At 61.6% G+C, this 57,671-nt stretch carries 52 protein-coding genes and 1 tRNA gene; 33 read left to right on the top strand and 20 right to left on the bottom strand.

Features of this window, described 5'->3' with window-relative positions; genetic code table 11:
• Nucleotides 1-2: 2 nt before the first annotated feature.
• Complete coding sequence (locus ABRP93_RS02915) at nucleotides 3-1,490, bottom strand: AI-2E family transporter (protein ID WP_239267992.1); 1,488 nt, start codon at nucleotides 1,488-1,490, stop codon at nucleotides 3-5.
• A gap of 29 nt (nucleotides 1,491-1,519) precedes the next feature.
• Here ABRP93_RS02915 and ychF point away from each other — a divergent pair, with 29 nt between their 5' ends.
• The 3 genes from ychF to ABRP93_RS02900 all read left to right on the top strand — a co-directional run bounded on the left by ychF (nucleotide 1,520) and on the right by ABRP93_RS02900 (nucleotide 4,462).
• Entirely contained in the window at nucleotides 1,520-2,605 is a 1,086-nt protein-coding gene (gene ychF / locus ABRP93_RS02910) for a redox-regulated ATPase YchF (RefSeq protein WP_239267936.1), read from the top strand.
• A 98-nt stretch (nucleotides 2,606-2,703) separates the two neighbouring features.
• A complete protein-coding gene (locus tag ABRP93_RS02905; RefSeq protein WP_239267934.1) occupies nucleotides 2,704-3,237 on the top strand; it encodes a type 1 glutamine amidotransferase domain-containing protein in 534 nt (177 codons plus the stop codon).
• A 310-nt stretch (nucleotides 3,238-3,547) separates the two neighbouring features.
• Nucleotides 3,548-4,462, top strand: a complete 915-nt coding sequence (locus ABRP93_RS02900) for a cation diffusion facilitator family transporter (protein ID WP_502879646.1) — start codon at nucleotides 3,548-3,550, stop codon at nucleotides 4,460-4,462.
• Nucleotides 4,463-4,507: 45 nt separating this feature from the next.
• On the opposite strand, the gene ABRP93_RS02895 is transcribed toward ABRP93_RS02900, so the two are convergent.
• Nucleotides 4,508-5,869 carry a dicarboxylate/amino acid:cation symporter gene (locus ABRP93_RS02895; protein WP_239275744.1) on the bottom strand — a complete coding sequence of 454 codons (1,362 nt, stop codon included), beginning with the start codon at nucleotides 5,867-5,869 and terminating at the stop codon, nucleotides 4,508-4,510.
• A gap of 378 nt (nucleotides 5,870-6,247) precedes the next feature.
• Between ABRP93_RS02895 and pcp the strand changes: the two genes are divergently transcribed.
• From pcp to nrfD, 4 genes are read left to right on the top strand one after another with little or no spacing between them, the layout of a single operon-like run.
• Nucleotides 6,248-6,844 (top strand): pyroglutamyl-peptidase I, encoded by a 597-nt coding sequence (gene pcp / locus ABRP93_RS02890; RefSeq protein ID WP_239267931.1) that lies wholly within the window; start codon nucleotides 6,248-6,250, stop codon nucleotides 6,842-6,844.
• 47 nt (nucleotides 6,845-6,891) lie between these two features.
• Nucleotides 6,892-10,167, top strand: a complete 3,276-nt coding sequence (gene fdnG / locus ABRP93_RS02885) for a formate dehydrogenase-N subunit alpha (protein ID WP_349886831.1) — start codon at nucleotides 6,892-6,894, stop codon at nucleotides 10,165-10,167.
• Nucleotides 10,168-11,235, top strand: a complete 1,068-nt coding sequence (locus ABRP93_RS02880) for a 4Fe-4S dicluster domain-containing protein (protein ID WP_349886829.1) — start codon at nucleotides 10,168-10,170, stop codon at nucleotides 11,233-11,235.
• Nucleotides 11,232-12,347: an NrfD/PsrC family molybdoenzyme membrane anchor subunit gene (gene nrfD / locus ABRP93_RS02875; RefSeq protein WP_349886828.1), complete on the top strand. Its 1,116-nt coding sequence runs from the start codon at nucleotides 11,232-11,234 to the stop codon at nucleotides 12,345-12,347. Before ABRP93_RS02880 ends, nrfD begins: the two co-directional genes overlap by 4 nt.
• Before the next feature lie 16 nt (nucleotides 12,348-12,363).
• Here the strand turns inward: nrfD and ABRP93_RS02870 are convergent, their stop codons facing one another.
• Nucleotides 12,364-12,945 carry a hypothetical protein gene (locus ABRP93_RS02870; protein WP_239267925.1) on the bottom strand — a complete coding sequence of 194 codons (582 nt, stop codon included), beginning with the start codon at nucleotides 12,943-12,945 and terminating at the stop codon, nucleotides 12,364-12,366.
• 1 nt (nucleotide 12,946) lies between these two features.
• Complete coding sequence (gene selD, locus ABRP93_RS02865; protein WP_349886826.1) at nucleotides 12,947-13,936, bottom strand: selenide, water dikinase SelD; 990 nt, start codon at nucleotides 13,934-13,936, stop codon at nucleotides 12,947-12,949.
• 77 nt (nucleotides 13,937-14,013) lie between these two features.
• On the opposite strand from selD, the gene ABRP93_RS02860 reads away from it, so the two are divergent.
• The 3 genes from ABRP93_RS02860 to selB all read left to right on the top strand — a co-directional run bounded on the left by ABRP93_RS02860 (nucleotide 14,014) and on the right by selB (nucleotide 17,245).
• Nucleotides 14,014-14,108: transfer RNA gene (locus ABRP93_RS02860), tRNA-Sec, on the top strand.
• 23 nt (nucleotides 14,109-14,131) lie between these two features.
• On the top strand, nucleotides 14,132-15,460 hold the full coding sequence (selA, locus tag ABRP93_RS02855) for an L-seryl-tRNA(Sec) selenium transferase (RefSeq protein WP_349886824.1): 1,329 nt from the start codon (nucleotides 14,132-14,134) through the stop codon (nucleotides 15,458-15,460).
• Nucleotides 15,461-17,245, top strand: a complete 1,785-nt coding sequence (gene selB / locus ABRP93_RS02850) for a selenocysteine-specific translation elongation factor (RefSeq protein ID WP_349886823.1) — start codon at nucleotides 15,461-15,463, stop codon at nucleotides 17,243-17,245.
• Between the two features lie 15 nt (nucleotides 17,246-17,260).
• Here the strand turns inward: selB and ABRP93_RS02845 are convergent, their stop codons facing one another.
• Nucleotides 17,261-18,466, bottom strand: a complete 1,206-nt coding sequence (locus ABRP93_RS02845; protein WP_349852581.1) for a hypothetical protein — start codon at nucleotides 18,464-18,466, stop codon at nucleotides 17,261-17,263.
• Nucleotides 18,467-18,680: 214 nt separating this feature from the next.
• On the opposite strand from ABRP93_RS02845, the gene ABRP93_RS02840 reads away from it, so the two are divergent.
• Entirely contained in the window at nucleotides 18,681-20,627 is a 1,947-nt protein-coding gene (locus ABRP93_RS02840) for a BCCT family transporter (protein WP_023026229.1), read from the top strand.
• A gap of 35 nt (nucleotides 20,628-20,662) precedes the next feature.
• Entirely contained in the window at nucleotides 20,663-21,460 is a 798-nt protein-coding gene (gene zupT / locus ABRP93_RS02835) for a zinc transporter ZupT (RefSeq protein ID WP_023026231.1), read from the top strand.
• 1 nt (nucleotide 21,461) lies between these two features.
• Here the strand turns inward: zupT and ABRP93_RS02830 are convergent, their stop codons facing one another.
• Genes ABRP93_RS02830 through ABRP93_RS02820 form a run of 3 tightly spaced genes read right to left on the bottom strand, consistent with a single transcriptional unit; the run spans nucleotide 21,462 to nucleotide 23,671 of the window.
• Entirely contained in the window at nucleotides 21,462-22,403 is a 942-nt protein-coding gene (locus tag ABRP93_RS02830; RefSeq protein ID WP_349867778.1) for a DUF808 domain-containing protein, read from the bottom strand.
• A gap of 3 nt (nucleotides 22,404-22,406) precedes the next feature.
• Nucleotides 22,407-22,943 (bottom strand): ribonuclease FAU-1 family protein, encoded by a 537-nt coding sequence (locus tag ABRP93_RS02825; RefSeq protein ID WP_349886821.1) that lies wholly within the window; start codon nucleotides 22,941-22,943, stop codon nucleotides 22,407-22,409.
• The gene (locus tag ABRP93_RS02820) at nucleotides 22,943-23,671 is read right to left on the bottom strand and encodes an Rv1157c family protein (protein ID WP_023026237.1); all 729 of its coding nucleotides are present in this window, start codon (nucleotides 23,669-23,671) and stop codon (nucleotides 22,943-22,945) included. The genes ABRP93_RS02825 and ABRP93_RS02820 overlap by 1 nt, the downstream gene beginning before the upstream one ends.
• A gap of 269 nt (nucleotides 23,672-23,940) precedes the next feature.
• Between ABRP93_RS02820 and typA the strand changes: the two genes are divergently transcribed.
• Complete coding sequence (gene typA / locus ABRP93_RS02815) at nucleotides 23,941-25,851, top strand: translational GTPase TypA (RefSeq protein WP_349886819.1); 1,911 nt, start codon at nucleotides 23,941-23,943, stop codon at nucleotides 25,849-25,851.
• Nucleotides 25,852-25,860: 9 nt separating this feature from the next.
• Here typA and ABRP93_RS02810 read toward each other — a convergent pair whose 3' ends face one another.
• Nucleotides 25,861-26,517, bottom strand: coding sequence for a GOLPH3/VPS74 family protein (locus ABRP93_RS02810; protein ID WP_349886818.1), 657 nt, complete (start codon nucleotides 26,515-26,517; stop codon nucleotides 25,861-25,863).
• A gap of 88 nt (nucleotides 26,518-26,605) precedes the next feature.
• Between ABRP93_RS02810 and ABRP93_RS02805 the strand changes: the two genes are divergently transcribed.
• Genes ABRP93_RS02805 through ABRP93_RS02775 form a run of 7 tightly spaced genes read left to right on the top strand, consistent with a single transcriptional unit; the run spans nucleotide 26,606 to nucleotide 32,362 of the window.
• On the top strand, nucleotides 26,606-28,225 hold the full coding sequence (locus ABRP93_RS02805; protein WP_349886817.1) for an ABC transporter family substrate-binding protein: 1,620 nt from the start codon (nucleotides 26,606-26,608) through the stop codon (nucleotides 28,223-28,225).
• Complete coding sequence (locus ABRP93_RS02800) at nucleotides 28,215-29,084, top strand: PIG-L family deacetylase (protein WP_349886816.1); 870 nt, start codon at nucleotides 28,215-28,217, stop codon at nucleotides 29,082-29,084. Before ABRP93_RS02805 ends, ABRP93_RS02800 begins: the two co-directional genes overlap by 11 nt.
• Nucleotides 29,084-29,461 carry a hypothetical protein gene (locus ABRP93_RS02795; protein ID WP_239267902.1) on the top strand — a complete coding sequence of 126 codons (378 nt, stop codon included), beginning with the start codon at nucleotides 29,084-29,086 and terminating at the stop codon, nucleotides 29,459-29,461. The genes ABRP93_RS02800 and ABRP93_RS02795 overlap by 1 nt, the downstream gene beginning before the upstream one ends.
• 54 nt (nucleotides 29,462-29,515) lie before the next feature.
• Entirely contained in the window at nucleotides 29,516-29,839 is a 324-nt protein-coding gene (gene fdxA, locus ABRP93_RS02790) for a ferredoxin (protein WP_023017724.1), read from the top strand.
• Nucleotides 29,840-29,842: 3 nt separating this feature from the next.
• The gene (gene dapC / locus ABRP93_RS02785) at nucleotides 29,843-30,931 is read left to right on the top strand and encodes a succinyldiaminopimelate transaminase (protein WP_349886814.1); all 1,089 of its coding nucleotides are present in this window, start codon (nucleotides 29,843-29,845) and stop codon (nucleotides 30,929-30,931) included.
• A gap of 52 nt (nucleotides 30,932-30,983) precedes the next feature.
• Nucleotides 30,984-31,772, top strand: a complete 789-nt coding sequence (locus tag ABRP93_RS02780; protein ID WP_349886862.1) for a pseudouridine synthase — start codon at nucleotides 30,984-30,986, stop codon at nucleotides 31,770-31,772.
• Between the two features lie 29 nt (nucleotides 31,773-31,801).
• The gene (locus tag ABRP93_RS02775; protein ID WP_298693915.1) at nucleotides 31,802-32,362 is read left to right on the top strand and encodes a GtrA family protein; all 561 of its coding nucleotides are present in this window, start codon (nucleotides 31,802-31,804) and stop codon (nucleotides 32,360-32,362) included.
• A gap of 427 nt (nucleotides 32,363-32,789) precedes the next feature.
• On the opposite strand, the gene ABRP93_RS02770 is transcribed toward ABRP93_RS02775, so the two are convergent.
• From ABRP93_RS02770 to ABRP93_RS02745, 6 genes are all read right to left on the bottom strand, one after another.
• Nucleotides 32,790-33,266 (bottom strand): transcriptional regulator, encoded by a 477-nt coding sequence (locus ABRP93_RS02770; RefSeq protein ID WP_349886812.1) that lies wholly within the window; start codon nucleotides 33,264-33,266, stop codon nucleotides 32,790-32,792.
• Complete coding sequence (locus ABRP93_RS02765) at nucleotides 33,259-33,468, bottom strand: helix-turn-helix transcriptional regulator (RefSeq protein ID WP_349852589.1); 210 nt, start codon at nucleotides 33,466-33,468, stop codon at nucleotides 33,259-33,261. Before ABRP93_RS02765 ends, ABRP93_RS02770 begins: the two co-directional genes overlap by 8 nt.
• Before the next feature lie 65 nt (nucleotides 33,469-33,533).
• Complete coding sequence (locus ABRP93_RS02760; protein WP_349886811.1) at nucleotides 33,534-34,379, bottom strand: DUF559 domain-containing protein; 846 nt, start codon at nucleotides 34,377-34,379, stop codon at nucleotides 33,534-33,536.
• A 505-nt stretch (nucleotides 34,380-34,884) separates the two neighbouring features.
• On the bottom strand, nucleotides 34,885-36,216 hold the full coding sequence (locus tag ABRP93_RS02755) for an amino acid permease (protein ID WP_349886860.1): 1,332 nt from the start codon (nucleotides 36,214-36,216) through the stop codon (nucleotides 34,885-34,887).
• Nucleotides 36,217-36,317: 101 nt separating this feature from the next.
• On the bottom strand, nucleotides 36,318-37,289 hold the full coding sequence (gene dapD, locus ABRP93_RS02750) for a 2,3,4,5-tetrahydropyridine-2,6-dicarboxylate N-succinyltransferase (RefSeq protein WP_349886809.1): 972 nt from the start codon (nucleotides 37,287-37,289) through the stop codon (nucleotides 36,318-36,320).
• 17 nt (nucleotides 37,290-37,306) lie between these two features.
• Nucleotides 37,307-38,665 carry an amino acid permease gene (locus ABRP93_RS02745; RefSeq protein WP_349886808.1) on the bottom strand — a complete coding sequence of 453 codons (1,359 nt, stop codon included), beginning with the start codon at nucleotides 38,663-38,665 and terminating at the stop codon, nucleotides 37,307-37,309.
• A gap of 88 nt (nucleotides 38,666-38,753) precedes the next feature.
• Between ABRP93_RS02745 and dapE the strand changes: the two genes are divergently transcribed.
• From dapE to ABRP93_RS02710, 7 genes are read left to right on the top strand one after another with little or no spacing between them, the layout of a single operon-like run.
• Nucleotides 38,754-39,842, top strand: a complete 1,089-nt coding sequence (dapE, locus tag ABRP93_RS02740; RefSeq protein WP_349886807.1) for a succinyl-diaminopimelate desuccinylase — start codon at nucleotides 38,754-38,756, stop codon at nucleotides 39,840-39,842.
• Nucleotides 39,843-39,844: 2 nt separating this feature from the next.
• Nucleotides 39,845-40,609, top strand: a complete 765-nt coding sequence (locus ABRP93_RS02735) for an LOG family protein (protein WP_349886805.1) — start codon at nucleotides 39,845-39,847, stop codon at nucleotides 40,607-40,609.
• Nucleotides 40,610-40,623: 14 nt separating this feature from the next.
• Nucleotides 40,624-41,436, top strand: coding sequence for a dihydropteroate synthase (gene folP, locus ABRP93_RS02730; protein ID WP_349837812.1), 813 nt, complete (start codon nucleotides 40,624-40,626; stop codon nucleotides 41,434-41,436).
• Nucleotides 41,433-42,155 (top strand): glucosyl-3-phosphoglycerate synthase, encoded by a 723-nt coding sequence (locus tag ABRP93_RS02725; RefSeq protein WP_298695402.1) that lies wholly within the window; start codon nucleotides 41,433-41,435, stop codon nucleotides 42,153-42,155. Before folP ends, ABRP93_RS02725 begins: the two co-directional genes overlap by 4 nt.
• 3 nt (nucleotides 42,156-42,158) lie before the next feature.
• Nucleotides 42,159-42,464 carry a DivIVA domain-containing protein gene (locus ABRP93_RS02720; RefSeq protein ID WP_349886804.1) on the top strand — a complete coding sequence of 102 codons (306 nt, stop codon included), beginning with the start codon at nucleotides 42,159-42,161 and terminating at the stop codon, nucleotides 42,462-42,464.
• Nucleotides 42,465-42,475: 11 nt separating this feature from the next.
• Nucleotides 42,476-42,643 carry a DUF3117 domain-containing protein gene (locus ABRP93_RS02715; RefSeq protein WP_005280113.1) on the top strand — a complete coding sequence of 56 codons (168 nt, stop codon included), beginning with the start codon at nucleotides 42,476-42,478 and terminating at the stop codon, nucleotides 42,641-42,643.
• A 9-nt stretch (nucleotides 42,644-42,652) separates the two neighbouring features.
• Nucleotides 42,653-43,519 carry a methyltransferase domain-containing protein gene (locus tag ABRP93_RS02710; RefSeq protein WP_349837808.1) on the top strand — a complete coding sequence of 289 codons (867 nt, stop codon included), beginning with the start codon at nucleotides 42,653-42,655 and terminating at the stop codon, nucleotides 43,517-43,519.
• Between the two features lie 194 nt (nucleotides 43,520-43,713).
• Here ABRP93_RS02710 and ABRP93_RS02705 read toward each other — a convergent pair whose 3' ends face one another.
• Entirely contained in the window at nucleotides 43,714-45,156 is a 1,443-nt protein-coding gene (locus ABRP93_RS02705; RefSeq protein WP_349886803.1) for a GH32 C-terminal domain-containing protein, read from the bottom strand.
• Between the two features lie 191 nt (nucleotides 45,157-45,347).
• Nucleotides 45,348-45,995, bottom strand: coding sequence for an O-methyltransferase (locus ABRP93_RS02700; protein WP_023028631.1), 648 nt, complete (start codon nucleotides 45,993-45,995; stop codon nucleotides 45,348-45,350).
• Between the two features lie 151 nt (nucleotides 45,996-46,146).
• On the opposite strand from ABRP93_RS02700, the gene sigE reads away from it, so the two are divergent.
• From sigE to ABRP93_RS02685, 3 genes are all read left to right on the top strand, one after another.
• Nucleotides 46,147-46,776: an RNA polymerase sigma factor SigE gene (gene sigE / locus ABRP93_RS02695; RefSeq protein ID WP_349852596.1), complete on the top strand. Its 630-nt coding sequence runs from the start codon at nucleotides 46,147-46,149 to the stop codon at nucleotides 46,774-46,776.
• A gap of 85 nt (nucleotides 46,777-46,861) precedes the next feature.
• Complete coding sequence (locus ABRP93_RS02690) at nucleotides 46,862-47,317, top strand: anti-sigma factor family protein (RefSeq protein ID WP_349852597.1); 456 nt, start codon at nucleotides 46,862-46,864, stop codon at nucleotides 47,315-47,317.
• Nucleotides 47,318-47,338: 21 nt separating this feature from the next.
• Complete coding sequence (locus tag ABRP93_RS02685; protein ID WP_349886802.1) at nucleotides 47,339-47,872, top strand: twin-arginine translocase TatA/TatE family subunit; 534 nt, start codon at nucleotides 47,339-47,341, stop codon at nucleotides 47,870-47,872.
• A gap of 12 nt (nucleotides 47,873-47,884) precedes the next feature.
• Here the strand turns inward: ABRP93_RS02685 and ABRP93_RS02680 are convergent, their stop codons facing one another.
• Nucleotides 47,885-49,015 carry an Mrp/NBP35 family ATP-binding protein gene (locus ABRP93_RS02680; RefSeq protein ID WP_349886800.1) on the bottom strand — a complete coding sequence of 377 codons (1,131 nt, stop codon included), beginning with the start codon at nucleotides 49,013-49,015 and terminating at the stop codon, nucleotides 47,885-47,887.
• A 123-nt stretch (nucleotides 49,016-49,138) separates the two neighbouring features.
• Between ABRP93_RS02680 and ABRP93_RS02675 the strand changes: the two genes are divergently transcribed.
• Entirely contained in the window at nucleotides 49,139-49,885 is a 747-nt protein-coding gene (locus ABRP93_RS02675; protein WP_349886799.1) for a hypothetical protein, read from the top strand.
• A 363-nt stretch (nucleotides 49,886-50,248) separates the two neighbouring features.
• On the opposite strand, the gene ABRP93_RS02670 is transcribed toward ABRP93_RS02675, so the two are convergent.
• Nucleotides 50,249-54,004: a multifunctional oxoglutarate decarboxylase/oxoglutarate dehydrogenase thiamine pyrophosphate-binding subunit/dihydrolipoyllysine-residue succinyltransferase subunit gene (locus ABRP93_RS02670; protein ID WP_502879645.1), complete on the bottom strand. Its 3,756-nt coding sequence runs from the start codon at nucleotides 54,002-54,004 to the stop codon at nucleotides 50,249-50,251.
• Nucleotides 54,005-54,167: 163 nt separating this feature from the next.
• Nucleotides 54,168-54,905 (bottom strand): hypothetical protein, encoded by a 738-nt coding sequence (locus ABRP93_RS02665; protein ID WP_349886796.1) that lies wholly within the window; start codon nucleotides 54,903-54,905, stop codon nucleotides 54,168-54,170.
• 143 nt (nucleotides 54,906-55,048) lie between these two features.
• Here ABRP93_RS02665 and ABRP93_RS02660 point away from each other — a divergent pair, with 143 nt between their 5' ends.
• Nucleotides 55,049-56,752: a carboxylesterase/lipase family protein gene (locus tag ABRP93_RS02660; RefSeq protein WP_349886795.1), complete on the top strand. Its 1,704-nt coding sequence runs from the start codon at nucleotides 55,049-55,051 to the stop codon at nucleotides 56,750-56,752.
• A gap of 82 nt (nucleotides 56,753-56,834) precedes the next feature.
• Nucleotides 56,835-57,671: DNA primase (locus ABRP93_RS02655; RefSeq protein WP_349886793.1), on the top strand; the 837-nt coding region annotated here is incomplete at its 3' end.

Raw genomic sequence — 57,671 nt, 5'->3', positions numbered from 1 at the left:
CACTATTTATTCGAATCTCCGTTCAAAAGATTTTCGAAGGCATCCCGCGCGCGGCGCAGGTTGGAGCGCATGCTTGGCTCGTCATAGTCCTCCGGGGTGGAATCGACATCGACGGAGTCATCGAGCGTGGTGGAGTCGCCATCGGAAGCCGCATCGGCGCCGGCGATATCGGGGCTGGCGTGTTCTGGAACATTGCGCCATTGCTCGCGCTTGTATTGCGCTTGCTCTTCGGTATAGCGGCCGATGAGATAGCCCGCGACGGTGGAGTAGTTGAGCTCGGAGGAGTGTTTTTCCCCGGACTGCAGCTTCATCATGTCCTGCACGTAGCGATAGGCAACCGCGATCATGGCGGCGGTCGGCACGGCCAGGAATCCACCGATGAGTCCAAAGAGCGCGGAGCCGACGATGACGGAGACCAAAACGATAACTGGGTGCAGGTTCATGGCCTTTGCCTGCAGCCACGGCGAGAGTACATTGCCTTCAAGCTGCTGGACCAAAATAACGAGGCCCAAGACCAACAGTGCTTGGGTAAAGCCCAAAGATACCAAGGCGATAACCACTGCGAGCGCGCCAGAGACAATGGCGCCGACGAACGGGATGAAGCCGGCGATGAAGGTAATGATCGCCAGGGCCATCGCCAAGGGCACGCCGATAAGCACGAGGCCGAGGCCGATAAAGATGGCATCGATAAGCGAGACCACTGCCTGCGCCCGAATGAATCCGCCCAGGGTATTCCAGGCGCGCGTGAGCAATTCTGTGAGGTGCCAGCCGGCGCGCCGGCCGGTGGCATCGCGCAGCCACGGCAGGAATTTGGTGCCGTCTTTCAGGAAGAAGAAGGTGAGCACCAAGACGATGAACACCGTGACGAAAAATGAGGTGGCATTGCCGATGCCCGTAAATACGGACCCGGCGATAACGCCCGCACGCTCCTGCAACCAGCCTGCGGCCTCGTCGATATAGGTGCTCATATCGTCGCTATCGAGGTTCAAGGGTGGGCCCTGGGCCCACACCTGGAGCTGCTGGATGCCGGAGACCGTTTGCAGGTAGAGCGACTGGGATTGCCGCATGAAATCCGGCGCCACCGAGGCGATGAGCCCACCGACGGCGGCCGAGGAGATAAGGATCGTCACAATCGCCGCCAGGCCTGCAGGCAGTCCTTTTGTTCGCATCCAACGCGCCATGGGGTGAAGCACGGTACAGATAATAAGGGCCAAGAGCACCGGCAGGATGCCCTGCCAGAAGCTACCCAAGACGTGATAGATCGCAAAAAGGAAAACGCCGATGATTAGCAGGCGCACGGCCCACAGGGAGGTCGACTTCACCATTTCGCCCGCGATGACGGAGCGATCGACCTGATTGCCCGGGGGATGCGGCGATACATCGTCCAATTGGCTGGTGTCGAAGTCACCGTCCATTTTATCGCCCGGGCTTGCCTGCGGCTTTTCGGGTGTTGGTTGCTTATCAGAACTCACCCCACCATCTTGCCTTATAACGCGGTAGGTGCGTTAGGATTAGCCCCGTGAGTCTTACACTAGGAATCGTCGGCTTGCCCAATGTGGGCAAGTCCACTTTGTTTAATGCCCTGACCCGTTCCGAAATCTTGGCGGCCAACTACCCATTCGCCACCATCGAGCCCAACGTCGGCTTGGTGGAGCTGCCGGATCCCCGTTTGGACACCCTCGCTAAGATGTTCAACTCCGAGCGCATCTTGCCGGCGACCGTGTCCTTCGTGGATATTGCCGGCATCGTCGCAGGTGCCTCGCAGGGCGAGGGTATGGGTAACGCCTTCCTAGCTAATATCCGCGAGGCCGACGCTATCTGCCAGGTGGTCCGCGCCTTTTCTGATGACAATGTCATCCACGTCGATGGCCGGGTAGATCCCGGCAACGACATTTCCGTTATTAATACAGAGCTGATTCTGGCGGATCTGCAGACCATCGAGAAGGCCCTGCCGCGCCTAGAAAAAGATGCCCGGAAGAATAAGGACCTGGCACCTGTGGTGGAGGCAACCAAGAAGGCGCAGGAAATCCTGGAGGATGACCGCACCCTCTTCGCCGCCGCCAAGTCCGGCGAGATTGATCTTTCCCTCGTGCGCGAGCTGCACCTGATGACGGCTAAGCCCTTCCTCTACGTCTTTAACTCGGATGAGGCTGTGCTTACCGATGCCGCCAAGAAGGACGAACTGCGCCAGCTCGTCGCCCCAGCAGATTGCGTCTTCCTCGATGCACAAACCGAGTCCGAGCTCTTGGAGCTGGATGAGGACGAGGCAAGCGAGTTGCTCGAGGCAGTAGGCCAAGAAGAGCCCGGCTTGGCTACCTTGGCCAAGGCCGGATTCTCCACCTTGGGACTGCAGACCTACCTCACCGCTGGTGAAAAGGAAGCCCGCGCGTGGACCATTAAACAAGGCGCTGCCGCCCCTCAAGCCGCCGGTGTTATTCATACCGACTTTGAAAAGAAGTTCATCAAGGCGGAAATCGTCTCCTTTGACGATCTCGTTGCCGCCGGCTCCATGGCCGAGGCGCGCGCCAACGGCAAGGTCCGCCAAGAAGGCAAAGACTACATCATGCACGATGGCGACGTGTGTGACTTCAAGATCGGTGGCTAAATCCTAGCTTGTTGCAGGTCGCGAAAGTAAACGTGGCGAGTGCGCGAATGTAGAGTTATCCTATTTGCGTACCCAACAACAATAAGGAGGTCATAATAATGGATGAGCTAGAAAACAAGACGATTGCAATCATTGCTACCAATGACTTTGAAGACTCCGAACTGACCTCTCCGCTAGAGGCCGTGCAGAAGGCTGGCGCTACCGTGAAGGTTCTGGCGCCTAAGGCTGGCACCATTACGGGCAAGAACGGTACCGAGATTAACGTTGATGCTACGACCAAGGACTCCGAGGGTGAGACCTTCGACGGCATCATCTTGCCTGGCGGCACCAATAACGCTGACCTCATCCGCTTGGACGAGGCAGCCGTTAGCATCGTGCGTAAGCACATGGGCGAGGACCGCCCCTTGGGCGCCATCTGCCATGGCGGTTGGATCCTAGCCGATGCAGATGCACTCAAGGGCCGTACCTTGACGTCCTTCCCGTCCCTGCAAACCGATCTCCGCAACGCAGGTGCTACCTGGGTTGACGAGGAGGTCCACTGCGACCAGGGCTTGGTCTCCTCCCGTACCCCGGACGACCTGCCTGCATTCAACGCTAAGTTGGTCGAAGAGTTCGCAGAGGGTCAGCACTAAATTAGGCTAGAGCCTTAATTACTCCCTACGAGCCAGATGGTGAGAAACCTTCTGGTTCGTAGGGAGATTTTTCGTCTATAGCGGCATCTTTAAACTCGCTAGGGCGGATCAAGGATTTGGTTGAATGTTTAAGGATTCTCGCCGTCTGCTAACCTATGAACCCAGAAGGGGAGTAGTTCCTACGGTGCCCACCCGCGCCGCGATGACTGGTCGACACACTGGCTTAATAGCCCGGCCACTCAGCATCGATGCATCGATGCGAACGAGACCTTCGGACTGATTCTGGTTGCCGAAGGGAGAGTAGTGGACCTTGTCTTCTTTAAGTACTGAGCAGCGTATTTTAGAGCGCTTTATGATGTTGTCCATCGCCGCGGCGGTGGCGACAATTGTCCTGAAATCCCTGGCGGCGTGGCTGACGGGCTCGGTTGGTTTCTTCTCTGATGCCCTCGAATCCCTCGTGAACCTCGTGGCAGCCATCGCTGGCTATTGCGCTTTGCGCATTGCCGCTAAGCCTGCCGATGATAATCACCACTTTGGCCACGGCAAGGCGGAGTATATTTCTGCGTTGGTAGAAGGGGCGATGATCTTCCTCGCAGCGGGGGCCATCATCTACACCGCAGTCCAACGCCTTTTTACTCCCCAGCCCGTTGAAGAAGGCGGTTGGGGCTTAGCGCTGTCGCTCTTGTCCTCGTTGCTCAATCTGGGCGTCGGTTTGGCCCTGATTAAGGCGGGCAAGCGCTACCGGTCTGCGACGCTAAATGCGGATGGGCACCACCTGATTACGGATGTGTGGACCTCCGCCGGCGTCCTCGCGGGCATGGCTGCGGTGTATCTCACGGGCTGGTTGTGGCTAGATGCGCTTGTGGCCTTGGCCGTTGGCATCAATATCTTGTGGACTGGATTTAAGATTTTGCGCGATTCTGTCAGCAGCCTGCTTTCTGAGGCCCTTCCGCAAGAAGAACAAGATCAAATTTGGGATCTTTTAGCTGAACTGGAAAAAGATAAGTCCGTGACTTTCACGGATCGGCGCACGGTAGCCTCTGGCAGGCAAAGAATGGTCTATCTGACCATGGAGGTGCCGGCGGACTGGAGCGTGCTCTACTCGCACGAGATTGCCGATGACGTAGAAGCCGCCCTCGACGAGCTTTTCGCCGGATGCAGCGTATTTATCCACGTGGAGCCAGCCGGCGTTGCGCATCGCCGCCCACTTCCATTCCGGCAATAAATAAAGGCCCAAGGCGTACTGCCCTGAGCCTTCATTCGCGTTTTATTAAGCCTTAACGCTTACTTCCTCGTCGGAGTCTTCCTCCATGATGTGCTTGACGCCATTTTCGGCTTCATCCCACACTTCTTGGTTCTGGATGCCTGCACGCTTGGCGACGACCGTCGCGCACAATGCCTGACCCGTGACGTTCAGCGCCGTACGCCCCATATCAATGATGGGCTCAATGGCCAGCAGTAAACCGACGCCGGCCAATGGCAGGCCCAGAGTGGACAGGGTCAGCGTGAGCATAACCGTTGCGCCGGTAGTACCTGCGGTAGCCGCAGAACCAATGACGGAGACGAAGATGATGAGCAGGTACTGCGTGAGGTCTAGGTCCACGCCATAGAATTGCGCAACGAAGATCGCGGCAACAGCAGGGTAGACGGAGGCGCAGCCATCCATCTTCGTAGTAGCGCCGAGCGGCACTGCAAAGGACGCATACTCGGTGGGAACGCCCAAGGCGCGTTCGCTGAAGCGTTGCGTTGCGGGCATAACACCCATGGAAGAACGGGTGACAAAGCCCAAGGACGTTACCGGCCAGATGCGCTTGTAGAATCCCTTGACCGGAATATTGTTAAACTTCAGCACTGCGGGGTAGACCACGGCGAAGACGAGGGCCAGACCCACATACATTGCCAGAACGAACTTGCCGAGAGAGCCAAGTGCATCCCAACCGTAGGTAGCAACGGCCTTACCGATAAGCGCTGCGGTACCAATCGGAGCCAGGCGGATGATCCACCACAGGACTTTCTGGATGACCTTGAGGAAGGACTCCGTAAAGTGCAGGAAGGGATCGGCTGCCTTACCAGTCTGTACGGCGGCGATGCCAATGGCCAAGGAAATAACCAGCAACTGGAGTGCACCGAAGTTCAGGGACACCTCGCCATCGCTGGCAGAGGCCGTAAGTCCAATGAAGTTTTGTGGCAGCAGCTGCTCAAAAAAGGCAGTCCATGAACCAACGCTAGACGGATCCCCCGCAGTGGATGCATCGACGCTCGTGCCAGCACCGGGCTTCAAGACTAATGCCACGACGATGCCCACGAGGACGGAGAAGAACGCCGTAATGGCGAACCACACCAAAGTAGAAATGGCCAGTGACGCTGCATTGGCAACCTTGCGCAGGTTGGCCACCGAGGTGACCACTGCGGCGAAGATGAGCGGCGGAACCATGACCTTCAATAGTTGGACATAGGCGCCACCAACACCGCTGAGCAGGCTGGTCAGCCACCCTGGATTATCTGGATCGGTATCCATTCCAGATGCAATCAGTCCCAGGATGAGGCCGATGATAAGGCCCGCAATGACTTGCGCGCCAAACCCCGTTGCCCAGCTAGGCAGCTTGGGGCGAGAGGAAACTTTTTGTGTCATAGAACGTCCTTTAAAAATAAAATGAACAGGTCTGACTATTTGTTGAGTACGGTTCTGTTCAACTTCAACTAGTTTCACTTTATTCCACACGTCAAACCGCAAAGAAAAAGGGTCTCGTTTGCAGCAGGGGAATCGCTAAGACTGCTCTGCAGACAAAGCAGTTCAGTACCTACTCTCGCTTTCGCCTTCAGCCGCGACCTCCATCCCCGCCCTTTATCCCCTCATCCGGCAGACCCGCCCTTCGCGCTCACCGCGAGCACGGTGCCCCGCTAAAGACCGCCGCCCGTGAGCGCGAAGGTCGGTTGTGCACCACGAGGAAACTAAGAGAACAGCGCTGAATCAATGCAGCGGGGCACCGTCAGCTGTCATACTGGAATGATGAAGATTCTGGTAACTGCTTTTGATGCCTTTGGTGGCGAAGAAATTAACCCTACGGAACGCGCGCTGGATAAGCTGCCGGACGAAATTGGCGGAGCGCAGATTATTAAGCACCCTGTGCCAACAGTGTTCGGTGAAGCACTGAAGCAAGCGATTGCTGTGGCCGAGGAAGAAGACGTGGACGCGGTGGTCTGCCTGGGGCAAGCCGCTGGGCGCGGCCATATCACTCCGGAACGAGTAGGTATCAACTTGGCGGATGCCTCCATTCCGGATAATGCAGGAAATCAGCCAAGCGATGAGTCAGTGGTTGAAGGTGGCCCTGCCGCGTACTTTTCTACCCTGCCGGTTAAGGCAATGGTCACAGCGATTCAGGAGGCGGAGATTCCGGCACGGGTCTCGACTACCGCGGGAACATTCGTCTGCAACCATCTGCTCTACGGCCTGTTGCACCATTTCAAAGATACGCAGGTAAAGGCAGGCTTTATCCATGTTCCGTTTATTAAGGAGCAGGCTAAAGAAAACAGCCCGATGCTGGAGCTCGCGGACGTCGTGCGGGGAGTGGAATGCGCGATTAGCGCGGTGGCGAAAAATGCTTAGGGTCGCCTTGCTAGAGAATTTTTCCGCCCAAATATAGATTTAAAGTCATGTCTCGCTTAAGTCCTCTCAACTGGCCGGTCGTGCGCCAGCTGCGTAGCGGCGATCCCTTTGGCAGGGATATCAATACGCAATCAACCAAGAGTAAGGAAAAGCACGGGCGCACGGTAGAAGCTGACCGCGTGGTGCAATCCGTATGCCCATATTGCGCGGTTGGTTGCGCCCAGCGCGTATACGTCAAAGATAACCGAGTCATCCAGATTGAGGGCGATCCGGATTCGCCGATTTCGCGCGGGCGTTTGTGTCCCAAGGGCTCGGCATCGGAGCAGTTGGTCAATTCCGCAACGCGATTGACCAAGATTAAGTACCGCGCACCGCACTCCACCGAGTGGCAGGAGCTGGATGAAGACACCGCGATGGACATGATCGCGGATCGCTTCTTGGAGGCGCGCCGGAAGGGCTGGCAAGACACCGATGACTCGGGGCGGACTCTAAACCGCACGATGGGTGTCGCTGGACTTGGTGGCGCGACCTTGGATAATGAGGAAAACTACCTCATTAAGAAGCTTTTTACCGCTGCCGGTGCGGTGCAGCTCGAAAACCAGGCGCGCATATGACACTCCGCCACAGTTCCTAGTTTAGGAACTTCGTTTGGCCGCGGCGGCGCAACCCAACCGCTGCAGGATATGGCGAATGCTGATTGCATCGTCATCGAGGGGTCGAATATGGCAGAGTGCCACCCGGTGGGATTCCAGTGGGTCGTAGAAGCCAAAAAGCGTGGTGCCCGCATTATCCACGTGGATCCGCGGTATACGCGTACCTCTGCGTTCTCCAACCGCCACATTGGCATTCGCGGCGGTACCGACGTGGTGCTGCTAGGCGCGGTTATCAACCATATGCTCCAAAATGAGCTGTACTTCCGCGACTATGTCGTTGCATATACCAATGCGCCGATGATTATCTCGGAGGACTACCAGGACACCGAGGAACTGGACGGACTGTTTTCTGGCTATAATCCGGAAACCGGCACTTACGTGACCGATTCGTGGCAGTACGTGCAAAAGCCGGAAGGTTCCTCCTGGAATGTCGAGCGCGATGACACCCTGGAGCACCCGAATTCGGTCTTCCAGATTCTCAAGCGCCACTATGCGCGCTATACCCCTGAGCTGGTAGAAGAAACCTGCGGCATCGCGCAGGAAGACTTCTACTACCTAGCGGATTCCATTGCGCAGAACTCCGATCCGGAACACACCACGTGTTTCGCCTATGCCTTGGGCTTTACCCAACACACCTTGGGTGCGCAGTTCATCCGTACCGCCGCCATTTTGCAGCTTTTGATGGGCAATGTGGGCCGCCCGGGCTCGGGAATCATGGCCTTGCGCGGGCACGCCTCCATTCAGGGCTCTACCGATATCCCGACTCTCTTCCACTCCCTACCCGGCTACCTGCCCATGCCGAGCGTGGAAAAGCAGACGTGGCCGGAATTTGTGGACGAGATCCGGGATGAGTCCCAAAAGGGCTTCTGGCAGATTGGCGAGAATTACGCCGTGTCCTTGATGAAGTCCTACTGGGGAGATGCGGCGACCAAGGAAAATAACTGGGGCTATGACCTCATGCCGCGCATTTCCGGCGCGCATTCTACCTACGAAACCCTGCAAGCCATGCTCAATGGTCAGGTGGAAGGCTACTTCGTCTTCGGCCAAAACCCGGCGGTGGCGCAGTCCAATGGTGGCATGCAGCGCCGTGGTTTGGCATCGCTGAAGTGGCTGGTTGTGCGCGATTTCCAGGAAATCGAAACCGCATCGTTCTGGAAGGACGCGCCGGAGATTAAAAACGGCGAGCTGAAGACGGAAGACATCGAAACCGAGGTCTTCTTGATGCCCGCTGCCACCCACGTGGAAAAGGCTGGTACCTTTACCCAGACGCAGCGCATGCTGCAGTGGCGCTTCCAAGCGGCACCGCCGCCAGGCGATGCCAAGAGCGAGCTGTGGTTCTTCTACCAGCTGGGTAAGAAGCTCAAGGAACGCCTGCGCGATTCCACTGATCCGCGCGATCTCCCGCTCCAGAAGGTGACGTGGGATTACGTGGAAAATGAGGAAGGCGAGCCGAACTCTGAGGACGTCCTCAAGGAGATCAACGGCTACTACCTGGATGGTCCACAGAAGGGCGAGCTTTTGCCCTCCTTCGTGGAGATGAAGAATGACGGCACGACTTCCGGCGGCTGCTGGATCTACACCGGCGTGTACAAGGATGGCGTCAACCAGTCCGCGCGCAAGGTCCCGGGTTCGGAGCAGAACGAGGTTGCGCCCGAGTGGGGCTGGGTCTGGCCTGCTAATCGCCGCATTTTGTATAACCGCGCTTCGGCCAAGCCGGATGGCACCCCGTGGTCCGAGCGCAAGAAGTACGTGTGGTGGGACGAGGCCCAGGGCAAGTGGGTAGGCGATGACGTCCCTGACTTCCCAGTGACGAAGTCGCCGGAGTACAAGGCTCCTGCCGATGCCGTCGGTCCAGACGCCCTCGATGGCACGGACGCCTTCATCATGCAGGCGGACGGTCGCGGCTGGCTCTTTGCGTCTTCCGGGCTTTCCGATGGCCCCTTGCCCACCCACTATGAGCCGCAGGAGTCCCCGGTTACGAACGTGCTGTATAAGCAGCAGCAATCGCCGACGCGCTTGACCATCAAACGCCCGGATAACCTGCAGCGCCCAGAACCGGGGATGCCCGGTGCGGAGGTGTTCCCGTTTGTATTTTCTACCTACCGTCTCACGGAGATGTACACCTCGGGTGCGATGTCGCGCCGCCTGCCTTATCTGGCGGAGCTGCAGCCGGGCCTATTCTGCGAGGTGGATAAGGACTTGGCCGCAAAGCGCGGCCTGGAAAATGGCGAGTGGGCGACGATTATCTCGCCGCGCGGTGTGATTGAGGCGCAGGTTTTGGTCACCGATCGCATGCAGATGCTGAAGATCAATGGGGAAGAATTCCACCAGATTGGCCTGCCCTTCCACTACGGCGAGTCCGAGACCACCGCTGTGGCAGGCGACGGCGCTAACGATCTCTTGGGCCTTACCCTCGAGCCGAATGTGTTCATTCAGAACTCGAAGATTGGTGCCTGCGATATCCAGCCGGGCCGCAGGCCGAGGGGAGAAGGCCGCTTGAAGCTGCTCAAGCAGTACCAAGAGCGGGCGCAGTTAAGCGTGGATTCCGGCAATGATTTGTTGTCGGTTCCGGACTCGTTTACCTATAACCCGGAGCCCGAAAAGCATGGCCAACTTGGCGCGGATAGTAGTGATGATGAAACGGCAAGTAAAGGCGAAGAAGGTAAGTAAATGACTAATCTACTGACCGAGGACGCGGGCCGGCACGGCTATGATTCCTACCGCCGCATGGCCTTTTTCACCGATACGTCCGTGTGCATCGGCTGCAAGGCCTGCGAGGTGGCGTGCAAGGAATGGAACCGCAACCCGGTAGAAGGATATGACGTCACCGGTGATTCCTATGACAACACCGGTGCCTTGGGTGCTAATACGTGGCGGCACGTAGCCTTTGTGGAACAAAACAATGACCGCATTGAGATGGCGCGCGAAGAGGGAAAACAGCTTATTTCTCTGGGCATGCCCACCATCGGTGGAAAGCCGGACGAGGTCGATACCACTCCGCCGGATACGGATACGTTCCGGTGGTTGATGTCCTCGGATGTCTGCAAGCACTGCACGCATGCAGGGTGTTTGGACGTGTGCCCCACGGGCGCGCTCTTCCGCACCGAGTTTGGCACCGTGGTTGTCCAAGATGATGTGTGCAATGGCTGCGGAACCTGCGTGGCGGGGTGCCCCTTTGGCGTCATCGAACGCCGCGATGATGGTGGGGTGTCGCTGAAATACGATAAGACCGCGACCGTGGATTATCAGGATAATTCACACGCCGACATTAATGTGCTGAAAAAGCTCAAGCAGCTCAAGCAGCGCAAGCCCCAAGGCGCGGATCACACGCCGGGCGAGGCGATGCCGATTAAGAATGTGGGCGTCGCTCAGAAGTGCACCATGTGCTATGACCGCCTGAAACAGGGCGAGCAGCCGGCGTGCTCCAAGACGTGCCCCACCGATTCCATCCAATTCGGTACCTATGAGGACATGCTGGCCGCGGCGAGGGATCGCGTGCGCGCCCTGCACGAACAGGGCATAACGGAGGCGCGGCTCTATGGCGCCAATGATAACGATGGCGTGGGCGGAACCGGCTCTATCTTCTTATTGCTGGATTCGCCAGAGGTCTATGGCCTGCCGCCGGACCCGCGCGTGCCCACCGCGGATTTGCCGAGTATGTATAAGACCGCGGCCAAGGCCATCGGCGGGATGGCGCTGGCCGTGGCGGGTTCCTTTTTGATTGGAGGGCGCAAATGAGCGGTTTTGATGAGTACCGGCCACCGCAGCCGGAGCGGCCGAACCGCTACCGCAACTTCGATGGGCCGAAGCGCAAGAAGAAGCGCAAGCGCCCGGGTGCGGGTGCGCAGGATGGCTTCAAAGAGGAGCGGATGGCCGAAGACTTCGAGTTTTCTTCCTATTACGGCCGGCCGGTAGTCAAGGCCCCGCCGTGGGAGTGGCCCATCGGTGGGTATTTCTTCTTGGGCGGCATTGCCGGCGGTTCGGGCCTTCTCGCCACCGGTGCACAGGCCGCAGGCAACGCACCTTTGCGCCGGACCACGCGGGTCGCGGCCTTTGGCGCGGCGGCCGCCGGTTCGGTCTTTTTGATTTTGGATCTGGGCCGGCCGGAGCGTGCGTTGAATATGTTCCGCGTCTTCAAGGTGACCTCGCCGATGTCGCTCGGATCCTGGCTGCTCGCGGGCTTTTCCACCGCGGCGGCGATTCCGGCTGTGGTAGAGGTTGATAACGCGACCAAGCGGAAGCTGCCGCTGCCGAAGTGGCTGCGCGCGAGCCTGGGCAAGGCCGCAACTCCGGCCGGGGTGATAACCGGCCTGCTCGGTGGCCCGCTAGCCGGATATACGGCGGTATTGCTGTCCAATACGTCCAACCCGGTGTGGAATGACATGAAGCGGCACCTGCCCTATGTCTTTGTATCCTCTGCCTCGGCAGCGGCCTCTGGCTTGGCCATGGTCACCACCCCGGTGAAATACGCCGGTCCCGCCCGCGCCTTGGGCATGGCGGCCGCGGCCAGCGATATCGCGGCGACGAAGGTGCTAGAACACAATATGGAGCAGGAGCCGCGCGAGGAATTGCATCGCGGCACGCCGGGAAAGCTCATGCGCGCCTCGGAGTACTTGATTACCGCTGGCGGTGTGGGCAGCGCGGTGGCAGCAGCGACGAAGTCCCGCGCCGTATCCGTGGCTTCGGGCCTGGCCTTGATGGCCGGATCCGCGTGCACGCGCTTTGGCGTGCTCAACGCGGGCTTGGCGGCGGTCAAGAACCCGGCCACCACGATGGGTCCGCAGAAGCGCCGCGCGGAGCGGCGCCGGCGCGAGCAGGGGCTTGCCACCGACGTACTCAGCGCAGGCTAGCGAGGACTGGCCAGGCTTAGTCGAGGTTGGCGAAGGAATCGGCGAGTTCTTCACCGATCTCCTGCATGCGCGATTGCTCGGCCTCTAAGGACTCGGAATCGCGGTGGAGGTAATAATTGACGGCCGCGTCATGGACCGTGGTCACGCAGGTGGTCGAGATGGCATCCTCAACCTCCCAGGCCGAGCAATAAAAATGCCGGTCCGCGGCGGTGAAATCGAATGGCTTGTACTCATTTCCCGCACGGCCTTGGGCGGCATTTTGCTTATCGATGTCCTCATTGACCAGCTGCAAGTAGCGCTCCGCCGCCGCATCAGGGTCATCGGGGCATACGGCCTCATTATCGGACTCGTATTTCGTGCCCAGCACGCTAACCTTCTCCGGCGAATCGCCGCCGTAGAGCACGGAGAAGGAGTCATCCTCATCGCTGGTGGAATCGGGATCCTGGTTAGCGCCTATGAGGGTGTCTGGCAGGGAAGTGCGCAGTTCCGATAATTCGATGGGCGAGCAGCTGCGGTTGGTGGTCTCGTCGGCGCAGGCGACAAGGCCCGCGCCGAGGGCGAGGGTGGCAAGGGGAAGGCTAAAAATGCGGTGATTCATCTTAGGAAATGGTGATGTAGGCATCGTTAGAAAGCGGCTTAGTGCGACCAATGACCGGGTAGCCCGGGACCTCGCCGATGATGAGGAGGCCGCCGGAGGTTTGGGCATCGGCAAGCAGCACTAGCTCTTCCTCCGAGAGGGAGGAGGGCTGCAGGTGTGGACGCACCCAATCCAGGTTGCGGCGCGAGCCGCCCGGGATGAAGCCCTCCGCGAGGGCGTCGGTGGCACCGTCCACAGTGGGCACGGCGGAAAAGTCCAGCTCGGCCGACGCCCCGGAGGCGCGGCACATCTTGTACAGGTGGCCGAGTAGCCCGAAGCCGGTGACATCGGTGGCCGCGCGCGCACCGGCGGCGACTGCATCCTGGGCGGCCTGGCGGTTGAGCGCGGTCATGGAATCGATGGCGGCCTGGGATACCTCGCCGGTGGCCTTGTGCTTATTATTCAAAATGCCCACGCCGATGGGCTTGGTCAGCGTAATGGGCAACCCGGCCTCAGCGGCATCGTTGCGCATGAGCTTAGCGGGATCGACGATGCCCGTCGCGGCCATGCCGTATAAGGGCTCCGGGGCGGTAATGGAGTGGCCGCCGGTAATGGAAATGCCTGCCTCAGTGGCCTTATCCATGCCGCCGCGCAGCACCTCGCGTAGGACGTCTAGGCCGAGCTTCTCATTGGGCCAGCCCACGAGGTTGATGGCGGTAATGGGGGTGCCACCCATGGCGTAGACATCAGATAGCGCATTGGCCGCGGCGATCTGGCCCCAGGTATAGGGATCATTGACCATGGGGGTGAAAAAGTCCGCGGTAGAAATCACGGCGACGCCGTTGTCGATCTTGACCGCTGCGGCATCATCGCCATCGTCGAGGCCGACCAAGACATTAGTATCGGCCTTGCCGATGAGCCCTTCTACCGCCGATTCCAATTCCCCGGCGGGAATCTTGCAGGCGCAGCCGCCACCGGCGGCGAAAGAGGTTAGATTAATCTGCTCCGTCATGGTGGTCATTTTACCCGCCGGAAAGTGGTGGGGGCGGCGGCGGTGGGCCGCGCGCGGGATCTGTAAAGTAGCCAGGCGGAGGCGTACGTGTCCTGGTGGGCGCCCCGGTCTTCAAAACCGGTGAGGCCGAGCATCTCGGTCTGGCAGGTTCGATTCCTGTCCGTCTCCGCCAAAAGCGCGCAAGGAGGAAAACGAGTGCCGAGCCATAACGCTGGTCGCCCCGCGAATAATGCCCGTGAGCCCCGCCGGAATTTACCCCGCATGGATGAGCTCTTGCGGCTCCCCGCGGTAGAAAGCGCGCGGGAGATACTCGCCGAACACGCCATCCGCGCCACGATTCAAGGCGTGCTCTCCGCCGCCCGCCGCGGGGAGGTGCCCGTTGCCGGCGTGGAGGAAGAAATAGCGCTAAGGCTGGCAGACCACAGCACCCATTCTTTGCAGCCGGTCATCAACGCAACCGGCGTGATCATCCATACGAACTTGGGCCGCGCCCCGTTGCCTGCGGCCGCGATCGACGCGCTGCAGGACGCTGCCGGATATACCGACGTGGAAATGGACCTAGACACCGGGCGGCGCTCGTCTCAGCGCGGTGCCGGTGCCACCCAGGCGCTGTTGGCGGCGTGCCCTGGCGCGGAGGACGCGCTGGTGGTCAATAACGGTGCGGCGGCCTTATTACTGGCCACGGCCGCGCTGGCGCCGGGCAAGGAGGTCATCATCTCGCGCGGCGAGCTGATAGAAATCGGCGCGGGGTTCCGCCTGCCGGAACTTATTGAATCCACCGCGACCCGCCTGCGCGAGGTGGGTGCGACCAACCGGACGCACCTGCACGATTATGAAGGCGCGCTGGGGGAGGAGACTGGTGCGATTTTGAAGGTGCACCCGTCCAATTTTCGGATTGAGGGGTTTAGCTCGTCGGTGGGCGTGGGCGAGCTGGCGCAGCTGGCGAAGAAGCAGGGTACACACCTCATCGTGGATCTCGGCTCGGGCATGCTCACCCACGATCCGGTGCTGCCAGACGAGCCCGATATTCACGCGCAGCTGAAGGCCGGGGCGGATATCGTCATCGCTTCTGGCGATAAGCTTTTGGGTGGGCCGCAGGCCGGGATCCTGTTGGGCACTAAGGACGCGATTGCGGCGGTGAAAAAGCACCCGTTGGCGCGGGCGGTGCGCATAGATAAGCTGCGGCTTAACGCCTTGGAGGCCGCGATCACAACGCCCGCCAATGCGGTGCAGCAGGCGCTCCACCTTGATCCGGCGCGCCACCGCGAGCGCACCGAGGCCATCGCCGCGGCGGTGGGCGGCGAGGTTGTTGACCACGCTGGCCGCGTGGGCGGGGGAGGAGCCCCCGAGTACCCGTTGCCCGGCGTCGCGGTATCCCTGCCGGAGGAACTTGCGCCGAAGCTGCGTCGGCACACCCCGCCGGTGGTGGCGCGCCAGCACCAAGGCCGCTGTCTCATTGACGTGCGCTGCGTGCCTGAGGCCCAGGACGAGGTGCTCATCGCGGCTATCCGGGCGGTGATGTAGGTGTACGTCATCGCGACCGCCGGCCACGTCGATCACGGCAAGTCCAGCCTGGTGCGCGCCTTAACGGACATGGATCCGGATAGGTGGGCCGAGGAAAAGCGCCGCGGGCTGACCATTGACTTAGGCTTTGTGTGGACGTCGCTGCCTTCCGGTGCGGACGTGGCCTTTGTCGATGTCCCCGGCCACGAAAAGTTCTTTGGCAATATGCTCGCCGGGGTGGGGCCTGCCTCCGTGGTGCTCTTCGTGGTTGCCGCGGACGAGGGCTGGCAGGCCCAATCCACCGACCACCGCGAGGCGCTGCACGCGCTGGGCATCGAGCACGGCATTATCGCCCTGACCCGCAGCGACCGCGCCGATGAAAAGCGCCGCGCGGAGGTCACCGCCCAGGTGCGCACGCAGTTTTCTGCCACGCCGCTTGCCGATGCCCCCATTATCCCCGTCTCCTCCCACACCGGCGAGGGCCTGGCGGATCTTGGCGGGGCGCTCGATGACTTGGTGGCCCGCGTGCCCGCACCCGACACAGACGCCCCGGTGCGCCTGTGGATCGACCGCGCCTTTAGCGTCAAGGGCGCGGGAACCGTGGTGACCGGGACGCTGAGTGCTGGCACGCTGCGCACCGGCGATGCCCTGGTGCTCTCCACCGCGGCAGGGGACAAGCGCGTGGAGATCCGTGGCCTGCACAGCGAAAATACCGCGCAGGAATCCTTGGGCCCCGTCACCCGCGCCGCGGTCAACCTGCGCGGGGTCGATGCCGCCGATATCCACCGCGGTGACCTGCTGCTGAGCCCCGATGCGTGGCGCGGCGTCGATACCGTGGACGTCCACCGCACTTTTGGCACCGCGCTTGATGAACTGCCCGATAACCTCGTGGTCCACTGCGGTACCGCCGGGATAGAAGCGCACCTGCGGCCGCTGTCAGCGGGCTTTGCCCGCCTGCGCCTATCGCGCGCTCTGCCGCTGGTCATCCTGGACCGCCTAGTGATCCGCAGCCCCGGCGGCCGCCATGTCAGCGCCGGCGTAGAGGTCATCGACGTGCGCCCGCCGGAGCTCGACCGCCGCGGTGCCGCCCGCAAGCGGGCTAACGCACTGGCTGAGCTAAGCTCCTTTCGCAATCCTTTCTCCTACCTGAAGCGCGTGGGCTATGCCCGGCGCGCGGACCTGGCACTCGATGGTTATGACACCGACGCTACGCCGACGGGCATCATTAACTTCCACCAGTGGTGGATTGCCGCCAGCCAGGTAACGCGCTGGAAAGAAGCTCTGACTACCGCGCTGCAGGAACACGCTGCGGCTAATCCGCTCGCACCCGGCATGCCGCGCAAGGCGGCACTCGATGCCTTGGATCTCAAGGAAGAAGGGCTGCTGCGCCTAGCAGTAGCCGCCGCGCACGCGGAGGAATCCGAAGGGCTTATCCGCCTGCCCGGCCACAGCGTGGATCTCGGCGCCGCCGAGCCCGCCGTGACTGAGCTGGAGCGCAGGTTAAATAAAGATCCCTTCGCGGCACCAGAGGCGCACGAACTTAAAGAGCTGGGGCTGAGCGAAAAAGAACTGGCCGCCGCCGAGCGCGCCGGGCGCCTGCTACGCCTGAAAGACGGCATCATCCTCTTACCAGGCGCGCCGGGCAAAGCGCGGGAGCTCCTAGTAGAACTCGAGCAGCCCTTCACCCTGTCCGCCGCGCGGCAAGCGCTGGGGACCACCCGCCGGGTGGCCATCCCGCTGCTGGAATATCTCGATGCCCACGGCATTACCCGCCGCGGCGAGGGCGGCAAGCGCACCTTGCGCTAAGCAGAGGCGGCCGACTTATTTGCGATGGTTTCCGCCGCGCGGGCGGGACTGCTCGCGCGCCACGCGCCGGGCACGCACGCGGGCGGACTCGGAAGAAAAGCGGCCCGGTTCCTCCGCGACGGGAAGCGCGCGCCAGCTCAGGTTCTGTGCGCCCGGCATGGACGAGACCAAGTCGGCCAAGCCGCTGCTAGCAGGCGGTGCCGCCGCCTGGTCCTTCTCGTGGGCACGAGGCGTGGGTGGGGTAGTAGGCACTTCTTTTTCTGTGCCTTCTTTTCCGTTCTTGGCGCCGCTCTCCTGGGCAGCGTCGTTCTCCGGGGCAGCGCTGGGCGTCGCGGGCGAGGCTTCGGCAGAACCAGTGACCGCTGTGGCTGCGTCGGTGTTGGGGCTGACCGGGCGCCGGGAGCCGGTGGGAAGATCGCCGGCAATGTCGCTGGACTCCAGCGCGAACTCCCATTCCTCGGGCGGGGCTGGGGTGGCAGGACGGGAAGTGGTGGCATTAGGCAGCGCGGTGCGGCCGGACGGCACGCGCAGGGGCGGTACCGCAGGGGAGAATAATTCGGCTTCTGTGGCATCCGCTACCGGGATATCCACCGCGATCATCCCGCCGCCGCTATAGGCACGGGCGGCCACCGTGGCACCGGAAACTTGTGCCGCCGCATACGCGGCGCGCAGGCCCGGCAGCTGGCTCAACGTGCCGCACGGGCCGAGCACAGTATCGCCGCAGGAGGCCACGACGGCATCATCGATGACCTTGAGCGTGACAAAGAACTGCTGCGTTTCAAGGTGAGATAGCTGCGAATCAGTCAGATCGCCCGCCGCAGTGTCAACCACTGCACCGTGGCCACCGGCGAGCAGCGCCGATTCGGCAGGCTGGTCATTGACCGGCACCATCCACGGCCACAGCCCGAGGGAGACGGCAACCTCGAGTTCGCCGTCAACGATGCCGACCGTGGCCACCGTCTGCGGAGTGGCCTGAGAGGCCTTCAACCGGTGCAAGTCCGGGTATTCGGCTGCCTCAACTTCATCGAGAAAACCGATGAAGCCAAACTCAGAACGCACCCGCCAGCCGTTGGAGTAGGTATCGGGCTCTAAGGAGACATCGATAAGCGCGGGCTCACCACCCACACCAGGGATGCTGAGCGCCGTGCCGGCGATGACGTGATCCAAGATCACGACGTGTTCCACACCGAAGTAGCTGGTAGGAAGCGGATAAGCCATCATGGGTATAAACGTCACCTCGAAGGTTAAATGCTGGCATGAAGGGTGCTATTTATTTTACGCATGTGGGGGTAATGGCATCCTCATCCGGTAATTTTCGCGAGATTTGGTTAATGTATAGGCACCTCTCGGTTGTTGATTTTTGAATAAACGAATAGGAGCAGGTGCTATCTCTTCTACATCCACACCTCAGCCCGGAACCAACCCGGATGATGGGGTGAATAACACCGCAGAAAGCCGCAAGCGCGTGCGCGGAGCCAAGCGTATCCTCCGGGAAATTACGTACCCGCACAATATCCATCCGGCCCTCGTTCCAGGCGTATCTGTTGAAGATCAAAAGATTAAATATGGCGTGGATAAAACCATCCTGAGCGTCGTGGGTGGGCTCATCGTCGCCTTCGTGCTGTGGGGAGTCCTTGCTCCAGAGCAGGTGTTTGATTCTTCTTCCGCTGCCCTGGATTGGGTCATGCGTAACCTCGGATGGATCTTTACTGCGCTGGCAACATGCTTGATGTTTTTGCTGCTCATCTTGGCGTTTTCAAAGTACGGCAAGATTCCGCTCGGCGTCGATGGGGAAAAGCCAGAGTTCTCCACTCTTAGCTGGGCGGCCATGCTATTTGGCGCGGGCATCGGCATCGGCATCATTTTCTTCGGACCTTTTGAGCCCCTGAGCTACTATCTTTCACCGCGGCCAGGCGCCTATGAAGCCGCAAGTGATGACGCTGTCATGGGTGCTATGGCCCAAGCCGCCATGCACTGGGGGATTAATGCTTGGGCTATCTACGCCATCGTCGGGCTCTGCGTAGCGTACGTCTCCTTCCGCCGTGGTCGTGTACCGCTGATGAGCTCCATCTTAATGCCGCTTTTTGGCAATCGATCTACGGATTCCGCACCGGCGCGAATCATTGATGGCTTAGCGATTATCGCAACGCTCTTTGGCACTGCAGCCACTCTGGGTATCGGCGCCCTGCAAATTGGCCGCGGAGTGGAGATCGTCAGCGGATGGTCCACCGCCGGAAATACCGCGGCGCTCATTATCATCGTTGTGCTTTCTATCGGCACCATCTTTTCCGCCGTATCCGGTGTGGCGAAGGGAATTCGGTGGCTTTCCAATATCAATCTGGTATTGGCATTGGCACTCGCCCTCTTTTTCTTTGTCATCGGCCCCACAGCCTTCCTAGCGAATATGCTGCCCGCCGTCATCGTCGAATACCTCGGTGAAATGCCCAATATGCTCTCCGCGAACATGGGCCAGAGCGAAGACATGGTGTCCTTTTTGTCGTCTTGGACTACTTTTTACTGGGCATGGTGGGTGTCATGGTCACCATTCGTTGGCGTATTCGTGGCCAAAATTTCCCGCGGGCGCACCATCCGGCAATTTGTTCTCGGCGTGTTATTAATTCCATCTGCCATCATTGTCTGTGCCTTCACCATCTTGGGCGGTACCACCATTTGGCTGCAGCGCCGCGATGGCGATATTGCCCCAGACGGCACTATCGATTCCATGCCTGCAGCAGAAGATATGTTCTTTACCGTTTTGGATCACTTTCCCGGATCAGAATGGATGGCTCCGATTGTCATCCTCATGCTCGTGGTATTTTTCATCACCACGGCCGACTCTGCGTCCATCGTCAATTCCCAACTGACACAGCGCGGCAATCCCCAGCCGAAGCCTCTGGTAACGATTTTCTGGGTTATTTGCATGGCCGGCATTGCCGTTGTGATCCTATTAGCTGGCGGCAAAAATGCGCTGCAAGGCTTGCAAAACTTGATCACCGTCACGGCCCTGCCGTTCGCCGTCATTATCGTGCTCATGTGCATTGCCCTCGTACGGGAATTGCGACATGATCCTGCAGCGATCCGCGATTATTATGCGGAAGAAGCTGTCTCTAATGCCGTTATCCACGGTGTGCGCGAATACGGTGACAACTTTGCCCTTACTGTCGAACCCACCGATGATGATTCTGATTATGCTACCGGTGGCAAGTTTAACTCCACTGCCGCGGAGGTCACCGAGTGGTACGCGCGCACCGATGAGGAAGGCCATGCCATCGGATATGACTACGAAGCCGGCCGCTACGTGGATGATGATCCTTCGGTGGCCGATGGTGAGTTCGTATCTGGCTCCGCCGAAGACGATACGCAGACCCCGCCAGCTCATTAAGGCTTGATAATTATTGTCAGGTACAGTCACAGACTATGACCTTGTCCACGTTCGCCTTCGCCTTCGGCCTGGTCCTGCTGTCAGGCCTGTCCACCTCCATCGGCGGAGCGCTGGCTGTGGGAAAGCGCCAGCCAGGGCCCGCATTTATGGCTGCGGCCCTGGGCCTTTCGGCGGGTGTGATGCTTTATGTCTCCTTCATGGAAATCCTGCCGGAGGGCACAGAGCAGCTTAGCGATGCCCTCGGAAGCGAGAAATCCGGTACCTGGGCCGCGGTAGGCGCCTTCTTCGCCGGTATTGCGGTCATCGCGATTATTGACCGAATGGTGCCAGAAGAAATCAACCCGCACGAACCGGGCACGACCGAAGAAGATGCCCGGCGCGGCAGGTTGATGAAGACGGGCGTATTTACTGCGGTAGCGCTGGGCCTGCACAATTTTCCGGAGGGCTTTGCCACCTTCTTATCAGGCCTGGAGTCTAAGGAGATTGCGGTGCCGGTGGCCGTGGCGATTGCCATCCACAATATCCCGGAAGGCATCGCCGTCGCGGTGCCACTGCGGGAGGCGACCGGCTCGCGCAAGAAGGGCTTCTGGTGGGCCACTCTTTCAGGGCTGGCTGAACCGCTGGGCGCGCTCATCGGATTTGGCCTGCTCATGCCGGTATTGGGTCCGGCCACCATGGGCATTAGCTTTGCCGCCGTGGCAGGAATCATGGTGTTTATTTCCCTCGATGAGCTGCTTCCCACCGCGGAAGAAACCGGCGAGCACCACTACGCCATCTACGGCCTTATCGCCGGCATGGCCATTATGGCAGTATCGCTCATGCTGTTTATGTAATTTAGTGTTGCGCTTCTGAGGTGGCAGACGGCGAGCCGGTTGAGGCTTTGACGGCCATGACGATGCTGGCGATGACGAGGCCGAGGATGAGCCCGCACACCATGGACAGGCCGGTTTCGGCCAGCCAGCTCAGCGCGCCATTGTGGATGTGTTCAGTGGCGGCCTCGATAAACCCATGTGGCTGGTCTACTCCGAATTCATGCAGGCCTGTGGTGACGATATGCCCGCCTACCCACAGCATGGCGGCGGTGCCGATGATGCCGATGATATCCAGCACGATGGGCATGCCCTTGACCAAGGCATTGCCTAGCAGGGAATTGCCATCGCGGCGCCGGGCTAAGGCCAGGCCGATGTCATCCATCTTGACCAGCAATCCCACGGCGCCGTAGACGCCCAAGGTCAAGATGACGCCGACGGCGATGAGCGCGCCAAGGCGCAGCCAGAAGGGCTGATCGATGACCTCATTTAAGGAAATCACCATGATCTCAGCAGACAGGATGAGATCGGTGGTGATGGCGGATTTCACCAGGCTATCTTCGGCCTCGGGGCCCTTGTGCTGGACGGTATCGGTGGCATCGCTTGGGCTGGAGTGGAAGAAGGAGAGGATCTTTTCCGCGCCTTCGAAGCACAAATAGGTACCGCCACACATCAAGATGGGCGTGAGCGCCCACGGCGCGATCCAAGACAGGATCATCGCAATCGGCAGGATGATGACGAGCTTGTTGATAAGCGAGCCCTTGGTGATGCGCCAGATCATCGGCAGCTCGCGCTGCGGTTTGATGCCCTCGACGTATTGCGGGGTTACTGCGGCATCATCGACGACGACGCCGAGGGCCTTCATGGATGTCTTGCCGCCTAAGGCGGCCACATCGTCGACGCTGGAGGCGGCGGCGCGGGCAATTAAGGCGACATCGTCAAGCAGGGCAAAAAGGCCACCGGCCATGGCTTATCCTTCGGGGGCTAAAGTTATGTTGTCTGACCAAGACAAGTCTATGCCGTGGTGGGCAAGCCAGGCCATCGCATCGTCGCCGTGGCGGGTAATTCCCTCGACCGCGTTCAGGGTGGTGTCGATGGCGAGCTCGGCGTCCTCGGCGGAAATGAGGTCGGCAGACGTCGCCGCGGAGAGCTCGTCGATGTCGAGGACGGTGATGGGCTCGCCGGTGGTGGTCACCAGATCAACGTAGAGATCGCGGGTGGTCCATTCGTTGCCCTGGCGCTGGATTTCTGCGACGTCGATATAAAAGTCCTGCTCTACCTCAATGCCGGTGCGGAAGTGAAAAATATTTGCGCGCAGGTTGAGGCTTGGCAGCAGCCAGGATTCGAGGTAGCCAAAACGCGGGTGATCGGCGCCGCGCGCCATGTACAGGCCGAACTCGGTTTCAGTGTAGGTATCGACTTGGCGCAGGTAGCCCTTGGGATCGGTATTGGTGAAGTCCGCAGTATTAAAAGTCTCCCGCTTGACTGGGTGGAGATCAACGGCCATTACTTCACCTCTAGGAAGGCGGCGGTGGGGGCGAAATCGCATCGCGCCTCGGTGGTATTAACGGAACCGGAGAGCAGCGCAACGACCAGGCCCTTGCCGGTGTGGGCCGTGCCAGACAGCGTCGTGGGCCCATCCTGGTTGATGCCGTTATTGTGCAGCGGGGTAATGCCGCTTTGCAGGGTATTGATATTAAACCACTGCACGTTCATTCCTCCTTGGTCTGGTGCTGCCGGTGGGGTGCCCAAGGCGGTAAAGAGGAAGGCGGTCTCGCCCTCGCCGGCGCCGGGGGCGGGAATTTCCGTAGGGCCAGGTACCGCGATGGCAGAGCCGGTGGCGGCGTTGGTGCCGCCGATGCAGTGCGCGGAGACGGTAGGCCAATAAAATTGCCGGAAGTGCGGGTTATCGCCCTGCGGCATCGGAACGCCGCCATCTCCATCGCCGGTGCCAGCAAAGAAGTCCAAGGCAGACAAGATCGCATTGCGGGCGTCTTCAGGGATCCACGGCTGCGCGGCAAAGGCGCGCACGCGGTCCTGGGTCTCCGGGGTGGGGCGGCCGAGCTCATCTAAGGGGCTGGCGGGCATGTGCTGCTGTGCCAGTGAGGAGAGGTCCGGGGCGAAGGCCTGCGCGGGCGCAACCAGGGGAGAGGCAAGGCCAATAAGCGCGGCGGTGGCAGCGGCGATGTAGCCGGTGCGCCCGCTTAGGCGCCAAGAAGTGTGGGCGTGGCTCACGGTATCAGGTCCTTATTGTCTCGCAGGGAAAGAAGTATAACCTCATCGGTCACAGCAGTAACAGTAATAACTCTAGTAACGATAGTGATCCGCTGGGAAGTGTCAAGTACTAGGTCGTTTCAGGCACGCGAGACGTTACGGGGTGGCATAGGTCGCGTCCTGGCTCCCCAATGCTGCACTATGCCCTGTTAGGGGGTATCGTAGGACGTCGTTCAAGAACATTTCTCGCGCACCAGCGCTTGTAGATCCTCCGAAGGAGAACCCAACTAGTGAGTAATACCGAGTTCCGTAATGTTGCCATTGTCGCGCACGTTGACCATGGCAAGACCACGTTGGTCAACGGCATGCTGGAGCAGTCCGGTGCCTTTGGCGAACACGGTGAGCACACGGACCGCGTCATGGACTCCAACGATCAGGAGCGCGAGCGCGGCATTACCATTTTGGCCAAGAACACGGCCATCCGCCGCCAGGGTCTGGGCAAAGACGGCGCAGACCTCATCATTAACGTCATCGACACCCCGGGCCACGCCGACTTCGGCGGCGAGGTCGAGCGCGGCATTTCCATGGTGGACGGCGTCGTGCTGCTTGTCGATGCCTCTGAGGGTCCCCTCCCACAGACCCGCTTCGTCCTGACCAAGGCGCTAGAGGCCAAGCTGCCGGTCATCGTTTGCGTGAACAAGACCGACCGCCCCGATGCCCGCATCGACGAGGTTGTCACCGAGTCCCAGGACCTGCTGCTGGAAATCGCCGCTGGCCTCGAGGATGAGGAAGCCGCAGCCGCCGCTGAAGAGCTGCTCGATCTCCCCGTTCTGTATGCCTCCGGTCGCGCCGGCGTTGCCTCCACCGAGAACCCGGGCGATGGCAACGTCCCCGATAGCAAGGACCTGCAGGCGCTTTTCGATGTCATCTACAACGTCTTGCCCGAGCCTTCCGCTACCGTCGATGCCCCGCTGCAAGCGCACGTGACCAACCTTGACGCCTCCGACTTCCTTGGCCGTATCGCGCTGCTGCGCATCTACGCCGGCCGCATCAAGAAGGGTCAGCAAGTGGCCTGGATTCACTACGATGATGAGGGCAACCAGCACACCAAGACCGTCAAGGTCGCTGAGCTGCTGCGCACCGTCGGCTTCGAGCGTCAGCCTGCCGAAGAGGCCATCGCCGGTGACATCGTCGCCATCTCTGGTATTTCCGATGTCATGATTGGTGATACCATCGCCGATCCAGAAAACCCCGAGGCCCTGCCGCGCATCACCGTTGACGAGCCAGCCATCTCCATGACCATCGGTGTGAACACCTCGCCGATGGCAGGCCGCGGCGGCGGCACCAAGCTGACCGCCCGCATGGTCAAGGCCCGCTTGGAGCAGGAGCTTATCGGTAACGTCTCCCTGCGCGTGCTGCCCACCGAGCGCCCCGATACCTGGGAGGTTCAGGGCCGCGGCGAGATGGCTCTCTCCGTGCTCATCGAGTCCATGCGCCGCGAGGGCTTCGAGCTGACCATCGGTAAGCCGCAGGTTGTGACCCAGCAGATCGATGGAAAGACCTACGAGCCTTATGAGATCCTCACCATCGACTCCCCGTCGGAGCACCAGGGTGCCATCACCCAGCTGCTGGCCTCCCGCAAGGGCCAGATGCAGTCCATGGACGTGCGCGAAGGCGACTGGGTACGCATGATCTTCCGCGTTCCCGCCCGTGGCCTCATCGGTTTCCGCACCCAGTTCATGACCGAAACCCGCGGTGCCGGCATCGCCAACTCCATCTCCGATGGCCTCGATCTGTGGGCCGGCGAGATCAAGTCCCGCGCCACTGGCTCCCTCGTGGCTGACCGCACCGGCCAGATCACCCAGTACGCACTGATGCAGCTGGCTGACCGCGGCAACTTCTTCGTCGAGCCAGGCGCCGAGGCCTACGAAGGCATGGTGGTAGGTGCCAATAACCGCGATGAGGATATTGACATCAACATCACCAAGGAAAAGAAGCTGACCAATATGCGCTCTGCCACCGCAGACGCCACGGTCACTCTGGCCAAGGCCCACAAGCTCTCGCTGGAAGAGGCGCTGGAATTCTGTGGCAACGACGAGTGCGTCGAGGTCGCCCCAGACGTGCTGCGCGTGCGCAAGCTGGAGCTTTCCGCCACCGACCGCAAGCGCGCCGCTTCCCGCGCTAAGCAGATGAAGAAGTAATCTGCCGTCCTAAGTAGTGCCTGCGGTTGATACCGCAGCCGCCGCGATAATCGCCGTCGTCTCCTGCAGTATGGTTTTTACCGCAGAGGCGGCGGCATCGTCGTATTCCACCTGCTGCTTTAATTCTTTAATGCGGTTGCGCATCTCCCGGCGTTTCATCTCGGGCGCGTCCTCCTTGAGCAAGGGATAGGCGCCCCTAATTTCGCGGAGGATATCCAAGATGATGACGTCCTTGGCGCTAGGGGCTTCGGTGCCGTCAAGCACCGCAGCGAGCCTCTCGCGCACGCCATCTTCTAGCGCCGTATCCGTCATGATGTAACGATCGCCACCGAGCTGCCACCACGCGGAATCCTCAATTTCCAATTGGCCGCGGTCCCGAAAATCCTGGGCAATCTTCTCGCGCGGGGAGAACCACCGCGCCTGCAGCAGCGTTTTGACCGAGCCGGTCCGGTGCTCGTGCAGGCTATCCCACGCCCAGGCAAGCACTGGGTGCTCCGGCTTCTTATCCGTGGCGTGCACCTTATTCTTCGGCCCAATATATACCGCCTCGTGCAGGAGCAAATCGGTGAAAAGGCCGGCGCGCAGGGCGGTTTCATTATTGGATAGCACCTCCTTTTTACCGTTGTCCTTGGTAAGCAGGAGGAACATTTCTTGGCAGATAAGCATGGTGGGGAATCCCTTCAACAGTGATTTTGCTCGAGTTTAGCGCGCAGAATCTTCGTGTGGTGGGAAGAAGGTATTAAAGTAGTCCGCGATGAAAAATAGTCTCAAGGCCCGTGCACTTGCTGCCACTGCCGCCATCGGCCTCGCGTTTGTCAGCGGGTGCTCGGCCAATCCTGGCCCACCGCCGGTGGTAGAAGACTCGGACGACCAGGAATCTACCGCCCAGGAAACGGCATCAACGACGACCGCGACGGACGATGAGCCGCCGCGCGCGGAGGAAGAAAAGTCGCGGCCTACCATTTCCATCGGCGTCGATCCGCTGCGCGCCGGCCTTAACCCACACCTGGTGGCCAATAACTCCGAGCTCGTGGATCAAATCGCCGAGCTGGTCTTGCCGTCGACGTTCCACTGGGGACGCATGGATACAGACGTCCTAGAATCCGCCGCGGAGGTCACCGCGCCGGAGGGCGTAGCCCAGCGGGTGCGCTACGTCATCGCCACTCCCGCGCAGTGGTCCGATGGCACCCCGATTTCCGGGGCGGATTTCAACTACCTGTGGAAGAAGATGACCACCACCGCAGGCGTCAAGGACCCGGCGGGCTACCGCGCCATTTCCGCGGTGACTACCTCCGATGGCGGGCGCGTGGTCACGGTGGATTTTGCAGAGCGGGTTAAAGATTGGAAGCAGCTTTTCAACCAGCTGCTGCCCTCGCACCTGCTACAGAATTCCGATTTTGATTCGGCGCTGGCCAATGACATCCCAGCCTCCGCCGGCCGCTTCTCGGTCGATAGCGTGGACCGCAGCCGCGGGGTCATCACCCTCAACCGCAACGATCGTTTTTGGGGTGCCGACCCCGCCCACATCGACGTCGTCCAGCTGCGCGAGGTGCGCGATAGCACCCAGGCGCTGAATATGCTGCGCTCCGGCCAGATTGGGTTCGCGGACTTCACCCCGGATCAAACCTCGCAGGAGGCGCTTGGCTTGCTGGGGCACGTAAGCGACAAGACGGTTACCCGCCCGCGCCAACTGCGCTTGCACATGTCCACCGAGCAGGGTGCCCTGGAGGATGCGGCCGCGCGGCGCGGTCTGGCCTCGCTTATCGATACCGGGCAGGTCGCCCGGCTCGCCACCGGCCGCGCCTCTAACCTGAAGGCCGGGCATAACCCGGTTTCCGGCGAGGCGAACCTGACGGCCCTGCGCGAGCGCGCTAGCAAGAAGTCCATCCGCTTCGCCGTCGATCCGACCAGCCCCACGGCTTTGGCTGCGGCGAATACGCTTTACGATGTCCTCGAGGCCCACGGCATCCCCGCCGAGGTCACCACCGATAGGCTTACCACCATTACCTCTAAGCTGCTGCCGGAAGGCAAGGTGGATGCGGTCGTGACCTGGGAGGATATCACCCTAACTTCGCTGTCGGCCGCGAATATCTTCAACTGCGCCGAAGACGAACCGCTCGCAGGCGATCTCTCCGGGTTCTGCCCCGACAACGCCGCCGCAACGCGCATGGACATTCTGTCTGGAAAGATAAGCCCCTCCACCGCGCTGGGGCGAATCCGCGAGATCAACGCCCAGGACGTGTTATACGTCCCGCTCTTAGATGAAACGCGTGTGCACGCGCTGGGGGAGGGTATTGTAGGCCCCGGCCAAAGTATTGATGACTGGGATAAAGGTCTAGTCACAGCGCCGGTTTGGAGGATAGATGAGGACTAAGGACTTGGCGGGCTACCGCGTAGTTGCAGTGCACGCACACCCCGATGATGAAACACTTTTTACCGGCGGCACCCTCGCCACGCTCGCCGCGCGCGGGGCACAGGTCACGGTCATCACCCTCACCCTTGGCGAGGACGGCGAGGTCATCGGCGCGCCTTATCAAGGACTCGCCGAGTACGACCAGCTCGGTGGCTTCCGCGCCCGCGAATTGGACTGCGCCCTCACTGCCTTAGGCGTAGAAGGCATACAGCTGGGTGGATTCGGCCACTTCCACGATTCCGGCATGGTGGGATCGCCCTCTCACAATAACCCCCGTGCGCTGGTCAATCGCTTGGATGAGGCGGTAGATCTGCTCCGCGCGGAATTAGAGGTGCTCCAGCCGCACGCCATCTTGACCTATGGGCCGGATGGCGGCTACAACCACCCAGACCACGTGGCAGTGCATAGGGTGGCGGAGAAGGCGGCATCGGCAAGCACGCGCATCTGGTGGGCGATCTTTGACCGCGACGCCAATTACGCCGGCCTGGACACGCTCGATGCGCCCGCGGGCTGGCGCAAGCCCGATGCCGCGTACCTGGATAATTTCACCACCGCCGGCGCGGATCTGGCCTTCGCGCTTGACGATGCCGCCCTGCACGCCAAACGCGCCGCCATGCGCGCCCACGCCACCCAAATCTGGTTGGCCGATGGCACCACCACCGCCACCAACCCCGAGGCCGCCGTGGCCGCCGTCCACGACCCCGCCGCGGTGCCAGGGGCCTACTGCCTGTCCAATAGATTGCTCATGCCCTTGCTGCGTGCCGAATACTTCCAACTCGGCCGGGGCGAGCCCGCACGCGACCTCCTAGGGGATCTGTAATGCGCACTGATTTTAGCCGCGGCGAGCAGGTTACCGGGCTTATTTGGCTCTCCCTCGGCGCTCTGCTATCGCTGTTCCTAGAGGTCATTTACCTTACCGCCCGGATTCCGCTGGCTGATGGCGCGAGCATCGCGTTTCCCATCACCATCGTCATCGCCGCCGCCTTTAACGTGGTGCTAACCCGTACGGCGCGGCTGTGGAGTGATCGAACTTATATCGTGGCCATCCCGCTCATAGTGTGGGGCCTGGGATTTTTCGCGCTTATGCTGCTGGTTCCGATTACCGGTGATGTCATCGTGGGCAATAATATTCTCAGCTTGCTCCTGCTTTTGGCCGGAATCGGCGGCGGCGTTTGGCCTTTCCTAAAGCAGAAGTGACATACTATATTTCATCCCCAAACCCATGAAATCAGGAAGATTCAAGGATTCTCCATGACTTATACAATCGCTCAACCTTGCGTTGATGTAATGGACCGCGGCTGTGTTGAGGAATGCCCCGTCGATTGCATTTACGAAGGCAAGCGCATGCTCTACATCCACCCAGATGAGTGCGTGGACTGCGGCGCCTGCGAGCCCGCATGCCCGGTAGAGGCCATCTTCTACGAGGACGACGTACCCGATGAGTGGATCGATTACAACGATGCCAACGCAGCATTCTTCGATGACTTGGGCTCACCCGGTGGAGCGGCAGCCCTCGGCCCGCAAGATTTCGATGCGTCAATGGTAGCCGCGCTGCCCCCACAGAATCAGGAGTAAATCATGGCCCGCACACCGCTAGGACAATCGCTTCCGGATTTTCCCTGGAACTCGCTGGCTGGTGCCAAAAAGAAGGCCCAGGCGCACCCAGATGGAATCGTTGACCTTTCGGTGGGCAACCCCGTAGATCCGGTAGCCCCCGGCGTGCAGCTGGCACTATCCTCTGCCGCCGAGGCCCCCGGCTACCCGCAAACGCAGGGCACGCCCGAGCTGCGCGAAGCCATCGCCTCCGCCCTCCGCCGCCGCTACCGCATGGACGTGGACCGCGTCCTGCCCGTGGTAGGCACGAAGGAGGCCATCGCGTGGCTGCCCACCCTGTTGGGCATGCGCGGCGAGACCGTTGGCTTCCCCTCGGTGGCCTATCCCACCTACGAGGTCGGCGCCCTCCTCGCCGGGGCCACTCCGCTGCGCGCTGACGAGGACTTTCAAGCCGCCTCCCTGGTATTCATCAACTCCCCGTCCAACCCCACCGGCCGCGTCGCTGGGGTAGAGGAGCTGCGCCGCATCGTGGCCTGGGCCCGCTCGACGGGCGCCATCATCGCCTCCGACGAGTGCTATATGGGCTTGGGCTGGAACGATGACAACCCGCCGGTATCCATCCTGGATCCGCGCGTGACCGACGGCGATAATACCGGCCTAATCGCCATGCATTCGCTGTCCAAGTCCGCGAATATGGCCTCCTACCGCGCCGGATTCTTCGCCGGCGATAACGACCTCATCGCGGAGCTCTTGGAGCTGCGCAAGCACGCCGGACTCATCGTGCCAGGCCCGATTCAGGCGGCCATGGTTGCCGCGCTTGACGATGACCCCACCGAAGCCCTCCAGCGCCAGCGCTACGCCGCGCGCCGCGCCGAATTGATGCAGGCGCTCATCAAGGCGGGCTTTACCATCGACCACTCCGATGCCGGCCTGTATCTCTGGGCCACCCGCGGCGAAGACTGCCGCGAGACCATCGACTGGTTGGCTTCCCTGGGTATCCTCGCCGCACCTGGCGATTTTTACGGCCCCTCGGGCGCACAACACGTGCGCATTGGCTTAAACGGCACCGATGAGCGGGTGCGCGCCGCCGTCGAACGCCTCGCCAGTGCCTAACTCGCCTCGCGCCTTTCGCCCGCCCGCGCGGGAGGGGATTTCTCCCCGCAAGGTGGTCTTGCGCGATCGCGTTCCTTTAGAAGGCGAGTACTGGGCCGCCCGTGCCGGGGACTCACCCTTTCCGGAGGGAACCCTCCTTCCCGCGGGTGCAAGCCTCCCGCGGCCCATCCCCGCGTGGTATCACCCCTTCGTCCCGCCGGAGGATCCGATCCCCTTTGGATACACCGTCGTCCACGCGGATGACGACATCATTGTTGCCGATAAACCGCACTTTCTTCCCACCACCACGAATGGCCGCTTGCAGCGCGAAACCCTGCAAACCCGCCTGCGCGTGGACTTCGGCGAAGACGATATCGTGCCGCTTCACCGCCTCGACCGCCTCACCGCAGGCCTTGTCATCTGCTCGCGCAATCCCGCGACCCGCGCGGCCTACCAGCGCATCTTCCTGGAGGGAAGGGCGGTGAAGAGGTATAGGGGCATCGTCAAGCAGCCGCTTTTCTGCGATGAGGAAATCAGGCTGCCGATGCACAAGCCGCGGGGCAGCAGGCAGGTGCTCGTGGCTGATAATGGCACGCCGACCTCGACGTATGTGCGCGCTGCGGGGCGGGAGGTGACCATGTGGCCGCGGACGGGGCATACGCACCAGCTGCGGGTGCTACTGAACCATCTTGGGCGCCCGCTCATCGGCGATGACACCTATCCCACGCCGCGTCCGCTCAGCCTCTACGACTTCTCGCGCCCGCTTTCCTTGCTGCACGAAACTATATCTTTTATAGATCCTTTATCACATTCGGAGCGTCAGTTTTTCAGTTCGCGGGGATTAGGAACTACAATCAGGTAATTACTAACCTCCGGCAAGAAAGGCGGCCCATGGCAGACCTCAGCGTTGCGCGCTTTGCGTCCAATTTTGGGCAATTCCTTAAGTTCGGTCTTGTCGGCGGCTCGGGAACCGCGGTTAACCTCTTCGTGTATTTTCTCGCGCAGAAGTTGTTCGGCGCGGCGGATATCTTTGCCGAGGATCCCTTCATGAACCTCTTCGGTTCTGCATTCCACATCCGCTGGTACCACGTCTTTGCCACCATCTCCTTCCTCGTGGCCAATACCTGGAACTACCAGCTCAACCGCATGTGGACCTTCCGGACCGTGTCCAAGGTCTCTTGGATTCGCGGTTTCTTCCCGTTCCTTTTGGCGGGAATCGGGGCGTTTATCGTCAGTCAGGTCATCCTGACGCTGCTCATGAACCCCAACTCGCCCGTGGGGCTGCCAACCGATGTCTTCGATAACTCCACCGGATTGCGCACCAAGTCCTATTGGGCGCAGGCCATTTCCATCGTCGTGGCAATGCCCATCAACTTCATCATCAACAAGCTCTGGACGTTCCGCTCCAAGCCCAATAATCCAGTCGTCGTCGACGAGGTCGCGCCGGTTTAACTACCTTTCGTCGCTGGCCACGGCCCTGCCGTCCGCACGGCTCCAGCCGCCCCAGCCGCCCTTCGCACTCACCAGCGTGGGGCGCTGGGGTCTTTTTGTACCCGCCGGTGAGCGGCAAGGGCGGGGAGGGGCATCGTCAAGCAAGTGCGTGCGGGGCGCTCTTCCCTTCGCGCTCATGGGAAGGTGGACTTCGTGCGCAGCGCTCGCCCCCCGGTGGGCGGCAAGGGAGGCCTCGCCCTTCGCGCTCACCGCCAACGGTTGCCGGCGGCGGAACCTCCTCCCGATGAGCGGCAAGGGTGGGGAGGTCGGGAGCCGCTGACGCTAGCACCCCTTCGCGCTCACGGGGCGTAGCAAACGGAAACCACCCGCCGTCCGCGGTGAGCGCGAAGGGCGGGTGGTGGAGTGCGTATTGGAGGTGGAGTGAGCATTAGTCCTCGAGCTCGGTGTCGAGGCGGGACTGGTCGCGGCGGTTTTGCTTCCGTCGGAGTGCGGGCGAGATGAGGACGGACGTGATGGCACCTACGGTGGCGCCGATGAGGTAGGGGGCGGCGGCATCGGAAAGCGCGTAGGCGTGGTAGGCGATGCCGGCGAAGCAGAGGAACATCGGGATGAGGTAGAGGGCGGTCAAAGTCCAGTTGGAGCGGCCGGTGGGGGTGGCGATGTGCCTGCGCATCCAGGCGGCGCTGAGGGACGTGCCGGCGATGGAGGGGACGATGGCGAGGAAGGCGAGGAGGCTGAGGCGGCCGGGGAGGGACCAGGCGAGGATGGCGGCGACGATGAGCTCGAGGAAGGCGATTGGGGTCAGTGCGATGGCGGAGGCTTTGGTGAGGATGTCGCGCTCGAACTCGTCGGTGGAGGCGCGCTCGATCTGGTTGAGGGATATGTTGGCGATGGCGTTAATCATGTTGTTCAGCTCCAAAGATTTCTTCGACTGTTTTGCTTAGTTCGTGGCAGATGTCCAATGCGAGGTGCACGGACGGGGAGTAGTTGCCGCGTTCGATATTTGCGATAGTTTGCCGGGAGACGCCGACGCGCTCTGCTAGTTCGCCTTGCGACCATTCGCGCCAGCGCCGCCACTTGCGGACCATGTTGGGTTGTCCGGCCACATCATCACCTCTTTTGTCGTGTTTACATGACCGAATGTAAAGCAAACTTGACATTATGGCAAGGGTTAGACGCATAAATGCCAGCGCCAATACGGCTGGGTGGCGGATATAGGCAGCTGTGGCTTGCGGCCTTTGAGCAGGTCACGGGTGGCTTTGATAAGGAGAATGACTTGGTCAAGGTGGTGCGTGACGTCATCGGCAGTAAAGCGCAAAACCGTGTACCCGTGTGCGGTCGCGGCGTTCTGTTTGGAGCGGTCGGCCTGGAACGCGAGGCTGTGGCTGTGGTAGGTCCAGCCGTCGATTTCCACGATGAGCTTGCCCATCAATAGGTCGAACCGGTACCCACACACCAGGGCGTTGTGAACAGGGAAAATGCCTTCTGCGCGCAGCGCGCGGCTGACCTTTCGCTCCGGCGGGCTATCCGCGCCGATGGCGGAGAGTCGAATCGTCTCCTTCAGCGCCCGCGGTGTCCGGCCCATTCGCTTGCGGTCCCGCTCCAGCCGGCCGGGCCCCTTCTCGCCGCGATAAAACTCCTCCAGCAGCGGGCCGCATGCCCTGGCAATCTTCCGCGCGGCCCACAGAACCTGCACTACCGGAAGCCCCTTGACCAGGCTCGTTGCCTTGAGCCGGGAATGCGAGACGCGGAAATTCTTGCCGCGCAGCGTGCGCGGCCCCTCCGCTTCCAGCGGAAAGGTCAGCGGCCGGTCAAGGTGAATCTCCTGCGCGGTCTTCCCCGTAAAATGGATACGGCTCAGCCCATGCACCAGCGCCTTTGCCACCGCCAGCGGCGACCACTCGTCGGTATAAATTCCCCGGTGGACGCGGTACAGATTGCCCGCGCGCACCCGCCGCCGAATCGCGTCCTTGCCCAGCCCCTGCTCGCGCAACTGCGCGGTCGTCCATGCCCCCATGGCTTCAACCTAAAGAAGCGGCCGCCTTCCCGTCCAGGCGGCTTTCGCCAGCCTGTGGATAACCGGCCCATTTCGCGGTCCCACGCGCCATTCTCGTCGCTGCCCTGTGGATAACTCCCTCCACCCCTCCATGCCTCCCGCCATGCCACCCTTCGCGCTCACCGGCGGCCACTTGGGTGCGCTGGAGCGTCCCCTGGTGAGCGCGAAAGGCGAGTGTGGTCCCAGCCCACCCTTTGCGCTCACGCCCACGCTTTCCGATACCCATTTGCTCCTCCCCGTGACCGCGAGGGGCGGCCCCACACCCGTCGCGCTCACCGGGAGGTGAAAACGCAGCACCCCGCCCAGTGCGGGTGAGCGCGAAGGGCGGGGCGGGTGTCACAGATATGGCGCGAGGGCGAGGTGGGCAGTGAGGGCGGGGCGTCAGGTGCTGAGGGTTGAGCGGCAGGCTCGGTGAGCTGGATGTGAGGCGGTGTAGGGCGTGAGGGCCGGAGGCAGGGAGCGGCCGCTAGGTCAGAGGAAGCGTGGAGGTCGGGTTGATGCCGCGGGCCTTGGAATTGAGCACACCCGCGATGGCGAGCACCGCGAACATGGCGGCGGCGGAGAGGAGTTGGGTGCGGGCGGTGGCATCGGTAAGCATGAGCACCGCGATGGCCGCGAAGAGGGCGAGGGCGAACCAGGTGAGGTAGGGAAATGCCCACATGCGGATGGGGAGGGGGTGCAGGGCCTCGAGTTGGCGACGCAGGCGCAGCTGGCTGACGGCGATGAAGACCCACACGATGAGCAGGGAAGCGCCGGCGGCGTTGAGCATGAAGGTGAGCAACCAGCCGGTATCGGCGTAGTTGAGGACAACCATGAGCGCGGAAAGCGCGACGGATAGGGCGATGGCGGTGGTGGGAACGCCCTCGGTATTGGTGGCGGCGAAGATGCGCGGGGCCTCGCCGCGGGAGGCGAGCGAGTGCATCATGCGGGAGGAAGCGAAGATTTGCGCGTTGAAGGCGGATAGCAGCGCGAGGACGATGATGACCTCCATGATGCCGGCGGCACCGGGGATACCGGCGCGGTCGAGGACCATGGTAAAGGGCGATTCGGCGGCGGTGGAGGCGGCGTCCAGGCTGGAATAGGGAAGCAGGAACGTGATGACGAGGACGGAGCCCAGGTAGAACACGGAGATGCGCAGGATGGTGGAACGTACGGCGTTGACCAGGGACTTTTCGGGGTCCTCGGATTCGGCGGAGGCGATGGCGACGACCTCGATGCCGCCGAAGGCGAAGGCGACGGCGAGCAGGCCGGCGGCGACGCCGCCGAGGCCGTTGGGCATGAAGCCATCGGCAAGGAAGACGGATGTGCCCACGAAGGTGTGGCCGGGCAGGAGGCCGAAGATGAGGAGGACGCCGATGATGAGGAAGGCGATGATGACGACGACCTTGATGAGCGCGAACCAGTACTCGAATTCGCCGAAGGTGCGCACGCGCAGCAGGTTGACGAGGCCGAAGACGGCGACGCAGATGGCGGCGGGGATCCAGGGCGGGACGTCGAACCACGAGCCGATGAAACCTGCGGCGCCGGTGATTTCGGCGCCGAGGACGGCGACGGTGGCGCACCAGTAAATCCACCCTTGGGTAAAGCCTGCCCAGCGGCCGATGCCGTGTTCGGCGTATTCGGAAAAGGAGCCGGAGGCGGGGATGACGGTTCCCATTTCCCCGAGCATTTGCATCACGAGGATGGCGAGGAAGCCGGCAATCGCGTAGGCGATGATCACCGCTGGGCCGGCGGCGGAAATGCCGACGCCCGTGCCAAGGAAGAGACCGGCGCCAATGGTGGAACCGAGCCCCATCATGGTCAGGTGGCGGACCTTCAGGCCAGAACCAAGGGTAGAAGAGTTATCAGACACTTCTCCATGGTATTTCTCGGCCGCAGGGCACCGGAATTGGGGTGGCGTTAATTCTTGTGAAGGTCCTCGTTCAGCGCGACGGCCTCAGCATTCCACTCCACGGCCTCGACGGCACCGGAGACGGAATTGCGGCGCAGCAGCAGGCCGGAGGCGCCGGAGAGCTGGGAGCCCTTGACGGCCTCGCCATTGCCGACGCCCAGTGCCTCGGCTACCTTGCCAAAGACGGCGACCTTGGTGCCGGCGGTGACGTAGAGGCCGGCTTCGACAACGGCGTCATCGCCAAGCGAAATGCCAATACCCGAGTTAGCGCCGAGCAGGCAGCGCTCGCCGATGGAAATAACTTCCTTGCCGCCGCCGGACAGGGTGCCCATGATGGAGGCGCCGCCGCCAATATCGGAGCCATCGCCCACGACGACGCCCGCGGAAATGCGGCCTTCCACCATGGAAGCGCCCAGGGTACCGGCGTTGAAGTTGACGAAGCCCTCGTGCATGACCGTGGTGCCCTCTGCCAGGTGGGCGCCCAAGCGAACGCGATCGGCGTCACCGATGCGCACGCCGGAGGGGACAACGTAGTCCACCATGCGGGGGAACTTGTCCACGGAGTAGACCACGACGGGGCCGCGGGAGGCGAGGCGGCCGCGCACCATCTGGAAATCGGAGACGGCGCAGGGGCCGTAGTTGGTCCAGACCACGTTATTGAGGTGGCGGAAGATGCCGTCCATGTTGAGGCCGTGCGGCTTTACCTCGCGGTGGGAGAGCAGGTGGAGGCGCAGGTAGGCGTCGTAGGTATCGGCGGGGGCCTCATCGAGGTCAGCGATGGAGGTTTCCACCGCCACGCGGGCCACGCCGCGCTCTTCATCGGGGCCGACGAGGGCGGAGAACTGCTGCGGAGTCTCCTCCAAACGCGTCGTGCCGGTGGTCTCTACTTGCTTATCGGTATGAACTGCTGGGAACCAAACGTCCAAGACGGTGCCGTCGTGGGTAATGGTTGCCAGGCCACGTGCGGATGCAGAAGTCATGGTGGCTAGCTTAGCAATTACTGCCGTACTTGTTCGCGCTTGCCCGCGGGAACCATGAAGGACAAGGCAACGAGCGCGGCAAAGAGGATGATGACGGCAATGACTTGGTTGCGGGCGGAGGGATCAAAGAGCATGAAGATGGTCAGCGCGGCGAGCGCGGCGGCGGTCGCCCACGGCAACCAGGGGTAGCCGGGCACGTGGATATCCGTGAGCTCGCCGTTCGCTTTCAACTGCGGGTGCAGCTTTAGGAAGGAGGCGACGATAAACGCCCACACCACCAAGAGGCAGCCGCCGACGGCGTTGAAGAGGAAGGCCAGCAGTCCCGGCGGGTTCCAGAACTGGAGGCCCACCGAGGCGAAGGCGAAGATCATGGACAAGATGACGGCATTGATGGGGGAGCCGGAGTGGTTGGTCTTGAGGAAGAACTTGGGCGCGCAGTGGTCCTTGGCCATGTCAAAGACCAGGCGCGAGGTGGCATAAATCTGCGCGTTGAAGGCGGACAAGAGTGCCAGCGCGATGATGGCCTCCATGAAGCCGGCGGCGAAAGGAATCTTGGCGGCTTCGAGCACCAGGGTAAACGGCGAATCGGCGGCGGCATCGGCGTCTTGGATCTGGCTAAACGGCAAGGCCATGGTGATGACCACGATGGAGCCGATGTAGAAGATCATGATGCGCACGATGATGGCCCGCACTGCGGTAGCCACGTTGCGGGCGGGGTCCTCGGACTCGGCGGCGGCGATGGTGACCAGCTCGATTCCACCGAAGGCGAAGGCCACGGCCAGCAGGCCCGCTGCGAAGCCGGGCATGCCATTGGGTAGGAAGTTATCGGTGAAGTTGGTCCCGGCCCGGGAGAGATCCATGCCGGGCAGGATGCCGAGTGCCATGAGGATGCCGATGACGAGGAAGGCGATGATGACGGCGACCTTGATGATGGCGAACCAGAACTCGAATTCACCGAAACCGCGCACTGCGGCGAAATTCACCACGGCGAAGAAGGCCACCGCGATGAGCGCGGGAATCCACGGGGCGATATCGAACCAACTGCCGATGATCGCGGCGGCGCCGGTGATTTCGGCGCCCATGACCATGATGAGCATGAACCAGTAGATCCAGCCCATCGTAAAGCGCGCCCAGTGGCCGAAAGCTTGACCGGCATAGGTGGAAAAGGAACCGAGGGAGGGGCGGGCCGCGGCGATTTCCCCGAGCATCCACATGATGAGCGCGATGAGGACGCCGGCGACGGCATAAGAGATGAGCACCGAGGTGCCGGAGATTTGGATTCCCAATCCGACGCCCAAGAAGAGACCGGCACCCACCGCGGAGCCAAGGCCCATCATGGTGAGGTGTCGCGATTTCAATTGCGTGGCTTCGGCCATAATTACCACCTTGTGAGAGGTTATTTTTTGCAGTGAAGTGAACATTACACAATGCAACGGACCCAGTGGGGCGCTACCATGGCGGCTTGTGACTTTAGATCTATATGCCGACCCCATTGAAGTGACCAAGGCGCTCGTCGATATCCCAAGCCCCTCTCACCACGAGGAGGCCATCGCGGATGCGGTGGAAGAAGCCCTGCGTAGTCTAGACGTGGAGGTCGCCCGCTTTGGCAATACCGTGTGCGCGCGCACGAACCGCGGGATGGATTCCCGCGTGGTTCTTGCAGGCCACATCGATACCGTTCCATTGGCAGATAACGTACCGCATCGCATGGACACCGCCGAAGATGGCGCCGAGATCATGTTCGGCTGCGGCACCGTGGACATGAAATCCGGCATGGCGGTCTACCTCAACGCCTTTGCTCACCTGCATGAATCGGAAGAGCTCCAGCACGACCTGACCGTCATTGCCTATGAGGGCGAAGAGGTATCCACTGAATTTAATGGGCTGGGCCACTTGCAAAAGGACCACCCCGAGTGGTTGCAGGGCGATTTCGCGCTCCTCGGTGAGCCTTCCGGCGCCATGGTCGAGGCCGGCTGCCAGGGTACGATTCGTCTGCGCGTGACGGCACATGGTACCCGCGCGCACTCGGCCCGCGCGTGGCTCGGTTCCAATGCCGCGCACAAGCTCGCCCCTGTCATGACGCGCATTGCAGACTACGAACCGCGCGAGGTCACCATTGATGGCTGTACCTACCGCGAGGGCCTGAACATCGTCCACCTCGAGGCCGGCGTGGCCACCAATACCTTGCCGGACGAGGCTTGGATGTTCGTCAACTTCCGCTTCGCCCCGGACCGCAGCACGGAGGAGGCGCTGGAGTACATGAAGGGGGTCATCGGCAAGCATGAGGACGTCACCATCGAGATCGATGACATCGCTGGTGCCGCCCTGCCAGGCCTGGGGCAGCCTGCGGCACGCGCGCTTGTCGATGCCGTCGGTGGCAACGTCCGCGCCAAGTTCGGCTGGACCGATGTCTCGCGCTTTGCTGAGATGGGCATTCCCGCCGTGAATTTTGGCGCCGGCGATCCGGGCTTTGCGCATAAGAAAGACGAGCAGGTGCCCACGGCGCAAATCACTGAAATTTCTACCGCTCTGCTTAATTACTTGAAGGGATAAAAATGACCCCTGACCACATGCGTACCCTGCGCGGCCCGCTCTTGCTGCGCAGCGAGGGAGAACAAGGCTCCACCTTTGACCAACGCCTGCTGGAATCCGGCGCGGACCACGAGTGGCAGCATGCCGATCCGTGGCGCGTGCTACGCATCCAAGGCGAATTCGTCGCTGGCTTCGATGCGCTTGCCAAGTTGCCCAAGGCAGTGACGGTCTTTGGTTCCGCGCGCACCAAGCCTGAGGATGCGAGCTATCAGATGGCCGAAGAACTCGGCCGCAAGCTCGCCGAATGCGCCTACGCCGTCATCACCGGCGGCGGCCCCGGCATCATGGAGGCTGCGAATAAGGGCGCGCACGAAGGCGATGGCCTCTCGGTGGGACTCGGCATCGAATTGCCACACGAGCAGGGACTCAATAAGTACGTGGACTTGGGCCTGAACTTCCGCTACTTCTTTGCCCGCAAGACCATGTTCTTGAAGTACTCCCAGGCCTTCGTCTGCCTGCCCGGCGGCATGGGCACCATGGATGAATTCTTCGAGGTTCTCTGCATGGTTCAGACCGGTAAGGTCACCAACTATCCCATCGTGCTCATGGGCACCGATTATTGGTCTGGCCTGCTGGAGTGGATGAAAAATACCCTCGCCGCCGGCGGGTACATCAACGAAGATGACCAAGAGCTTTTCCTGCTTACCGATGACCCCGATGAGGCCGTCGCCCACATCATCGAGCGCCACAAGGTAATGAGCGATAAGCGCATTAGGGAGCCGCGTTGAGCCTCGCGCGCGTGATGGCGATAGTCAATCGCACCCCGGATTCCTTTTATGACAAGGGGGCCACCTTTGACATGGACCCCGCCCTCAAGCGCTGCGATGAGGCCATTGCGGCGGGAGCCTCCATCATCGATATCGGCGGGGTCAAGGCCGGACCGGGCGAGGAGGTGGATAGCGCGGAGGAAATCGACCGCGTCGTGCCCACCATCGCCCGCGTGCACGAGCGGCACCCAGAGGTACTTATTTCCGTAGATACCTGGCGCGGTGAGGTGGCCGAGGCCGCCATCGCCGCCGGGGCAGGGCTGGTCAACGACACGTGGGCCGGCTGGGATCCGGAGCTTATCGAGGTCGCCGGCCACCACCGCGTAGGCTACGTGTGCTCGCATACCGGCGGGATTACCCCGCGTACCCGCCCGCACCGCGTGCACTTTGATGACGTCGTTGCCGATGTCATTGCAGAAACCACCGCCCTGGCAGAAAAGGCCGCGGGGCTCGGCTGCCCTGAAGATCTCACCTTCATCGATCCCACGCACGACTTTGGTAAAAACACCTATCACGGACTTGAACTCCTGCGGCGTATCGACGAGATCGTCGACACCGGCTGGCCCGTGCTCATGGCGCTATCCAATAAGGACTTCGTGGGTGAGACCCTCGCGCGCGGGGTAGGAGACCGCGTCGCCGGAACGCTCGCCGCCACAGCCTGGGCCACAGCGAACGGGGTGGCCGCCTTCCGCGTCCACGAGGTTGCTGAGACCATCGACGTCATCCGCATGACCGCCGCCATCCAGGGCACGGCCGCGCCCCTTGATACCACGCGCGGGCTCGCATGAGCGTTTCCGTCATCATCCCGGCGCTCAATGAGGAATCCACCGTGGCCGGCGTTATCCGCGCCTGCCTTGCCGATGACCCCCTCGAAGTGCTCGTCATCGACGCCGACTCCACCGATGACACCGCCGCCGTCGCGCGCGCCGCCGGTGCCGATGTGCGCAATTGGCGCGATATCCTGCCCGAACCGCCGCGCCCCGGCAAGGGCGAATCCCTTTGGCGCGGGGTCGCCGCCGCGCGCGGGGACATCGTCGTCTTTATCGACGCCGACCTAGAATCCGCCGCGCCCGGCATGGTCACAGCGCTCGCGGCTCCGTTTGCGGATCCCGGCGTGAACATGGTCAAGGCGCGCTATCGCCGCAGCCTCAACGGCCAACCCACCGGTGGTGGGCGCGTGACCGAATTGACCGCAAAGCCGCTCATCCGGCAATTCTTCCCAGAGCTAGCCCACATCGATCAGCCCCTAGGCGGCGAGTATGCTCTTCGCCGCTCTGCCGCGCTAGAGGTGCCCTTCGTGGAGGGCTATGGGGTGGAAGCGGGGCTGCTGGTGGACATCGGCAAGCGCGGCGGGCTGACAGAAGTCGACCTAGGCACTCGTGTCCACCGCAACCGGCCGCTTGATGAGCTCGCGCCGATGGCGGATATCGTGGCGCGCACGCTGCTCTCGCGCGCCGGGGTGAGTGCGCCGATTGCTCAGCGCCCACCGCTGCTAGGTAGGATTTAAGTCATGCTGTCCTGGATTGTGCTCATCGTGGTGCTCATTGCGTTCATTGTGATCGGAACGTGGCTGTGGGGTTCGATTTTTGGCCCCGGGACCGTGATGGACCCGCCCGATGAGCCGCAGAAAGTGCTGGAAAATAACCGCGCCGCCGCAGCTCAGGGCCGTTTTGATGACGTGAAATTCGAGGTCGTGCCGCGCGGATACCGCCAGGATCAGGTCGATGATCTCCTCGCCCAGCTGGAGCAGGAATTGGAGGCCGCGCGGAAAAGCGGGCAAAAAGGGACTAAGCTGGAAAGAAACGAAGAAAGTTAAGGAGTCCAACTATGGCAGCAATGAAGCCACGTACCACTGGCGGCGAAATGGAAGCGGTTGTGGAATCCCGCAAGATCGTTATGCGCATCCCATCTGACGGCGGCGGGCGCATCGTTATCGAGCTGAACAAAGAAGAGGCCGCGGAGCTCGGTTCTTTGTTGACCGAGGTTTCTAGCTAGTCTGGATACATGCTTTCTCATATCGTCGACATTCTGGCCGATCCATCCGACGGCACGGCGCTTTCCGGCGCCGATGATTTTTCCCGCCTCGTTTCGGAATCCGGCCATTCCTTTGATGTGGCCAAGCAAGGGTATGTGACCTTAGCGGCCGGTGCCGGCCTCAAGCACAAGGGCGATGACATGGATATGGTCAACGCCCGCGAAGCGTACCTAGCCACCGGCCATTTCGCGCCCTTCGTCGAGTCTGTGACCGGAGCGGTACAAGACGCGCTCGATGCCAGCTCGCTGTCTGCCTCTACGCCCGCCTCGCTTCTCGAGGTCGGCGCCGGAACCGGCTACTATCTGGCCCACACGCTTGACTCCATCGACGGCGCGCGCGGCGTCGGCCTCGATATTTCCCCGCATGCGGCCAAGCACTTGGCCAAGTGCCACCCACGCGTGGGTGCCGTGGTTGCCGATGTCTGGCAGCAGCTTCCCATCCGCGATGAATCCATCGACGCGATTTCCGTGGTCTTCGCCCCGCGCAACCCATCCGAATTCCAGCGCGTCCTCGCTCCCGGCGGCCAAGTCATCGTCCTGACCCCGGGCGCGGGGCACCTCGATGAGCTGCGCGAACCCCTCGGCATCCTCGGCGTGGAAGAGGGCAAGGTCGAGCGCATGTATGAGCAGGCAGAAGGCCACCTCGAGCAAGCGGCCGACCCTGTCGATATTTCCTTCCCCATTCACCTGGATAAAGCGGCCATCGCCGCACAGGTAGGAATGAGCCCGTCCGCCCGCCACATCAGCGCCGACGAGCTTGCCGAGCGAATGGCCGCCCTTCCTTCCACGCTGACGGTCACCGCCCGCGCCCGCCTGGACCGCCTCCGCGCGGTTTAATAAACGCAGGTTCGCCTCAAGGCACCTCGCCTTCGGCATACATACCGCCCTTCGCGCTCACCAGCAGCGCGCGGGGCGGTTCATTTGTGCTTCCGGTGAGCGCGAAGGGCGGGTGGCGAGAGGTGGGTGGCGAGAGGTGGGTGGCGAGAGGTGGGTGGTCGCAGGAAAGGGAGCCGGGAAGGAGGGAAGCAGTATTAGAGCTTGGAGCCGGAGCGCTGCCAGTCTTGTTCGATGACTGCGTCGCCGGTGGTTTCGACATCCATGCCGGAGCAGCCGCCGTCGAAATAGACGCGGGAGGCCATGGCGATGAGGCCGCCGTCGACGAAGACCTCCACTGTGGAACCGTCTTGGATGATGGTGAGGGTGTCGGAGTCGCCATCGGCAAGCGTGGCGATGGCGGGAGCGGAATCGGCGAAGAAGCGATCGAAGGCCTTGTTCATGGAACGATCGAGGCTGATTTCCTCGCCGGAGTGGCAGATGGTGGCGGCGGGGTCGCCGTTGCCATCGCGAAGGGTGATGGTGACGCTGGAGCCGGTGGGAACCTCCATGACGCCGGTCCAGGAGCGCGCGTAATCCGAAAGCTTGACCGCCTCGGGCAAGCCGGTGGCCGGTGCCTGGTACAAGACGCCGCCCTCGAGCGTGACCTGGCGCGGCAGGGAGAGGGCATTCGACCAGCCCTCGGCGTCCCAGGAGGCGTGCTGGGTGGCGTCGTCGCCGCGGCCGTTGCCGTTGAGCAGGCCGAGGATGACGGCGCGCTCGTAGCGGCTTTCTTCAGGAATCGTGCCTGCGGTGGAGTTGGTATTGCGCGGGCGGGAGAAATCGTGGCCGAAGTCCACGCGGCGGAAACCGGAGACCACCGTGAAGGTGGTGTCTTCCAGCTGGCCCACGAGGTAGCCGGAGACATCGCGGCCGTCGCGCTCGAGGGTGACAAAGAGGACGTCGTAGATTTCTTCGTCGACTTCATCGCGCAGGCGCACGATGCGCGGGGAAACTACTGGGGGAATGGGGGAATCGGCGGGCACCTCGCCGTCGAGGAAGCCTGGGTCACCCTCGAGGGTGAGGCTGCCGCGCAGGGACCATGAGATGCCGTCGTGGCTTTCTAGAATGACTGGCTGCGGGGTTTCGGTGCGTCCGGATAGCGCCAGCATGAGCCAACCCTTGTGGCCGTCTTCGCGGTCATCGGTGGCCCAATCGGGCACGACGGAAGGCGAGCGGAAACGGGTGTGGTCGGTGGTATTGCCGGCTAGCTCGCCAAAGCGCACGACGTTGGGGTCGAGGGCCGAGGAGTCATCGGAGACCTCGCAGACATCGTCGATGCCGGAATAGCGCGCGAGGCGAATGGAGGTTCCGGTCGCGGTCACGGAGGTGAAATAGAGGTTGATGGCGTCCTCACCTTGGGCCACGGAACCCGCGCGGAGGGCGAGCTCGCCGCCGACGGGCGCGAGGACGTCATCGCAATCCAGCCAGTTAAACGGCGCTTCCTCCGAGTACGTGTGTCCCCAGCGGGCCGGGGCATCGGGAGTGGGGCGGTACTGGTAGAACATGTGCCACGTATCGCCATCGCGAAGGACGCCGGCGGGTGCGTCTAGGATGCCGGAATCGGGGATGAAGTGGAGTTCGGGGCGGTGAGTCGTCACGGCATTCCTCTCTTAAATCAGGTGCGGGGTACAAGCTTGGGTTGGGGTGGCAGCCACGCCGGGGAGGAAACTCGTTGACCTGCCACGCGGTGGTTTCGCGAACTTTATGGGGCAGTGTCCGGCTGTCATGTACACCCAGAATACGGATATCTTTTAGCGCGTGCAGGGCCCTTGCTTGCCGATGCCCCCCTTTAAAGCTTCGTCACCAATGTCAGCCCCGATCCCAGTGGGAGCCGGGTCACGGTGGCGCCTTCAAGCTCGCGGAGGTATTCATCGGCTTCGCGCGCGGCGGCGGTATCGCGGTCGGTGCGGGAGGTGTCGGCGACGGTGCCATCGAGAAGCGCATTAGCGAGCACGAGCGTGCCGTGTTGGTGCAGCAGGGGCCAGGCCGCCTTGATGAGGGCGGGGAGGTCGAGGGCGGCGACGTCCGCGTAAATGACCTGGTAGGCCTCAGTGGCCAGGCGCCCGAGCACGTCGAGGGGGCGCGAGGGGAGGAAGCGACCGCGGGTGGGGGCGTAGCCGGCCTCGCGGAAGGCGGCCTTGGCGCTGCGCTGGTGCTCGGCCTCAGGGTCGATGCACGTGAGGATGCCGTTATCCGGCATGCCGGCGAACAGGTAGAGGCCCACGACGGAGGCTGCGGGGGTAATCGCCACGGCCTGGGGGCGGTCTACCACACCGGAAGACGTTGCCGTCAGCGTGGTGAGAAGCTGGCCGGTGGATTCATCCGGGACGGGCAGGCCGTATTCCTCGGCGTGGTCGCGGGCGCCGCGGAGAGCCGCCGAAGGCTCACTGGTGGAATCGATATAGGAGCGCAGTGCGTCATATGCGGTAGTAGTCACGATTAAGACAATAGGTAAAGTTGCGTGAAAGGGTGGCAAAAACGCGCCTAGCCAGCGAAATTGTGGTCTGTGGGAAGTATGTGACGGACTCACAGGATATTATCAGCGCAGTGGCTGGAGTTTCCGCGCTGAGTGTAGAAAAATGGCACCCATGACAGAAACGAAGCGCGATGCCGAGTCCGTTGCCTCCACCGATGCGAACGTGGAGTTGACCGGTACCGCGGCGTTCGATGCTGGGGAAGCCACGATGCCTTCGTGGGCCGAATTGGTGGCAGAGCATGCCGATGGCGTGTACCGCCTAGCCTACCGTTTATCCGGTGACCAGCAGGATGCCGAGGATCTCACCCAAGAGACCTTCATGCGTGTCTTCCGCTCCTTGGATAAGTACCAACCGGGTACCTTCGGCGGCTGGCTGCACCGCATCACTACGAACCTCTTTTTGGATATGGTGCGCCACCGCTCCAAGATCCGCATGGAGTCCCTGCCTGAGGATTACGAGCGGGTGCCGGGGACGGAAATGACCCCGGAGCAGGCCTATACCGTGGCCAACCTGGACCCCGTGCTGCAGTCCGCGCTGGATAGCTTGGCGCCGGATTTCCGCGTTGCCGTGGTTCTGTGTGATATCGAAGGCATGAGTTATGACGAAATCGCCGAAACCCTCGGCGTAAAGATGGGCACGGTGCGATCGCGCATCCACCGCGGCCGCTCCCAACTGCGCGCGGCGCTGGAAAAAGAGGCACAGACCAATGCGGAAGCGCGCATCTTGCTGCGCACGCGCTAGAATCGAATCGTTACCTCCCCTGCCGCGTGGCAGGGGGCTTTAAGTGTGAGTAATCCGGCTGTGGCATGAACATGAGGAGGGTTCGATGGACTCACTGCGAGGACGCCGCACCCTCTCCAGGCTCAGCGTACGGGGCGAGTTCACCCCCGCGCAGGCGAAGGCCCGGGATAAGGCAAAGGCGCGGGCGCGGCGCAGCGATTCCATCGGTCACCTTGGCCCAGAGGCCGTCGTTGCCTTCGTCGATGGGGAGATGGAACCCAAAGCCATGCACCGCGTGCGCATCCATCTAGTACACTGCGCGGAGTGTCGCGCCGACGTGCACCACCAGCGCCACGCCTCCGAGTGGGTGCGTCACTGCAGCGATGATTCCGCGGTGAAGGCCCCGCAGTCCTTATTGGCCAAGCTGGCGGGAATGGCTACGGAGGGTGTGGCGCCGGGGCCCGATGCGTTGACCCCGGCGCACCGGCCGGAGCAGGATTTTCTGGATAAAGTCGAGACGGTGGTACGCGCGATTAAACACAATCAGCGCGGGCAGAACTAAACGGAGGGCGAGGATTTAATCGTGTTTTCTTCCATTGGCTGGCCTGAGATTATTGTCATTGTCCTCCTTGGCATCGTCATCATCGGCCCGGAGCGCATGCCGGAGGTCATCAAGGACGTGCGCGCGGCCATCTATGCCGCCCGCAAGGCCATCAATAACGCGAAGGCCGAGCTCAATGGCGAAATGGGGTCGATCTCCGCGGAATTCGATGATATCCGCGGCCCGCTCAACCAGGCGGCGCAGTGGACGCGGCTAGGCCCCAAAGGCGCTATTACCAAGGCGCTTTTCGATGGCGATGATGCCGTCTGGGACGACTTCAACCCCAAGAAGATGGCCGAAGACATCAAATCCGGCACCGCTCCGAAAGAACCCGAACAGCGCGCGCAGGACAACAGTGGTGCTGCCCGGCCCACCTTTAACTATGCCGAGGTATATGGTGATACCACCGAAACGACCCAGCAGCCGGCGCAGCAGCCGCCCCAGCAACAACAAAAGCCGCAGCGCGGTGGGGAAGATTCCACGGGCGGCGGCTCTGAGTGGAGCGACGTTACCTAATACAACGCGCTCTTAGTTCACACCCAAGTTGAGGCTCTTGCCCACGAGGGAATCGGAGCGAATGGCGAGCTTATCAGCCACCGCCCTAATTTCCTTCGCGGCAGGGGAGTCGGGTGCCTCGAGCACGATGGGCGTGCCGGCATCGCTATTCGAGCGCAGGGCCGGATCCAGCGGTACGGAGGCCAACAGCGGAACCTCGTGGCCCAGGATGACGCCGAGGCGGTCTGCAACAATCTGGCCGCCGCCTTCACCAAAGACGTCCATGGTGGAGCCGTCCGGCATGACCATGGCGCTCATGTTCTCAATCACGCCGGCCACCCGCTGGCGCGTTTGCTGGGAGATGGAACCGGCGCGTTCGGCCACTTCTGCCGCAGCTGCTTGCGGCGTGGTGACGATGAGCAGCTCCGCATTCGGGATGAGCTGCGCAACGGACAGCGCGACATCGCCGGTACCCGGAGGCAAGTCGAGGAGGAGAACATCGAGATCGCCCCAGAATACGTCCGCCAAGAACTGCTGCAGTGCGCGGTGGAGCATAGGTCCGCGCCAGACGACGGGCGCGTTACCCTCCACGAACTGCCCAATCGAGATGTGCTTAATGCCGTGGGAGATGGGAGGCAGCAGCATTTCATCATCAAGCACGGTGGGGCCGTCGGTTGAGCCGAGCAGGCTGGGCACGGAGTGGCCGTAAATATCGGCATCGACAATGCCCACCTTCAGGCCCTTATCCGCCAGCGCGGCGGCTAGGTTGACGGTCATCGAGGACTTGCCGACGCCACCCTTACCCGACGCCACCGCAAAGACGCGGGTCGTCGAATCGGGCTTCGCAAAAGGAATCTCGGGTTCGGCCTGGCCGCCGCGCAGCTTCTGTTTCAGCTCGCGGCGTTGCTCATCGCTCATCGCGTCCATGGTCACGGTAACCTTGCCAACGCCGTCGATGTCCTCGACCGCGGCGCGGGTATTGGTCTCGATGGTGGACTTCATGGGGCAGCCCGCGATGGTCAGATAAACGCCAACGGTGACGTCGTTTCCTTCGATATCGACCGATTTCACCATATTCAGTTCGGTGATGGGGCGGCCGATTTCTGGATCCTGTACGTGGGAAAGAGCCTCGCGTACGACTGATTCGGTAATAGAGCTAGACATAACTCTTGCCATCTTAGTCACGGCGCTACCTCAGGTAAACACGCTTGCACGGTAGACTCTGTGGGACACTTAAATCCATCCGTTTGTATCGGTGACCTAGCAGAATCAGAAGGAGCACACTCAGTGAAGCGCAGCCCCGCCCGTCGATATGCCCGCGCTACTGTCGCCGCGGTGGTAGGCGCTGCGCTGCTTGCTGGGTGTTCAGACAAGGTCGATACTAGCCCCGCTGCGGCACAATCCGCACCGGAACGGGTGCAGATCGTCGTTGACCCTGCAGAAACAGATCAGCTCATCTTGGGCGAGGTATTCCGGCAGTCGCTCTTAGAAGAAGGACGCACCGCCGAGTTGAAGGAAGAAGAAACCTTCAAAACGTATGGTGGCAAGGGCAGTTCCCTGAACCCGGAAGGCAACTTTTACGTCGGCTGCACCGGCAGCTTTTTAAGCCACTTTAATCCCAGTGAGGCGCGCGACATCTCGGCGGAATATAAAAAGGCAGAAGAAGACAGTGAGCCGGGCGGGGAAGACTTTCTTGCCCGCACCCATATCGCGCTCATGTCTACCTTGCCCACCCAACTTGCTACCGTCGAGCCATCCGGTGCTCACGGTTGTGAGGATGCACAACCAGAGCTGCCAGAAAACTTCGTGGTCATCTATAGCGACAGCCTCTTTGACCGCGAAGAAGAAAAATCCGTCGCCGCGATCACCAAATTTATCACGCAAAAAGACATTTCTGACATGGTGGAGGCGCTAGAGGATGGCGAAGAGCTGAAGAAGGTCGTCCACGAATGGATGGAAGCCTCCGGACTGGACATTGTCAATGAAGAAAGCGACTCCGGCTCCTCCGGTGGCTCGGATCTGAGCAGTTCTTAAGTAAGCAGTGCGGTCCGTGCTACCCACCTACCGCCCTTCGCGCTCACGGGCAGCCGCCCTTTAACATGCGATCGCCCCCTCCGTGACCGCGAAGGGCGCCCGGCGTCGCCATCAGCTACCGCCCCGCCCTTCGCGCTCACGGGCGCAGCTTGTCGATGCCCCTACCACCTCGCCGGTGAGCGCGAAGGACGAGTAGGTGACCGGTGTGAGACGAAGGAGGAGAGCTGAAGGTAGGGAGAGCAGGAACGGTGGCGAGGTAGGAGGATCGGGGAGAAGGCAGCAGAAACCATGAAAATGCCCCAGTGAGGAAATAACCTCACTGGGGCATTCAGCGCTGCAGTGCGCTAGGTGCCGATTCGGCGGTTAAACGTCGAAGGCCTCTTCAAGCAGGTTCTTCTGCTCAATCTGGTGCACCTTGGCGTTACCCGTAGCCGTAGAGGACTGGGCGCGGCGGGAGACGCGGACCATTTTCGGCATATCCGGAATGAGGTCGCGCAGGTGCTCGTTGTAGAACGGCCATGGGCCTTGGTTGGCGGGCTCGTCCTGTACGAACCGGACCTGGGTGGCGTTCGGGTACATCTCGAATGCCTCGCTCAGGCGGTTAAACGGAATCGGGTGGAGCATTTCCACGCGGACGATGGCGATGTCATCGCGGCCGTCGGCCTCGCGCTTCTTCTCCAAGTCCCAGTAGAGCTTGCCGGAGACCAGCATGATGGTCTTGACCTTGTCCGTGTCGCCGACCTTCTTGTTATTGACGTCCACGAAGTGGGGGTCATTGATAACGGAGCGGAACTTCTTGACCTCGGTGAACTCCTCAACGGAGGAGGTGGCGGCCTTGTTGCGCAGCATGGACTTCGGGGTGAAGACGACCAACGGGCGCTTCATCTCGCCCAAAGCCTGGCGGCGCAGCAAGTGGAAGTGGTTAGCCGGGGTGGACGGCTGGGCCACGGTCATAGAACCTTCCGCGCACAGCTGCAGGTAGCGCTCGATGCGGGCGGAGGAGTGGTCCGGGCCCTGACCCTCGTAGCCGTGCGGCAGGAGGAGAACCAGGCTGGACAGCTGGCCCCACTTGGCCTCACCGGAAGACAGGTACTCGTCGATGATGGTCTGGGCACCGTTGGCGAAGTCACCGAACTGAGCCTCCCATGCCACGAGGGCATCGGGGTTGCCCACGGTGTAGCCGTATTCAAAGCCCATGCCGGCGAACTCGGTCAGCGCGGAGTTGTAGACCATGAACTTGCCGCCATTGTCCTTGGACACTGCCAGGGAGTTGAGCGGGTTGTATTCGTTGCTATTGCGGGGGTCGAAGGTCACGGCGTGGCGCTGGGTGAAGGTACCGCGGCGGGAATCCTCACCGGCCAGGCGCACGACCTTGCCCTGGTTAGCCAGGGAACCGAAGGCGAGCAGCTCGCCCCAGCCCCAATCGATGCCGCCTTCGCGGACAGACTTCGCACGGTCCTTGGCCACCTTAGCCACGCGCTTGTGGTACTCGAAGTCCTCGGGTGGGTTGCCGTAGGCATCGCCAAGCTCGGCCATCTCTTCTGCGGTGATGGAGGTATCCAGGCCGCGGGTGAGCTCCTGCGAGGAGGTAATACCGGTCTGTTCCTTCGGGCCGGCCTTCTCGGCTTCCTTGTGTTCGGTGAACACGGACTCCATCTGGTCGTGGAAGTCGCGCGCCGCTGCCTCGGCGTCCTCAGCGGAAAGATCGCCGCGGCCGATGAGCTCGTTGGTGTAGTGCTCGCGCACCGGCTCGTGGTTCTCGATGACCGAGTACAGCTGCGGCTGGGTCATGGATGGGTCATCGGCCTCGTTGTGGCCGCGCAGGCGGTAGACCACGAGGTCAATGAAGACGTCCTTGCCAAACTGGCGGCGGTATTCGGCGGCCATCTGGCCTACCCAGACAACGGCCTCTGGGTCATCACCATTGACGTGGAAGACTGGGCAGTCAAAGCCCTTGGCCAGGTCGGTGACGTAGTGGGTGGAGCGGCCGGAATCCGGGGTGGTGGTAAAGCCTACCTGGTTGTTGACCACGATGTGGACGGTGCCGCCGTTGGTAAAGCCGCGCAGCTGGGACAGGTTGATGGTCTCCTGTACGACGCCGAGGCCGGTGAAGGATGCATCGCCGTGGAGCATGACGGGAACGACGGAGTAGCCGTCCTTGCCCTTGTCCAAGATGTCTTGCTTGGCGCGGGCGATGCCCTCCATGACTGGGTCGACGGCCTCGAGGTGCGACGGGTTGGCGGCAAGGGTGACCTTGATTTCACCATCGCCGAACATCTGCAGGTGCTCGCCCTCGGAGCCCAAGTGGTACTTCACGTCACCAGAGCCGCCGAGCTGGCCGCCCTTGTAGTTGCCGTCGAACTCGCCGAAGATATCTGCCAGCGGCTTGCCGACGATATTAAACAGCACGTTCAAGCGGCCGCGGTGCGGCATGCCCATGACGACTTCGTCGAGGCCCTGGCCCGCAGCGGTGTCGATGATGGAATCCAGCAGCGGGATGAGAGTCTCGGCACCCTCGAGGGAGAAGCGCTTTTGCCCCACGTACTTGGTTTGCAGGAAGTTCTCGAATGCCTCGGCGGCGTTGACCTTCTGCAGAATGTACTTCTGCTCGGCATTGGTCGGCTTTGGCATGCCGGCCTCGAGGCGGTCCTGCATCCAGCTGCGCTCGTCGCGGTCGAGGATGTGGGTGTATTCGGAGCCGACCTTCAGGGTATAAGCAGCGCGCAGGCGGGAGAGCACCTCACGCAAGGTCATCTGTTCCTTGCCGCCAAAGCCACCGACGTTGAAGACGCGGTCCAGATCCCAGATGGTCAGGCCGTGCGTAGCGATGTCGAGGTCGCGGTGATCCGGGCTAGGCAGGCCGGGCTGGGACCAGCCGAGCGGGTTGACATCGGCAAGCAAGTGCCCGCGGGAGCGGTAGGACTCGATGAGCTGCATGACGCGGGTGTTCTTGTCCACGCCGGAGTTGGGGATGTCCTGTGCCCAACGGAAGGGCTCATAAGGAACGCCCATGGACTCGAAGAGCTCGTCCCAGAAGGCATCATCAACAATGAGCTGGCCGATGGTGCGCAGGAACTCGCCAGACTCTGCACCCTGGATGACGCGGTGGTCATAGGTGGAGGTCAGCGTGACCAAGCGGCCGACGCCGAGGTCAGCCAGGCGGTCAGCGGAGGCGCCAGCGAATTCTGCCGGGTAATCCATGGAACCAACGCCGATAATGGAGCCTGCGCCCTTGGTCAGGCGGGCAATGGAGTGGCGGGTGCCGATGCCGCCCGGGTTGGTCAGGTTAATGGTGACCCCAGAGAAGTCATCCATGGTGAGCTTGTTCTTACGGGAACGGGTAACGATGTCCTCGTAAGCCTCAATGAACTCGGCGAAGGACTTGGTCTCGCACTCCTTGATGGCGGCGACCACGAGGGCGCGGGAGCCGTCCTTCTGCGGGAGGTCAATGGCCAGGCCCAGGTTGATGTGCTCAGGCTGGACGACGAAGGGCTTGCCGTCCTTTTCCTCGTAGCGTACGTTCATGCCAGGGTGCAGCTGCACGGCCTTGACCATGGCGTAGCCAATGATGTGGGTAAAGGAGATCTTGCCACCGCGGGTGCGCTTCAGGTGGTCATTGATCATGGAGCGGTTTTCCCACATGAGCTTGACCGGCATATCGCGCACGGTGGTAGCGGTAGGAATCTCGAGGGATTCTTCCATGTTCTTAGCAATAGCCTTGAACATGCCCTTGAGCTGGCGCTCGTCGCCGCCCTTGTAATCTTCTAGGTTATCCAGCGGAGACTGCGCACTCTTGCCCGCAGAATGCTTTGCCTTCGCGGACTTTTCCTTGGCCTTAGATACAGACTCTTTCACGTTGGTATCGCGGGCCTCTTGCTTGCGGGCGGTGGTAGTGCCTTCGGTCTTCTTGGCCGAGGACTTAGACTCTGCCTGTGCCTTCTGTGGCTGTGGCTTAGATGCTTGAGAAGGAGCCTCAGCTTCTGGCTGCGCCTTGGGCGCGCCGTTTGCTTCGAAATAGTCGCGCCACTCCTTGTCTACGGAGCTAGGATCCTTGGAGTACTGCTGGAACTGCTCGTCTATCAGCCACGCATTCGGGCCGAAGATGCTCGATGTGCTCACGGCAGGTTTTCGCCTCATTTCTCTGCTTTAAAATGGTCGTTTATTCGACTTTAGTCCGGACTTTGTACGAGCGCATTTCTCACCCGCCAAAGTGTCTGCCTATATGATACGGGCCAATCCCTCACCTTCACTATGTCAGGGGTAGCGAATTCGCTCTAAACGATCATTGGGTCCCCGGCTCAGTGTGGGAAAGAGGGGAGAGCTGCTGGCGGGCGTGTTCGATGACCTGATTGGCCAGTTTGCGATTGGCCTTCGTGCCAATGACCGCGCCGATGCCCATAGGCATGAGCTTGCCCACCCAAGCCCACTTCATGCGCTTGGTGATCTGCTTGGTAAATACCTTGGTCAGGCGGCCATTGATGCCAGACAGTGTGGGTCCAGAAAACCGGGAGAGGGAGGCTACGGAACGCGCCCCCGTGACCGTGCCGAGGTCGCCAACGAAGGTATCGACAACTGCCGAGCCCTTCGAGCCCGTTAACACCACCAGTACTAGGGCACGGCGGCGCTCGGGAGAGGAAACATCTTCGCCGCGCAGGTACGCGGACGCCAGGATGTACCACGCGGCGGCCTCAAGAAAAACTACGGATTCCGCACCGATGGTGGCCGCGCCCGTAAATAGCCCGATGCCGGGGACGGATGCGGAGGCACCAGCGGCCGCGCCCGTGCCGGTAGTGATATTGATGAAGTGCTTGTTAATAAAGCCCTGCAACTCTTGGTCAGTGGCTTTTGGGTGGTGCTTCTTTAGGTTCTTGACGTACTTGGAAATAACACCAGATTGCACGGATACGGCGCGGTCCAGGGAGTTCAGCAGCGCCTTGGTAAAGCGGCTGCTGTGTTCCGGATCGATGTCATATGTGTCAGTAGCTGCGTCATCTGGGGCGGACTTTTTAAATATGGACATGCCTTCTCCCACACCAATCCTTAATTTGTTGGGGCAGTAGTATTAATTGATTTTTACCCAGCATAGCCCTGACCTTGAAAGGAGGGGGCGGCCATGTGCGATTCGGATCGCGGCCGGCGTGCAATCTACCTAAGGTAGGGAGTATGCCTTACCCGCAGGATGGTCAACGCGACAGTGGGGACTCTTATTCCGAAGAGTCCACCGCCGCCGCGCGCCTGCGGGCCATGCGCGCACACGAGCGCGCCCGTCAGGCCCACGAGCGGGCACAGAATGCCTACGCGGATGAGCTCACCGTACGCACGACTTCCGGCTGGGTGCGTGGGGTCATCGAAGAAGACCTGCGCGTTGACCGCCCCATTAGCGCCGGGCCGGTGCGCACGTGGCGCGGCATTCCCTTCGGTGCCTCCACGGCCGGCGACAATCGCTTCCGTGCACCACGCCCGGCACCGCGCTGGGACGGGGTGCGCGACTGCAGCCAATTCGGGCCAATCGCCCCACAACCGACGTACTCCTGGACCGACCGCATCGTCGGCTCCGAGGACTGCCTGTACCTAGACATCGTGCGCCCGCGCACGGAGGAAAAGCTGCCCGTCGTGGTGTACCTGCACGGCGGCAGCTTCATCATGGGCTCATCCCACATGCTTATGCTGCGCGGGTTTGAGCTCGCCACCCGCATGAACGTGGTCTATGTTTCCATCAACTTCCGCCTCAACGCCCTGGGGTATCTGGACCTGCGCAGCCTAGGCGGTGAGTGCAGCGCCAACCCCGCCGTGGCGGATCAGATTCTGGCCCTTAACTGGGTGCGGGACAACATCGCTGCCTTTGGCGGCGACCCAGACTCCGTCACCCTCATGGGCGAATCCGCGGGTGGTGCCGCGGTGCTGGCGCTCATGACCAGCCCGCCGGCCGAGGGGCTCTTCCACCGCGCCATCGCCCAATCCCCACCCATCGCGCTGGTGCATTCCCGCGCCCAATCCACTTTGTGGGCCCGCGAACTCGCGCGCCGAGTGGGCCTGCCGCGTCGGGTGAGCGTGGACGATCTGCGCCAGGAAGACTGTGCCGATGTGGTGCGCTCTGGCCAATCCATGATGTGGCGCGCCGGCGAGCTACTGCACTTAAACTCCTGCTACGCGCCCACGGTGGACGGCGAGCTTCTACCCGAGCACCCCATCACCGCCTTCGAGCAGGGCCATCAGCACAAAATCCCGCTGCTGATTGGTACGAATTCGGATGAAGCCAGCTTTGGCAAGTTCCTCTTTCAGCGCCCTAGCGCCCGGGAGCGCGCTGCGTTGCGGCTCTTGGCCTCCTACGATCCCCATCACGCCCCTGAGGTCGTTGCCGCCTATCGCGGCGCGGTCCGAAGGGAGGATTTTGCGCACTTGCTTGCCGATGCCCTCTTCTGGGCACCCTCCACCCGCATCGCCAGCGCCCACTCTGAAGTGGCCGATACGTGGATGTACCGCTTTGACTTCGCCTCCGCCGTCTTGAAGTGGCTCGGGCTAGGTGCCATGCACTCGATGGAATTGGGCAATGTCTTTGGCGACCCCCAATCCTCGCGTGCCTCCCTGCTAACCGGCTGGGGCTCGCGCGCTGAGATGGAGGAATTGACCTCCACCATGCAAGATCACTGGGCCGCGTTCATTCACGGCGGCAGCCCCAAGGAGCAGTGGCCGCGCTATGACGGCGGGGAGCGGGCGACCATGATCTTTGATGAACAGGCCTATATCGTGCACGCCCCTAATGATGGACGCCGCCAGGCGTGGGAGGATTACCACATGGCGGAGTGGGGAAGTGGGCGCCCAGAGCTGGTGCGCTCCCTTGGTTTTCAACCACACCGGCGGGATTAGCGGTAGACTCCACAGTGACCGCGGGCGGCGTCTTGCCCACCGCGGGGACCTCTGCTTCCGAAGGATGGATTTTTAAACCACCATGAGCTTTTTCGAAGATATCGCTTCCGCATTGGACGCCGAGGGCATCGAGTCCCGCGTCAACGAAGACGTCATGTTCGTTCCAATCACCTCTGATTTGGAAATCCAGTTTGTTGAAATCGATCCTCTCTTGCCGGCGGCCAACGTGTACATCGCTGCCGCGGATGTGGATGAAGACGATGAAGAATTCGAGGCCGTCCTGGTCTCCGTCGCCTTTTCCGTCGACGACGCCGTAGAGGCCGTTTCCCGCCACATCGCCACCGACCAAGTTGTCACTGTCTTGCGAGACCTCTTGGAAGGCACCGATGAGCGCATCGCGGAATTGGAGTTTGACCAGGATGAACTCAACCCGCACCTGGTGGTTGCGGAAGTAGGCAACGATTCAGAGCTGCGCGTATTAGTAGAAACCATCGACGGCGTGCCCTCTGCCATCGTGCGCTTCCTGGCCTTCGACTTCGATGAAGAAGACATGGAAGAGCTCGAAGATGAGGCCGTCACGGAGCTATGGCAGGTGGATGAGGAAGGCGAAGACCTCGATGAAAACGAGCGCCTTGCCCTCTTTGACAACACCGATTCTGATGACATTCCCATCGTAGAAGTCCCCGCTGAGGCCCTAGAACTTGGTACCTACACCGATTTCGACCGCCTCTTTGACGTGCTCGGCTTGGTCTCGGAACAAGCCCTTGATTGGGAGGCCCAGCTCGTCAACTTCGATGAGGATGACTTCGAGGAACCAGACGTCTACGACATTTTCTGCGAAGATGCCGATGATGACGAGGACGAGGACCTTGAGTTCTTCGACACCTTTACCGAAGACGACGACGCTGACGCTGACGAC

Source organism: Corynebacterium sp. KPL2850 (genome assembly GCF_040225855.1).
Lineage (GTDB): Bacteria > Actinomycetota > Actinomycetes > Mycobacteriales > Mycobacteriaceae > Corynebacterium.
Note: the sequence above shows the minus strand (reverse complement) of the source record. Positions and strands in the feature narration are given on the sequence as shown.

Coding starts and splice junctions, on each gene's coding strand:
- ABRP93_RS02905 (WP_239267934.1), top strand. CDS start 2,704: ATGGATGAGCTAGAAAACAAGACGATTGCAATCATTGCTACCAATGAC.
- ABRP93_RS02895 (WP_239275744.1), bottom strand. CDS start 5,869: ATGACACAAAAAGTTTCCTCTCGCCCCAAGCTGCCTAGCTGGGCAACG.
- pcp (WP_239267931.1), top strand. CDS start 6,248: ATGAAGATTCTGGTAACTGCTTTTGATGCCTTTGGTGGCGAAGAAATT.
- ABRP93_RS02880 (WP_349886829.1), top strand. CDS start 10,168: ATGACTAATCTACTGACCGAGGACGCGGGCCGGCACGGCTATGATTCC.
- nrfD (WP_349886828.1), top strand. CDS start 11,232: ATGAGCGGTTTTGATGAGTACCGGCCACCGCAGCCGGAGCGGCCGAAC.
- ABRP93_RS02870 (WP_239267925.1), bottom strand. CDS start 12,945: ATGAATCACCGCATTTTTAGCCTTCCCCTTGCCACCCTCGCCCTCGGC.
- selD (WP_349886826.1), bottom strand. CDS start 13,936: ATGACGGAGCAGATTAATCTAACCTCTTTCGCCGCCGGTGGCGGCTGC.
- ABRP93_RS02845 (WP_349852581.1), bottom strand. CDS start 18,466: ATGATGGCTTATCCGCTTCCTACCAGCTACTTCGGTGTGGAACACGTC.
- zupT (WP_023026231.1), top strand. CDS start 20,663: ATGACCTTGTCCACGTTCGCCTTCGCCTTCGGCCTGGTCCTGCTGTCA.
- ABRP93_RS02830 (WP_349867778.1), bottom strand. CDS start 22,403: ATGGCCGGTGGCCTTTTTGCCCTGCTTGACGATGTCGCCTTAATTGCC.
- ABRP93_RS02825 (WP_349886821.1), bottom strand. CDS start 22,943: ATGGCCGTTGATCTCCACCCAGTCAAGCGGGAGACTTTTAATACTGCG.
- ABRP93_RS02810 (WP_349886818.1), bottom strand. CDS start 26,517: ATGCTTATCTGCCAAGAAATGTTCCTCCTGCTTACCAAGGACAACGGT.
- ABRP93_RS02805 (WP_349886817.1), top strand. CDS start 26,606: ATGAAAAATAGTCTCAAGGCCCGTGCACTTGCTGCCACTGCCGCCATC.
- ABRP93_RS02800 (WP_349886816.1), top strand. CDS start 28,215: ATGAGGACTAAGGACTTGGCGGGCTACCGCGTAGTTGCAGTGCACGCA.
- ABRP93_RS02795 (WP_239267902.1), top strand. CDS start 29,084: ATGCGCACTGATTTTAGCCGCGGCGAGCAGGTTACCGGGCTTATTTGG.
- fdxA (WP_023017724.1), top strand. CDS start 29,516: ATGACTTATACAATCGCTCAACCTTGCGTTGATGTAATGGACCGCGGC.
- dapC (WP_349886814.1), top strand. CDS start 29,843: ATGGCCCGCACACCGCTAGGACAATCGCTTCCGGATTTTCCCTGGAAC.
- ABRP93_RS02775 (WP_298693915.1), top strand. CDS start 31,802: ATGGCAGACCTCAGCGTTGCGCGCTTTGCGTCCAATTTTGGGCAATTC.
- ABRP93_RS02770 (WP_349886812.1), bottom strand. CDS start 33,266: ATGATTAACGCCATCGCCAACATATCCCTCAACCAGATCGAGCGCGCC.
- ABRP93_RS02760 (WP_349886811.1), bottom strand. CDS start 34,379: ATGGGGGCATGGACGACCGCGCAGTTGCGCGAGCAGGGGCTGGGCAAG.
- ABRP93_RS02755 (WP_349886860.1), bottom strand. CDS start 36,216: ATGATGGGGCTCGGTTCCACCATTGGCGCCGGTCTCTTCCTTGGCACG.
- dapD (WP_349886809.1), bottom strand. CDS start 37,289: ATGACTTCTGCATCCGCACGTGGCCTGGCAACCATTACCCACGACGGC.
- ABRP93_RS02745 (WP_349886808.1), bottom strand. CDS start 38,665: ATGGCCGAAGCCACGCAATTGAAATCGCGACACCTCACCATGATGGGC.
- ABRP93_RS02735 (WP_349886805.1), top strand. CDS start 39,845: ATGACCCCTGACCACATGCGTACCCTGCGCGGCCCGCTCTTGCTGCGC.
- folP (WP_349837812.1), top strand. CDS start 40,624: ATGGCGATAGTCAATCGCACCCCGGATTCCTTTTATGACAAGGGGGCC.
- ABRP93_RS02725 (WP_298695402.1), top strand. CDS start 41,433: ATGAGCGTTTCCGTCATCATCCCGGCGCTCAATGAGGAATCCACCGTG.
- ABRP93_RS02720 (WP_349886804.1), top strand. CDS start 42,159: ATGCTGTCCTGGATTGTGCTCATCGTGGTGCTCATTGCGTTCATTGTG.
- ABRP93_RS02715 (WP_005280113.1), top strand. CDS start 42,476: ATGGCAGCAATGAAGCCACGTACCACTGGCGGCGAAATGGAAGCGGTT.
- ABRP93_RS02710 (WP_349837808.1), top strand. CDS start 42,653: ATGCTTTCTCATATCGTCGACATTCTGGCCGATCCATCCGACGGCACG.
- sigE (WP_349852596.1), top strand. CDS start 46,147: ATGACAGAAACGAAGCGCGATGCCGAGTCCGTTGCCTCCACCGATGCG.
- ABRP93_RS02690 (WP_349852597.1), top strand. CDS start 46,862: ATGGACTCACTGCGAGGACGCCGCACCCTCTCCAGGCTCAGCGTACGG.
- ABRP93_RS02680 (WP_349886800.1), bottom strand. CDS start 49,015: ATGTCTAGCTCTATTACCGAATCAGTCGTACGCGAGGCTCTTTCCCAC.
- ABRP93_RS02665 (WP_349886796.1), bottom strand. CDS start 54,905: ATGTCCATATTTAAAAAGTCCGCCCCAGATGACGCAGCTACTGACACA.
- ABRP93_RS02660 (WP_349886795.1), top strand. CDS start 55,049: ATGCCTTACCCGCAGGATGGTCAACGCGACAGTGGGGACTCTTATTCC.